Origin of the sequence: Ectopseudomonas khazarica (assembly GCF_004521985.1) — a bacterium.
GTDB classification, from domain to species: Bacteria; Pseudomonadota; Gammaproteobacteria; order Pseudomonadales; family Pseudomonadaceae; genus Aquipseudomonas; species Aquipseudomonas khazarica.
In genome coordinates this window covers 1-56,206 of record NZ_SBHZ01000019.1, presented here as the reverse complement: position 1 = coordinate 56,206, position 56,206 = coordinate 1, and the positions used below count along the sequence as shown (strand labels likewise).

Genomic DNA, 56,206 nt, shown 5'->3' with positions numbered 1-56,206 from the left:
CAAATGCGTCGCTGGGGGCAGATTGCCGACGCCAAGCCGGACGACTGGTACGTGCAAACGGCCAAGCGCGTGTTCCTCCCGGAGATCTATCGCCAGGCCGCCGCCGAGCTGGTCGCCGAAGGCCACGCGCAGGCCAGCGATTTCCCGCCGGCCGATGAGGATGGCTTTCGTGAACCGCTGGCCGACACCATCGACGGCGTGGTCTACGACGGCCATCAGCCCAACGCCTACCTGCAGCAGTTCAGCATCGGCCTGAAAGGCGACCGCACGCTCTAAGCCACCAGCGGCCGCGCCTGGTCGCGGCCTCAACCGACCCGAGGACAGGACGATGAGCAACCCGAACGTCGCCACTCCGATTCAGCAGACCCTCAAGACGGCGCGTCACAGCGTCTTGCTCAAGCGCCTGGCCAGCAGCCTGATCCTGCCGGCACTGGGCATCGCCCTGTTCCTGCTGTGCTGGCAGGGGCTGGCCAATCACATCCAGACCAGCCTGGGCCAGTTTCCCGGCCCGTTGCAGGTCAGCGAGCAGTTCTCCGGGCTGATCGCTGCCCATCAGCGCGAACAGGAGAAGGCGGCCGCGTTCTACCAGCGTCAGGACGAACGCAACGCCAGGCTGCTGGCCAGCAATCCGGCCGCCGAGGTGAAGATCCGCCCCTACACCGGCAAGCCGACCTTCATCCAGCAGATCTTCACCAGTCTCTATACCGTGGCGGCCGGGTTCGTCATCGCCTCGCTGGTGGCCATCCCCCTGGGCATCGTCTGCGGCCTCAGCAAATCGCTGTACAGCGCGCTCAACCCGCTGATCCAGGTGTTCAAGCCGGTATCGCCACTGGCCTGGCTGCCGTTGGTGACCATGCTGGTCAGCGCCTTGTATGTCAGTGACGATCCGCTGTTCGCCAAGTCGTTCCTGACCTCGGCCTTCACCGTGGCGCTGTGCTGCCTGTGGCCAACGGTGATCAACACCACGGTGGGCGTGGCCGGCATCGACAAGGACCTCAACAACGTCAGCAAGGTGCTGCGTCTGTCGCCGCTCAGCCATGTGCGGCGCATCGTTCTGCCAGCGGCTCTGCCGATGATCTTCACCGGTCTGCGCCTGTCGCTCGCCACGGGCTGGATGGTGCTGATCGCCGCCGAGATGCTCGCGCAGAACCCAGGGCTGGGCAAATTCATCTGGGACGAGTTCCAGAACGGCAGCTCCAATTCACTCGGGCGGATCATGGTGGCGGTGATCGTCATCGGCCTGATCGGCTTTGCCCTCGACCGTCTGATGCTTCTGCTCCAGCGCCTGTTCAGCTGGGACAAGAACGCCGTACTGCGCTGACCCAGGAGAACCGCCATGAGCCACGCCCACCTCGAACTGACCAATGTCGGCATCGATTTCCCCACCGATAAAGGCCTGTTCCGCGCCCTGCAGAACGTCAATCTGAAGATCGCCAAAGGCGAGTTCGTCTCGCTGATCGGCCATTCCGGTTGCGGCAAGTCCACCGTGTTGAACATCGTCGCCGGGCTTCATCAGGCCACGGCCGGCGGCATCATCCTCGATGGCCGGGAAGTCAACGAACCCGGTCCCGAGCGTGCCGTGGTATTCCAGAACCACAGCCTGCTGCCCTGGCTGACCTGTTACGAGAACGTCGAACTGGCCGTACGCCAGGTGTTTCGCAGGCAGAAGACGCGCGCGGAAATGCGTGACTGGATCGAACACAACCTGGCCCTGGTGCACATGACGCACGCGCGCGACAAACGCCCCGGCGAGATATCCGGCGGCATGAAGCAGCGCATCGGCATCGCGCGCGCCCTGGCCATGCAACCCAAGGTGCTGCTGATGGACGAGCCGTTCGGAGCGCTCGACGCCCTCACCCGCGCGCACCTGCAGGATTCGCTGATGGAGATTCACGCCGAACTGGGCAACACGGTGATCATGATCACCCACGACGTGGACGAAGCCGTGCTGCTGTCCGACCGTATCGTGATGATGAGCAACGGCCCGGCGGCCACCGTCGGTGAAATCCTCCAGGTCGATCTCGAGCGGCCTCGGCAGCGCATGGCGCTGGCGCACGACAGCCAGTACCACGCCTACCGGGCCGCGGTACTGGAATTCCTCTACCAGCGTCAGCAGCGCCCTGCGGCCTGACGTGGCTCTGCCGCGCCGGCTCGAGGGTCGGCGCGGTTGAACCTCTGGCCCGTGAGGGGGACGAAGAAGTGCCTTCAACCGACGAGCAGAGAGTCCCGTGCTAGATCTCACCACCTGGAACCTGTCGATTCCCACCCACCCGACGCCGACCACCATCAGTACCGAGCGCCTGAACAATGCTTACGAGAGCCGCTACTTCCGGCGCAACGCCGACGGCAGCGTGACCTTCTGGGTACCGGTGACCGGCTCACGCACGGCCGATGCCCGCTACCCGCGCAGCGAGCTGCGCGAGACCCTGCGTGACGGCAGCCTCGACAACTGGCTGCACGCCAGTTCGGACAGCTACCTGAGCGCGGTGCTGCAGGTCGACCAGGTGCCGAGTCGCAACAAGGTGGTGATCGGGCAGATCCACAGCACGGACGTACCCGGCAGCCAGAACGATCCGCTGCTCAAGCTGCAGTATCACTACCTTCGCGGTGTCGGCCGCATCGAACTGCTGCTGCGCGCCCGGCCGGGCGACAGTGAAGTGAAGAACATCCTGCTGGCCGAGAACGTGCAGCTGGGCGAGCGCTTTGGCTACGACCTGCGCGTCACCCCCAGCGGGCGCATCGGCATCAGCGTGTCCAGCACGGACGGCGATGCTGGCTCCTACTACCGCCAGTTGAGCAGCAGCTGGGACACCCAGTACCTCTACTTCAAGGCAGGCGCCTATATCCAGGACAACTCGGGGCCGGACAGCGAAGGCGGTCGTGTGACCTTCTACCACCTCAACAGCTTGCACCGATGAGCTGGCCAGGCGCTTACAATCGCCACTTTCCCCGACAGTGACACGATCATGGCGCGCCTGACCCTCGATTTTCCCGAAGACCAGTACTGCTACAGCACCCATCTCACCGTTCGCGTTACCGACATCAACGGCGCCAACCACCTGGGCAACGACTCGATGATCTCGATGATTTCCGAGGCCCGTGCACGCTTCCTGTTCGAATTCGGCATCCGCGAGAGCGACGGCAATGGCGTGGGCATCATCGTCACCGACCTGGCGACGACCTACCGCGCCGAGGCGCATGCACGCGACCAGTTGCTGTTCGAAGTGGGCGTCATGGACTTCAACAAGTACGGCGGCGATATCACCTTTCGCATCACCCGCCCTGCCGACGGCACGCTGGTGGCCATGGCCAAGTCCGGCTTCGTGTTCTTCGATTACCGTCAGTCGAAGGTCGTGCAGATGCCGCAGGAATTCGGCGCCAAGTTCCCCAAGGTCAATCGCGTGGTCGGATAACTGACCTGTTGGCGTGACAGTTGCTGAATCCTCTGCTACGCCTTAGGGCATAACGATAAACAGCCTGTCATGCCAGGTTCATCGACGAATCGGCAGCATGCCAGGCTGACCTTGGGAGGAACCGCAATGCCAGCCATACGCAAGCGCGCTCAACGCACGGCTCTGATCGCCAGCCTCTCGGCCTGGTCCCTGCTCGCACTGCCCCTGCCTACGCACGCTACCTCGGCATCGGCGAGTGCGTTCTCCGGAGTCGTCGCAGCACTGGCAAGCCCGGCGCGCCAGGTCGATTCCATTCGCTGAAGCCGACGGCGCCGCGCACCAGATCAGCGCATCCGGCGTTGAAACAGTGCACCCGCGCCACGAGGCGAGCCACCACCCTGCCCTGAAACGCCCGACGGCAGTGGCTCGGGCGACTTGGCACAAGCGCTGCATTGCTGACGGCACAACTTGATCAAAGCGCGACGCTCAACGAAGAGCGCCGCACTTCCCGGAGACTGGGGACTTGGACAAAGGCGTCCTCGCTAGGTAACTAGCGGGACGCCTTTTTTGTTGCCTGTCATTCCTGGCGGCGACCTTCCAAGCCCGGCGAGCGGTGAACCGCTCCCGGCAAGTTGCTTACCCTGGCACGCCCGATGGGCAGCCAGCGTTACGTGATGGCGCATTCGGGAGAACCGGCGTGGAAAGACTCAAGCTGGTGATGATCGGCAACGGCATGGCAGGTGTACGCACCCTCGAGGAGCTGCTCAAGCTGGCGCCGGGGCTGTATGACATCACCGTGTTCGGTGCCGAACCTCAGCCCAACTACAACCGCATCCTGCTGTCGCCGGTGCTGGCGGGCGAGCAGGGCTTCGAGGACATCATTCTCAATGACCTCGACTGGTATGCGAAGAACGGCGTCCGCCTGCAACTGGGGCGCAAAGTGGTGAAGATTGATCGCCAGGCACGCCGGGTAGTGGCCGATGACGGCAGCCAGGCGCCCTACGACCGCCTGCTGATCGCCACCGGCTCCAGCCCGTTCATCCTGCCGATCCCCGGCAACCGGCTCGAAGGGGTCATCGGTTACCGCGACATGGCCGATGCACGCATGATGATGGACACCGCCAGGACCCATCGACATGCCGTGGTCATCGGTGGCGGCCTGCTCGGCCTCGAGGCCGCCAATGGCCTCAAGCTGCGCGGTATGCAAACGAGCGTGGTGCACATCGGCGAATGGCTGCTGGATCGTCAACTGGATCGAAGCGCCGCAGCGCTGCTGCAGGCGTCGCTGCAGGCGCGAGGGCTGAATCTGCTGCTGGGCAGGCAGACCGCCGAGCTGCTGGACAACGGCGCCGGCCGCGTGCGCGCCGTGAAGCTCGCGGATGGCCAGGAAATCCCCGCCGACCTGGTGGTGATGGCTGCCGGCATCCGCCCCAACATCGAACTGGCGCAGAGCGCCGGCCTTGCCTGCAATCGCGGCATCGTCGTCGACGACACGCTGCAGACCTACGACCCGCGCATCTACGCCATCGGTGAATGCGCGGCTCATCGCGGCGTCGCCTATGGCCTGGTGGCACCGCTCTACGAACAGGCCAGGGTCTGCGCCAATCACCTGGCACAGCTGGGTTTCGCGCGCTACCCGGGCTCCGTGACAGCCACCCGGCTCAAGGTCACCGGCATCGAGCTGTTCTCGGCCGGCGACTTCATGGGCGCGCCCGGCACCGAGAGCATCATGCTCCGCGACCCGCTCAACGGTATCTACAAGAAACTGGTGATCGAGGATGACCTGCTGGTCGGTGCCTGCCTGTACGGCGACACCGCCGATAGCGCCTGGTATCTGCGGCTGATCCACGAGAAACGCCACATCGGCGAGCTCCGCGACGCACTGATGTTCGGTGAACTCGCGACACGCAGCCAGTCCGCCCACAGCCAGCCCCATGAGCCCACCAGGCAATGCGCCTGAGCGGCCCGGCGGCCGCCCGCAAGGAGTGTCAGCAATGACCAGCCATCATGTCACCGCCTCCACCTGCTGCTACTGCGGCGTCGGCTGCGGGGTACTGATCGAACACGACGGCGCACGGATTCTCGGCGTCAGCGGTGATCCGGAGCATCCCGCCAACTACGGTCGGCTGTGCAGCAAGGGCTCGACCCTGCACCTGACCGGCGACCTCGATGCCCGCGCACTCTACCCCGAGCTGCGTCTGGGCAAGAGCCTGGCACGCTCGCGCACGGACTGGGACAGCGCGCTGGATCATGCCGCCACGGTATTCGCCGAGACCATCCGCCAGCACGGCCCCGACAGCGTCGCGTTCTACATATCCGGGCAGCTGCTCACCGAGGACTACTACGCCTTCAACAAGCTGGCCCGCGCCGTGGTCGGTACCCACAACATCGACTCCAACTCGCGCCTGTGCATGAGTTCTGCCGTCGTCGGCTACAAGCGCAGCCTCGGCAGCGATGCGCCGCCATGCTCCTACAGCGACATCGAGCAGAGCGACTGCCTGCTGATCGCCGGCTCCAACATGGCCTACGCCCATCCCGTGCTGTTCCGTCGCCTGGAGGAGGCCAAGGCCAGACGCCCGCAGATGAAGATCATCGTCGTCGACCCCCGGCGTACCGAGACCTGCGAGCTGGCCGACCTGCACCTGGCGCTGCAGCCGGGCAGCGACGTCGCGCTGTTTCACGGCATCCTCCATGTGCTGCTGCAGGAAGGCTGGATCGATCGGCACTTCATCGACGCGCATACCGAAGGCTTCGCCGCCCTGGAGCGACATGTACGCGACTATCCGCCGGCCAGGGTCGCGGAGCTCTGTCAGATCAGACGCGACGACCTGCTCACCTGCGCGCGCTGGATCGGCCAGTCGCCGAGCTTCCTCTCGCTGTGGTGCATGGGGCTGAACCAGTCCAGCGCCGGCAGTGCCAAGAACAGCGCACTGATCAACCTGCACCTGGCCACCGGGCAGATCGGCAAGGCCGGTGCCGGGCCCTTCTCCCTCACCGGCCAGCCGAATGCCATGGGCGGCCGTGAGACCGGTAGCCTGAGCAACCTGCTGCCGGGACACCGCGATGCGGCCAACCCCGAGCACCGTGCCGAAGTGGCCGCCTACTGGGGCATCGAACAGCTGCCGAGCACTGCGGGCCTGCCCGCCATCGAGCTGTTCGATGCGTTGCATGCCGGGCGCATCAAGGCGCTGTGGATCGCCTGCACCAACCCGGCCCAGTCGCTGCCCAACCAGCACAGGGTGCACGAGGCCCTGGCCGCCTGCCCGTTCGTGGTGGTCCAGGAAGCCTTTCGCCACACCGAGACCTGCGAGCATGCCGACCTGCTGCTGCCCGCCGCCAGCTGGGGCGAGAAGGAAGGCACGGTGACCAATTCCGAGCGCCGCGTCAGCCATGTACGCCCTGCCGTGCCGGCCCCGGGCCAGGCTCGCGCCGACTGGTCGATCACCTGCGACTTCGCCCGCCGCCTGGAGAAGCGCCTACACCCCGAACGCCCCAGCCTGTTCGACTTCAGCAGCGCCGAGGCCTTGTTCGAGGAATACAAATCACTGACCCGGGGGCGCGACCTTGACCTGTCCGGGCTGAGCTACGCACGCCTGGACGAACTGGGCCCGCAGCAGTGGCCATTTCCGCCCGGCGCTGATCAAGGCACCACGCGCCTCTACACGGATGGACGCTTCCCGCACGACTCCGGCCGCGCCCGCTTCCATGCCGATCCCTACCTGGCGCCCCAGGAGCCCTGCACTCCCGACTACCCGCTGATCCTCAATAGCGGGCGCCTGCGCGACCAGTGGCACGGCATGAGCCGCACCAGCACGGCCTCCCGCCTGTTCGGCCATGTCGAAGCCGCGACAGTCAGCCTGCACCCCGAGGACCTGCAGCGCCGCCAGCTGCAGGACGGCGACCTGATCACACTCAGCAGCCGCCGCGGCAGCCTGATCCTGCCGGTGCAGGCAGACGATGCCCTGCGACCCGGCCAGGCCTGGCTGCCCATGCACTGGGGCAAGCGCTTTCTCAAGGGACTGGGGAGCAACGCACTGACCCTGTCCGCCGTCGACCCGCTGTCCAGGCAGCCCGAGCTCAAGCATGCCAGCGTCGAAGTCAGCCAGGCCGAGCTGCCCTGGCGCCTCGTCGCGCTGGTCGAGGGCGAGGTGCAGAGCCGCTTGCAGGCCCTGCGCCCGCTGTTCGAAGCGTTCGCCTACGCCAGCCTGGTACCGACCGGCCGCGAACGACCGGCACTGCTGATCCGTGCAGCCAGTGCCGAGCCTCCTGCCTCGGAGCTGCTCGAGCGGATCGATCAGCTGCTGCAGCTCAGCAGCGGACCGATCCTGGCCTATGACGATCCGAGCCGATCCATCAGCAAGCGCGTACGCCTGGACGAAGGCCGAATCAGCGGTTTCCGACTGGCCGGCGAAACCCTCGCCGGCCAGTGGCTACGCAGCGTGTGGCAGGACGGACGACTCACAGGCGACCAGCAGCGCTGGCTGCTCGCCCCCCTGTCGGCGCCACCCGGCAACGTCGGCGCAGCGCCCAGCAAGGTCCTGTGCAATTGCCTGAACGTCAGCGAGGCCAAGGTCCGCGCCGGCATTGCCAAGGGTCTCGACCTGGCCGACCTGAAGCAGACGCTCGGTTGCGGCACCAGCTGCGGCTCCTGCGTCCCCGAAATCAAGCGCCTGCTGGCCACCCGGCCAGTCGCGCACACCCTGTGAGGAACCTGACATGAGTGCAAAAGTCTGGCTGGTAGGCGCAGGCCCCGGTGACCCGGAGCTGCTCACCCTCAAGGCGGTCAAGGCACTGCGGCAGGCCGAGATCGTCCTGATCGACGATCTGGTCAACCCGGCCGTGCTCGAACACAGCCACACAGCGCGCATCATCCCGGTGGGCAAGCGTGGCGGATGCCGCTCCACGCCACAGGCCTTCATTCATCGCCTGATGCTGCGCTACGCCCGCCAGGGCAAATGCGTGGTACGCCTGAAAGGTGGCGATCCGTGCATCTTCGGCCGCGGCAGCGAAGAAGCGGACTGGCTGGCCGCACGAGGCATCGAGGTGGAGATCGTCAACGGCATCACCGCCGGCCTGGCAGGCGCAACCAGCTGCGGCATCCCCCTGACCCTGCGTGGCACGGCCCGTGGCGTGACCCTGCTGACCGCCCACACCCAGGACGACAGCGCATTGAACTGGGCCGCGCTGGCGCAGAGCGGTACGACGCTGGTGATCTACATGGGCGTGGCGAAACTGGCGGACATCCGCGCGGGACTGCTCGCCGGTGGCATGCCGGGCGAGATGCCGGTGGCGATGATCGAGAGCGCCTCGCTACCTCAGCAGCGCGAATGCCGCAGCCGCCTCGCCAGCATGCTCGACGATGCGGCAGCTTTCGCCCTGAAGAGCCCGGCAATCCTGGTCATCGGCGAGGTCGTGCAGCAACGCGCCACGCTGGATCTTGTCCAGCTGGCGCACGGATGAACGCGCTGAAAAAGAAAAACCCGGCCGAAGCCGGGTTTTCTCAGAGCGCCAGATGCATTACTGCTTGATCTGGGCTTCCACTTCAGCTTCAACGCGACGGTTGATGGCGCGGCCGGAGTCGCTGGCGTTGTCGGCAACCGGGCGAGTCTCGCCGTAGCCAACAGCGTTCACGCGCTCACCGTCCACACCGTACTGGTTGACCAGCACGTTACGCACGGCGTTGGCACGACGCTCGGACAGACCCTGGTTGTAAGCATCGCTACCGACGGAGTCGGTGTGACCTTCAACGGTGGTGGTGGTCTGCGGGTACTGGTTCATGAAGTCAGCCAGGTTCTTGATGTCACCGTAGCTTTCTTCTTTCACGCGGTCCTTGTCGAAGTCGAACTTGACGTCCAGCTCGACACGAACGGTTTCCATGGCCGGTTCCGGAGCAGGCTCGGGAGTCGGCTCGACAGCGGCGACGACCGGAGCCGGAGCCGGCTTGCTGCCACCACCGAAGTTCAGACCCACACCGACGCCGGCTTGCCACTCGGTGTCGCCCTGGTCGATGTTGTACAGAGCGTCCACGCCAGCGCGGGCATAGAACATCTCGGTGAAGTAGTACTTGGCGCCAGCGCCTGCGATAGCCAGGGTGGAGTGGTTACGACCACTGCCGTTGGCGTCGCCGATGCTCTGATGGCCGAAACCGGCAGACACGTACGGACGCAGACCGGCAGTCGGCTGGCCGAAGTGGTAGATGGCCTTCAGGTCGGTCAGGTTGCCCTTGATGTTCTTGCTACCGGCAGAACCTTCGCCACGCAGGTCGTGGTACTCGCCATAGGACAGTGCCAGCTCGACGTCGTCGGTCAGGTAGTAGCCGATGCTGCCGCCGAACAGGTTGCCTTCGTCGTGAGCGAAGTCACGCTGAGAGTCGGCGAAGTAGCGATTGACGAAACCCTCCACCTCGACAGCGCCTTGGCCTTGCGCCAGCGCGCCGAAGGAAGTTGCGGCAACGATAGAGCCAATCACAACGCCCAAGGTGTTTTTTACTTTCATCCGTTAAATCCCCATCTTGGTGGTTAGTCAGTTGCCAGGTAAATCAGTCGGCAACTTGGCGGCGATTTTATCAGGTCTCGCCATCCCCTTAGTGGTCGGAAAGCTGAACTAAGTTTCGGAAGTTTCCGAAAATTTATCCCGCAACCGATCCAATGCTCGCTTGTAGCGCATCTTCGTCGCGCTCAAGCCCATGTGCATGATGTCTGCAATCTCTTGAAACTCGAGTTCTGCAACAAAACGCAACACGAGAATCTCTCGGTCGATCGGATTGACATGGACCAGCCAGCGGTCCAGACCGCCTCGCTCCTCGACCTTGGGAGTCTTTTCGTCGGACGCTTCTTCAAGTGGGTCCAAACTTAAGGCGTCAATCAATCGACGCTTACGCCGCTCTTTTCGATACTGCGTAATGCACTCGTTGTAGGTAATGCTGTACAGCCAGGTCTTGAACTTGGACTTGCCTTCGAAGTTCTTCAGGCCATAGAGCACTTTAAGCATGACTTCCTGACAGACATCATCAGCGTCCCTTTCGTTCCCTAAATAACGTGCGCACACATTGAATAACGTGCGCTGGTAGCGACGCATCAGCTCTTCGTAAGCACGCGTGATGTGAAACAGCTCGTCATGGGCGCGCGTCACCAGCTCTTCATCGGTGAGCTCGCGGGGGTCGTAGCGCTTGGGCAGTGGCTGAACTTTGTTCAAAACGGGTCGGGCCGACGGTCAGGACGAAAAGTGCCCGACAGGTCACACCTTGCCGGGCAGCTACATAAAATAACAGATTGGCGTCAGCGACTGTTCACGCGTTGCTCGAGCATCACTCGATTCGCGACGGATACCAGCTCACCGCTGTCGGTGAGCAAGGTGGTTTTCACCGTGCCGATCTCTTCGATCTGTCCTTCGACATCACCCACCTGCACTTGTTGCCCGACCTGGTACAACTCGCGCACATAAATGCCTGCCAGGATCTGGCTGGCGATATCCCGACTGCCCAGGCCCAGGGCCAGTGCAACCGCCAGCCCGACGGAAATCAGGACGATGGCGATGACGTTGTTGAGCAGGTCGGTCTTGACTTCCAGCTGACCGATGGCCACGGAGATGCTGATGATGATCACCAGGCCCTGGGCCACGCGGCCAAGACCGTGCGCGTACTCCAGACCCACGCCTTCTGCGGCGCCACGCACCAGGCTGCTGACCAGTTGTGCCAGCAGCACGCCGGCGAGCAGCACCAGTGCGGCACCGAACACCTTGGGCAGGTACAGCGCCAGCACGTCGAGCGTGGCGGACACCCGCTGCAGGCCGAGGGACTCCGCGGCCGAGACCAGGAAGATCAGCAGCACGAACCAGTAGACGATCTTGCCGATCAGGGTCGACACCGAGGCGTGAATGCCCACGCGGGCCAGCATCTTGGTCAGGCCGGTGCCGGTCATCAGGCGATCAAGGCCGACCTTGCCCAGCAGCTTGGACAGCAGGGTATCGAGCAGCTTGGCGACGACGAAGCCGAGCAGCACCAGCACCAGCGCAACGAACAGGTTGGGAATGAAGCCGGCAACCTTGGTCCAGAGTGCGGTCATCGCGGAAATCAGGCTTTGGGTCCAGGGGTCGAGTTCCATTTCAATCAGCCTTATCAGCAGCAGCAGAGGATTGGGTACGGCGCGAAACCGGCGCCACATGCGCCGAACCGTTGTTCAGGGCGATCATCAAGGCCTGTGCCCAGTGCCCCATCAGGCTGAACAGATCGCCCGCACCGACTTGCCGGTTGGCGGTCTTGAGAACCCGGTGCAGACAGGCATCGTCGTCATGGCTGGACGGCGAGGACTTGAGCAAATCGCGTAGAGATTCTTCAAATGGATCGTGCATGCGCACCTCACGGGATGTCACGGCTAGACGTCATGGCCGGGCAATGAGTCACACATCACAGCCAGCGCCAGCGGCGGAAAAGCAACAACTGCCCCACCGCCAGCAGCAGCATCAGGCCGCAGGCGACGAAGAAACCGGTGGGATTGTCAGCCCCCGGAATGCCGCCGACGTTGATGCCCAGCAGCCCGGTCAGGAAGCTCAGCGGCAGGAACAGGCCGGTAATCACCGTGAAGCGGTACATGATCCGATTCATGCGCTCGCCAAGCCGGCTGCTTTCCGCCTCGAGCACCAGGCCTACCCGCTCACGGATCAGCTCCAGTTCCTCCAGGTAACGCGTCAGCCTGTTGTTGAGCTCGTTCCAGTAGTCATCGTCGTCCTCGACGAACCACGGCTGCTTGTTGCGTGCCAGCTGCGCATACAGGTCACGCTGCGGCGCCAGGAACCGGCGCAGGCTGGCAGCACGTCGGCGCACCTGCAGCATCAGGCCGTGATCCGGGCGGTAGCATTCGTCTTCGTCGAGGCGGTCTTCCTCGTCATCGAGTTGCTCGCTCAGCTCGGTCACCAGGTCGTCGACGCGACTGGTCAGGTGACGCGCCAGCTCCAGCAGCAGCTCGGAGGAGGTTCTGGGACCCTTGCCGGCCTGCAGATCGGCGATCAGCGCATCGGTCGCCAGCAGCGGGCGCAGACGCAGGGAGATGATGCGCCTGGCATCGGCGAAGATGCGCACCGAGACCATGTCCTCCGGCTCGGCCCCTGGGTTGCGGTTGATACCCCGCAGAAACACCAGCAGCTCATGGTCCGGCAAGGGCAGCAGGCGCGGCCTGGTGTTTTCCTCCAGCAGCAGGTCGCAGCTGAATTCGTCCAGCCCGCTGCTCTCGCGCAGCCAGCGCTGCGCCTGCTCCTGGCTACGATCCCAGTGCAGCCAGAGGCTTTCCTGCTCGGCCAGTTGCAGGCTGTCCAGCTGGCTGCGCTCGATGCTGCGCGCGCCGCCCTTCCCGTCGAGCACGAAGGCATGCAGCAGCGCGGCAGTCGGCCCCGGCATCGCACTCACTCCGGCATGTTCAGCGCTTGCGGCGACACGATGACGCCGTTGTTGTCGGCGTACAGATACTCGCCCGGCTTGAAGGTGACGCCACCGAAGGTCACTGCCACGTTGAGGTCGCCGATACCGCGCTTGTCGGTCTTCATCGGGTGGCTGGCCAGCGCCTGCACGCCGAGATCGGTCTGCGCGATCACGTCGACGTCACGGATGCAGCCATAGACCACGATGCCTTCCCAACCATTCTTGGCCGCCTTCTCGGCGAGCATGTCGCCGAGCAGCGCACGGCGCAGGGAGCCGCCACCGTCCACCACCAGCACCTTGCCCTGACCGGGCAGGTCGACCTGCTCCTTCACCAGGGAGTTGTCTTCGTGGCACTTGATCGTGACGATCTGGCCACCAAAGGAATCGCGGCCGCCATAGTTGGCGAACATCGGCTCGACCACCTGAACCAGCTCCGGGTACGCATCGCACAGATCGGGGGTGACGTAGTGCATGACAGAACTCCTTTCGACATTGGATAAGCAAGGGCGGCTGGCGCCGGGGTCACCTTCATTGACCCGCGCTCGCCGGGACAATTCAGCGCAATGCGGCTGCGCCCGGCGAACGAGTGACTGGCAACAAATCCTGAAAATGACCGGCTGCGCCTGATGCGTCACATATTAGCGTCAAGCGCGCCATGAAGAAACGCCCGCAACCCCTCAAGCGTCATGGCTGGCGCCTCGCTCGGCGAAGCCATCGGGCAATCGCAGGTGCTGCAGCCAGTATTCGGCGAGCGGCCAGACCTCCCGCTGCGCCTCCTTGCTGACCAGCATCTCGATATGGCCGAAATCGCTGGAGAAGCCAGCCGTCTTGGCCAGCAGGAGAAACTCAGAGTCCGCCGCCGAGCACTGCTCGAGCAGCTTGCGACAGGCCCAGGCCGGGTCCTGGTGGTCGCCGGCGGCACTCACCGCGAGTAGCGGCAGGCGCACCTCGGCAAGCCCGGCCCACCAGTCCCGCTCGTCGTCGGCGAAACGCCCGAACAGGCGCAACCAGCGCAGGGTTTCCAATGCCAGCCCGACGGGCTCGTCCTCGGGACCGCGCTTGAGACGCCGCCCGGACAGGTAGGGAAAGGCGCGCAACAACAGGCGACTGCCCCACTCCAGCGGCGGGATCTTCAGCGGCCAGTAGATGCGACTGATCTGACTGCCGAACAATGCCGCCGAGCGCGCCCGTGCCTCGTCGAGATAGCCACCGCCAAGCGCCGCAGCCAGGATCACCCCGCCCAGCGAGTGACCGATCCAGTGCGGCACCTGGCCACTCTGCTCGAAGATGAAGTCGGCGATGGCCGGCAGGTCGTAACGCACGTACTGGGCCACACTGTTGCTGCTGTAGCACTCGTTGCGCGGCGACAGGCCATGACCGCGCATTTCGGCGATCCATACATCGAAACCGGCCCGCGCCAGGTGCGCACCCAGGCCGATGCCCTTGGGCGAGTACCAGAAGCGTCGGTTGGAGAAGCTGCCATGCAGCAACACCACGGGCACCCCACGGCCACCCTCGTGCCGGGCCGGCCCGAGACGCGTGAGCGCCAGCTCGACACTCGGGTCCGGGCTATTGTTGGGCTTGAGAAGGTAGATGTCCTCACTGAGGTCGCCACGCAACTCGGCGCTGATCAGAGATACCGGGAAAAGCTCACTACTGCTCTGCATGGACCACGGAGACCACAATGGCGCTGAACGGCATGCGAAAGAACTGCCGAAAGCAATTCATGCCGCCGTCAGCGACGGACCAGGGGGCTGCCTGCTCGGATGACAGGCAACGAAAACCGTCGGGAGCGTCTGCACGACCACTTTCGACGGCCTGAAAAGCAAAAAAAGGGCGGGATCAACCCGCCCTTCTTCGGTCGATCGCGAGGCTTAGGCCGGTTGGGCCTCGGCCAGGAAGAACCAGGTGTCGAGTACCGAATCCGGGTTCAGCGACACGCTCTCAATGCCCTGCTCCATCAGCCAGCGCGCCAGGTCCGGGTGGTCCGACGGGCCCTGACCGCAGATGCCGATGTACTTGCCCGCCTTGTTGCAGGCGGCAATGGCGTTGGCCAGCAGCTTCTTCACCGCCGGGTTACGTTCATCGAACAGGTGCGCGACGATGCCGGAGTCGCGATCCAGGCCCAGGGTCAGCTGGGTGAGGTCGTTGGAACCGATGGAGAAACCATCGAAGAACTCCAGGAACTCATCGGCCAGCAGGGCGTTGGACGGCAGCTCGCACATCATGATGACCTTCAGGCCATCCTGACCACGGGACAGACCATTGCTGGCCAGCAGCTCGACCACCTGGCTGGCTTCGCCGAGGGTACGCACGAACGGCACCATGATCTCGACGTTGGTCAGGCCCATCTCGTTGCGCACTTTCTTCAGTGCGCGGCACTCCAGCTCGAAGCAGTCGCGGAACGACTCGCTGATGTAGCGCGAGGCACCACGGAAGCCGAGCATCGGGTTCTCTTCTTCCGGCTCGTACAGCTTGCCGCCGATCAGGTTGGCGTATTCGTTGGACTTGAAGTCCGACAGGCGCACGATGACCTTCTTCGGCCAGAACGCGGCGGCCAGGGTGCTGATGCCCTCGACCAGTTTCTCGACGTAGAAGTCGACCGGGTCACCGTAGCCGGCGATGCGCTTCTCGACGCTGTCCTTGATCTCCGGCGGCAGGCCGGCGAAGTTCAGCAGCGCTTTCGGGTGCACGCCGATCATGCGGTTGATGATGAATTCCAGGCGGGCCAGGCCCACGCCCTCGTTGGGCAGTTGGGCGAAGTCGAAGGCGCGGTCCGGGTTACCGACGTTCATCATGATCTTGAACGGCAGGTCCGGCATGGCGTCGACCGAGTTCTTGCGAATGTCGAAGCCCAGTTCGCCTTCGAAGATGAAACCGGTGTCGCCTTCGGCGCAGGAAACGGTGACGCCCTGGCCGTCCTTCAGCACGCTGGTCGCGTTGCCGCAGCCAACCACGGCCGGAATGCCCAGTTCACGGGCGATGATCGCCGCGTGGCAGGTACGCCCGCCACGGTTGGTGACGATGGCGCTGGCGCGCTTCATCACCGGCTCCCAGTCCGGGTCGGTCATGTCGGAGACCAGCACGTCGCCCGGCTGGACCTTGTCCATCTCGGAGACGTCGTGGATCACGCGGACCTTGCCGGCGCCGATGCGCTGACCGATGGCGCGACCTTCCACCAGCACGGTGCCCTTCTCTTTCAGCAGGTAGCGCTCCATCACGGTGGCGCTGGAACGGCTCTTCACGGTTTCCGGACGGGCCTGCACGATGTACAGCTTGCCGTCGTCACCGTCCTTGGCCCACTCGATGTCCATCGGGCGGCCGTAGTGCTTCTCGATGATCAGGGCCTGCTTGGCCAGCTCGCTGACCTCGGCATCGCTGATGCAGAAACGGGCGCGCTCGGCGCGGTCGACTTCCACGGTCTTGACCGAGCGGCCGGCCTTGGCTTCGTCGCCATAGACCATCTTGATCGCCTTGCTGCCCAGGTTGCGACGCAGGATCGCCGGGCGACCGGCTTCCAGGGTCGGCTTGTGCACGTAGAACTCGTCCGGGTTGACCGCACCCTGGACCACGGTCTCGCCGAGGCCGTAGGCGCCGGTGATGAACACCACGTCACGGAAGCCGGACTCGGTATCGAGGGTGAACATCACGCCGGCGGTGCCGGTTTCCGAACGCACCATGCGCTGCACGCCGGCGGACAGGGCGACCAGCTTGTGGTCGAAACCCTGGTGCACGCGGTAGGCGATGGCACGGTCGTTGAACAGGGAGGCGAACACCTCCTTGGCGGCGCGGATCACGTTGTCCACGCCACGGATGTTGAGGAAGGTCTCCTGCTGGCCGGCGAAGGACGCGTCCGGCAGGTCTTCGGCGGTAGCGGAGGAACGCACGGCGACCGCCATGTTGTCGTTGCCGGCGCTCATGGCGGCGAAGGCTTCGCGGATCTCGGCATCGAGACGGGCCGGGAATTCGGCGTCCATCACCCATTGGCGGATTTCTGCGCCGGTCTTGGCCAGGGCGTTGACGTCATCGACGTCCAGCGCATCCAGTGCGGCGTGGATGCGCTCGTTCAGGCCGCTCTGCTCGAGGAAATCGCGATAGGCCTGGGCGGTCGTGGCGAAACCACCGGGAACCGAGACGCCGGCACCCGCCAGATTACTGATCATCTCGCCGAGGGATGCGTTTTTGCCCCCCACATGCTCTACATCGTGGACGCCGAGCTTATCGAGGGAAACTACGTACTCTACCAAGGTGATCTCTCCACTAGAATGTTGGAAAAGCTCAGAACTCGCGTGAAGCCCGCTGCACTTAGGCCCTGCAGGGCTCCAGCTGGCAGCCTTCACGCAAATTCTCGGGGGGCTGGACGCTCCGGCGACAGGTTGCCGCAAGATTGTGGCCTTGCCCTTGAATAAGTAACAATGCCAGACCCCATGGGGCCGGCGAAAAACGCGGCCTATCATAGCCAAGAATCGAACTCAGCTTAAGGCCTTTGGCGCAAATGAAACGAACCGCTTTCTTCATCTCCGACGGCACCGGCATCACGGCCGAAACCCTGGGCCAGAGCCTGCTCGCGCAGTTCGAGAACATTCAGTTCACCAAACTGACCCGCCCTTATATCGACAGCGTCGAAAAAGCGCGCGCCATGGTACAACAAATCGATGCCGCTGCCGAAAGAGACGGCATGCGCCCGATCATCTTCGACACCATCGTCAACCGTGACATTCGTGCGATCCTCGATACCGCGAATGGTTTCATGATCGACATCTTCTCCACCTTTCTCTCGCCGCTGGAGCAGGAGTTGAGTTCGCACTCCTCCTATTCCGTCGGCAAGTCGCACTCCATCGGCCAGAACTCCAACTACATGGAGCGCATCGAGGCGGTGAACTTCGCCCTGGACAACGACGATGGCGCCCGCACCCACTATTACGACAAGGCCGACCTGATTCTGGTCGGCGTGTCACGCTGCGGCAAAACGCCCACCTGCCTGTACATGGCCATGCAGTACGGCATCCGCGCCGCCAACTATCCGCTGACGGAAGACGACATGGAGCGCCTGCAACTGCCCGAGTCGCTGAAGAAGTACCGCGACAAGCTGTTCGGCCTGACCATCGACCCGGATCGTCTCACCGCCATCCGCCACGAGCGCAAACCCAACAGCCGCTACGCCAGCTATGCGCAGTGCGAGTTCGAGGTGCGCGAGGTGGAGAGCCTGTTCCGCCGCGAGAACATCGCCTTCATCAACTCCACGCACTTCTCCGTGGAAGAGATTTCCGCCAAGATCCTGGTGGAAAAAGGCGTGGAACGCCGTCTCAAATAACCTGCCGCGAGCCCGCCATGACGCTCAACGATGCCGTGCTGTTCGCCCCGATCGCCCTGCTGATCGCCATCACCCCGGGGCCCAACAACTTCTGCGCGATGAACAACGGTATCCGTCATGGTGTGACGACCGCCGTACTGGCGACCACCGGGCGGGTCATCGCATTCGCTTTCTTCCTGCTCATTTCGGCGGTCGGCCTCGGCGCCATGCTGATGGCCTCCGAACAGCTGTTCACCGCGATCAAGTGGATCGGCGCCGCCTACCTGCTCTACCTGGGTGTCAGCGCCTGGCGCAGCCGCGCCTTCGCCCTGGACGAACAGCAAGGTCTGACGCAACCCAGGCGCACCCTGTGGCTGGCGACGCGCCAGGAATTTCTCATCGGCATCAGCAACCCCAAGGCCATCCTGTTGTTCGCGGCGATCTTCCCGCAGTTCATCCGCCCCGATCAGCCTGCCGCCGAGCAGTTTCTCTACCTGGGCACGACCTATCTGCTGGCGGAGTACGCCGCTTCGCTGCTCTATGCGCTGTTCGGCCTGCAGATTCGCCGCCTGATCCGCAGTGCCCGTGGCGTGCGCAACCTGAACCGCACCACCGGCGCCTTCTTCGTCGGCGCCGGCGGCCTGTTGCTGGGTACCAGCCAGCACTGAGCGACTCAGAAGCTGTCGCCCGGCACCCGTACCCAGCCTTCCATCAGGATGCGCGCGCTGCGGCTCATCACCGCCTTGGTCACCGCCCACTGACCCTCGACCTGCCGGGCCTCGGCACCGACGCGCAAGGTGCCGGACGGATGGCCGAAGCGCACCGCTTCACGCTCACCACCTCCGGCGGCCAGGTTGACCAGGGTCCCCGGCACCGCCGCCGCCGTGCCGATGGCCACCGCACAGGTGCCCATCATGGCGTGGTGCAGCTTGCCCATCGACAGCGCACGCACCAGCAGGTCGATCTCGCCGGCCTGCACCTGCTTGCCGCTGGAGGTGCGGTAATCCTTGGGCGGGCTGACGAAGGCGATCTTCGGCGTGTGTTGACGGGTCGCAGCCTCCTCGGCAGTCGCGATCAGGCCCATGCGCAGCGCACCGGCGATGCGGATCTGCTCGAAACGCGCCAGCTGCGCCGGGTCGCCATTGATGGCCTCGCGCAGCTCGGTGCCCTGGTAGCCGATGTCCTCGGCATTGACGAACACCGTGGGGATACCGGCGCTGATCAGGGTCGCCTTGAAGGTGCCGATGCCAGGCACCTCCAGGTCGTCGACGAGGTTGCCGGTGGGGAACATCGAGCCCCCCTCCTCGCCATCGTCGGACGGGTCGAGGAACTCCAGCACGATCTCCGCCGCCGGAAAAGTCACGCCATCCAGCTCGAAATCGCCGGTTTCCTGTACCTGGCCGTTGCTGATCGGCACATGGGCGATGATGGTCTTGTGTATGTTGGCCTGCCAGATGCGCACCACGCAGGTACCGTTCTGCGGGATCCGCGCCGGGTCCACGAGGCCGGCATGGATGGCGAAAGCCCCCGCTGCCGTGGACAGGTTGCCGCAATTGCCGCTCCAGTCGACGAAGGCCTTGTCGATGGAGACCTGGCCATAGAGGTAATCGACATCGTGCTCCGGCTGACTGCTGGCCGACAGAATCACGCATTTCGACGTGGACGAGGTCGCACCGCCCATGCCATCGATATGCGCCGAATAGGGATCAGGACTGCCGATGACGCGCATGAACAACCGGTCACGCGCCTCGCCCGGCACCTGGCAGCGCTCGGGCAGATCCTGCAGGCGAAAGAACACGCCCTTGCTGGTACCGCCACGGATGTAGGTAGCGGGGATTTTCACTTGCGGCAGCTGAGCCATGAGTGCAGTCCTGAAAAAGTGGCCCGGATGCAATCCGGGGCAAGCAGATTTGGTCATGCCCGGATTGCATCCGGGCTACGTGCCAGACGCCGGGTGGATGGCGCTGCCCCATCCACCGTGGCAGATTCCACGGTAGATGGATGAGGCCTGATCCACCCTGCGAGGTCAGGCCACCGCGCCTTCGAGGAAGTCCTTGGCGAAGCGCTGCAGCACACCACCGGCCTTGTACACGCTGACATCGGCAGCGGTATCCAGGCGGCAGGTCACCGGCACCTTGAGCACTTCACCGTTCTGGCGGTTGACCACCAGGGTCAGCTCGCAACGCGGCGAGATCTCGCCTTCGATGTCGTAGGTCTCGGTACCGTCCAGGCCCAGGGTCAGGCGCGTGGTGCCCGGCTTGAACTCCACCGGCAGCACGCCCATGCCCACCAGGTTGGTACGGTGGATGCGTTCGAAGCCTTCGGCGACGATCACCTCCACGCCCGCCAGGCGCACGCCCTTGGCCGCCCAGTCGCGCGAGCTGCCCTGGCCGTAGTCGGCACCGGCAACGATGATCAGGTTCTGCTTGCGGTTCATGTAGGTTTCGATCGCCTCCCACATGCGCATGACCTTGCCTTCCGGCTCGACGCGGGCCAGCGAGCCCTTCTTGACCTGCCCGTCGACCACGACCATCTCGTTGAGCAGCTGCGGGTTGGCGAAGGTGGCACGCTGCGCGGTCAGGTGATCGCCACGGTGGGTGGCGTAGGAGTTGAAGTCCTCCTCCGGCAGGCCCATCTTCGCCAGGTACTCGCCCGCCGCCGAGTCCGCCAGGATGGCGTTGGATGGCGACAGGTGGTCGGTGGTGATGTTGTCCGGCAGGATCGCCAGCGGACGCATGCCCTTGAGCGTGCGCTCGCCGGCCAGTGCGCCTTCCCAGTACGGCGGACGGCGGATGTAGGTGGACATCGGCCGCCAGTCGTACAGTGGGCTTTCCGCTTCCTGCACGCTACCGAGGTCGAACATCGGAATGTAGATCTGGCGGAACTGCTCCGGCTTCACGCTGGCGGCGACGATGGCGTCGATCTCCTCGTCGCTCGGCCAGAGGTCCTTCAGGGTGACCGGATTGCCGTTGGCATCGGTACCCAGCGCGTCCTGCTCGATATCGAAGCGCACGGTGCCGGCGATGGCGTAGGCCACCACCAGCGGCGGCGAAGCGAGGAAGGCCTGCTTGGCATAGGGATGGATGCGCCCGTCGAAGTTGCGGTTGCCCGAGAGCACGGCGGTGGCGTACAGGTCGCGATCGATGATCTCCTTCTGGAGCTGCGGATCGAGCGCACCGGACATGCCGTTGCAGGTGGTGCAGGCGTAGGCGACGATGCCGAAGCCGAGCTTCTCCAGCTCCGGCAGCAGGCCGGCCTCTTCCAGATACAGCCTGGCGACCTTCGAGCCTGGCGCGAACGAGGTCTTCACCCAGGGCTTGCGTACCAGCCCCAGGGCATTGGCCTTCTTCGCCACCAGACCGGCCGCGACGACGTTGCGCGGGTTGGAGGTGTTGGTGCAACTGGTGATGGCCGCGATGATCACCGCGCCGTCGGGCATCAGCCCCTCGGCTTCCTCGCCCTTGCCGGACTGCAGCTTGGCTTCATCGGCGATGCCGCGCTCGGCCAGGGCCGAGGTCGGCAGGCGTCGGTGCGGGTTGGACGGCCCCGCCATGTTGCGCACCACGCTGCCCAGATCGAAACGCAGTACCCGCTCGTACTCCGCGCTTGTCAGCGCATCGCTCCACAGCCCCAGGGTCCTGGCGTAGTGCTCGACCAGCGCCACCTGCTCCGGCTCGCGACCGGTGAGCTTGAGGTAGTCGATGGTCTGCTCGTCGATATAGAACATCGAGGCCGTGGCACCGTATTCCGGGCACATGTTGGAGATCGTCGCGCGGTCGCCGATGGACAGGCTGTCGGCCCCTTCGCCGAAGAACTCGACGTAGGCACCCACCACGCGCTCCTTGCGCAGGAATTCGGTCAGAGCCAGGACGATATCGGTGGCGGTGATGCCCGGCTGGCGTTTGCCGGTCAGCTCGACGCCGACGATATCGGGCAGGCGCATCATCGATGGATGGCCGAGCATCACGGTCTCGGCCTCCAGGCCGCCGACGCCGATGGCGATCACGCCCAGCGCATCGACGTGCGGCGTGTGCGAGTCGGTGCCGACGCAGGTGTCGGGGAACGCGATGCCGCCACGCGCCTGGATCACCGGGCTCATCTTCTCCAGGTTGATCTGGTGCATGATGCCGTTGCCGGCCGGGATCACGTCGACGTTCTTGAACGCGGTCTTGGTCCAGTCGATGAAGTGGAAGCGATCCTCGTTGCGGCGGTCCTCGATGGCGCGGTTCTTCTCGAACGCATCCGGATCGAACCCCGCTGCTTCCACGGCCAGAGAATGGTCGACGATCAGTTGCGTCGGTACCACCGGGTTGACCTTGGCCGGATCGCCGCCCTTGTCGGCGATGGCATCGCGCAGGCCGGCCAGGTCGACCAGCGCGGTCTGGCCCAGGATGTCGTGGCACACCACGCGCGCCGGATACCAGGGGAAGTCCAGGTCGCGCCGGCGATAGACCAGTTGCTCCAGCGACGCCGTCAGGTCCTGCGGCGCGCAGCGGCGCACCAGCTGCTCGGCGAGCACGCGCGAGGTGTAGGGCAGCTTGCTCCAGGCGCCGGCCTGGATCGCATCGACCGCCTCACGGGCGTCGAAGTAATCCAGCGCGGTACCGGGCAAGCGCTTGCGGTATTGGCTATTCACGGTGTCGGTCATGATTATTTACGATCCTTGAGCGGCACGAACTTCAGGTCTTCGGGGCCTGTGTAGTTGGCGCTCGGGCGGATGATCTTGCCGTCGATGCGCTGCTCGATGACGTGCGCGGACCAGCCGGCGGTACGGGCGATGACGAACAGCGGGGTGAACATCGCGGTGGGCACACCCATCATGTGGTAGCTGACGGCGCTGAACCAGTCGAGGTTGGGAAACATCTTCTTGATGTCCCACATCACGCTCTCCAGGCGCTCGGCGATGTCGTACATCTTGCTGTTGCCCTGCTCCACCGAGAGCTCGCGAGCCACTTCCTTGATCACCTTGTTGCGCGGGTCGCTGACGGTATAGACCGGATGACCGAAGCCGATCACCACCTCCTTGCGCTCGACCCGGGCACGGATGTCGGCCTCGGCTTCGTCCGGGCTGTCGTAGCGCTTCTGCACTTCGAAGGCCACTTCGTTGGCACCGCCGTGCTTCGGCCCGCGCAGCGCACCGATGGAACCGGCGATGCAGGAGAACAGGTCCGAGCCGGTGCCGGCGATCACCCGCGAGGTGAAGGTCGAGGCATTGAACTCGTGCTCGGCGTACAGGTTGAGCGAGGTGTGCATGGCACGCACCCAGGACTCGCGCGGTTTCTCGCCGTGCAGCAGATGGAGGAAGTGGCCGCCGATGGAGTCATCGTCGGTGTCCACCTCGATACGCTTGCCGTTGTGGCTGTAGTGGTACCAGTACAGCAGCGCCGAACCCAGCGAGGCCATCAGCTTGTCGGCAATGTCGCGGGCACCCGGATGGTTGTGATCGTCCTTCTCCGGCGCCAGGCAACCGAGCACGGATACCGCGGTACGCATCACGTCCATCGGATGCGCCGACGGCGGCAGCTGCTCCAGCGCGGCCTTCACCCCGGCCGGCAGGCCACGCAGCGCCTTGAGCTTGGCCTTATATCCGGCCAGCTCGGCGACGTTCGGCAACTTGCCGTGGACCAGCAGGTGGGCGATTTCCTCGAACTCGCAGCGATTGGCGAAATCGAGCACGTCATAGCCACGGTAGTGCAGGTCGTTACCGGTGCGGCCGACGGTGCACAGTGCGGTGTTGCCGGCGGCGGTACCGCTCAGGGCGACGGACTTCTTCGGTTTGAAGCCAGGGGTGGTTTCTGTGGCACTCATGGTTATCTCCTCGAATCCTTGTTCTTGTCTTTATTTCTTGCCGGCGGCGAACAGCGCATCGAGTTTCTGCTCGAAGGCGTGGTAGCCAATACGGTCATAGAGTTCGGCACGGGTCTGCATCAGCTCGATCACGTCCTTCTGGTGGCCGTTCTGGCGAATCGAGGTGTAGACACTCTCGGCCGCCTTGTTCGCCGCGCGGAAGGCGGACAGCGGATAGAGCTGGATGGCGACGCCGACCGAGGCCAGTTCGTCGCGGGTGAACAGCGGCGTGGCACCGAACTCGGTGATGTTGGCCAGTACCGGTACGTTCAGCGCATCGACGAAACGCTTGTAGGTCGGCAGGTCGTACGCCGCCTCGGCGAAGATGCCGTCGGCACCGGCCTCGACGTAGGCCTGGCAACGCTCGATGGCCGCGTCCACGCCTTCGGCCTGGATGGCGTCGGTGCGGGCGATGAGGAAGAAATCGGGGTCGGTCCTGGCGTCTGCGGCGGCACGCACGCGGTCGACCATTTCTTCGCAGGAGACGATTTCCTTGCCCGGACGGTGACCGCAGCGCTTGGCGCCGACCTGATCCTCGATGTGCGCCGCAGCGGCACCGGCCTTGATCAGGTTCTTGATGGTGCGTTCGATGTTGAAGGCGCTGGGACCGAAGCCGGTGTCGATGTCCACCAGCAGCGGCAGGTCGCAGACATCGGTGATGCGCCGCACGTCGGTCAGCACGTCATCCAGGGTGTTGATGCCCAGGTCCGGCAAACCGAGGGAGCCGGCCGCCACACCACCGCCGGACAGATAGATGGCGCGAAACCCCGCGCGCTTGGCCAGCAGCGCGTGGTTGGCATTGATCGCACCGATTACCTGCAGCGGACTCTCGATGGCGAGGGCCTGGCGGAAACGCTGGCCGGCGGAAAGCTGAGTCATGAATCACCTCGGGTCTTGGATGGAGTGGTGAGCGCGCCCTGCCCGTTCTGGGCAACGTAGTGGCGCTCGATGTTGCGCTTGGAAGCGCCGATATGACGGCGCATCAGCAGTTCGGCCAGTTCGCCGTCACGCTCGGCGATGGCATCGAGAATGCGGTGATGCTCGGCGAACGCCTGGCGCGGCCGGTTGGGCGTCGCGGAAAACTGCAGGCGGTACATGCGCACCAGCTGATACAGCTCGTCGCAGAGCAGCTTGGCCAGGGTGCGGTTGCCGCTGCCCTGGATGATCCGGTAGTGGAAGTCGAAGTCGCCTTCCTGCTGGTAGTAGCCGACCCCCGCCTTGAACGCGGCGTCCTGCTCGTGCAGTTCCAGCACCCGGCGCAGCTCGTCGATTTCCGTCTGCGTCATGCGTTCGGCGGCCAGGCGGCAGGCCATGCCTTCCAGCGATTCGCGGATCTCGTACAGCTCGATCAGCTCGGCATGGCTCAGCGACACGACCCGCGCCCCCACGTGCGGGACGCGCACCAGCAGCTTCTGTCCCTCCAGGCGGTGAATCGCCTCGCGCAACGGGCCGCGGCTGATGCCATAGGTACGCGCCAGCTCCGGCTCGGAGATCTTACTGCCGGGAGCGATCTCGCCCTTGACGATGGCCGCCTGGATCAAGCGAAAGACATGCTCGGAAAGTGTTTCCGAATCCGCCTGAGGCGTGACCAGTTCATTCGATTCGAGCAGCATGATTGTCGACACCAGAGCATTTCGATAGGTGCAAAACTACGCTCAAAAGCCGAACCAGTCAAAGCAGACCAAAGTATTGTCGACAATATTTTCAACTCGGCCAGGTCTGAAAAGCGCGACCTTACTTGCAGAAAGCTACATAAGCGTCTGTCAGCATGGAAAATCTCCATGCTAGAATTCGCCGAACTCAAGCCCGGCCAGCGTCCGCTGCCTCGCCTGCTAGACTTCATGGCGGACAGCTGTCTGGCAGGATGCCTCCAGGCGCTGTTCATCACCCTCTCCTGGCAAGACCTCTCAAGGACTCATGAGACTGAAACCCTTCTCCTTGCTGCTCTGCCTGTTGACCCTGTCCTGCCCTGCTCTGGCCATGGGCAAGTCTGTCTATGGCCTGAACGAATACATCTACATCGAAGAGCTCGACCTCCAGGTGGCAGCCAAGCTCGACACCGGCGCCAAGACCGCCTCGCTCAGCGCCCGGGACATCGAACGCTTCAAACGCGACGGGGAAACCTGGGTGCGTTTCGTGCTGGCCATCGACGACACCCACGAGCGCACGATCGAGCGCCCTCTGGCCCGTATCAGCAAGATCAAACGCCGTGCCGGCGACTACGATCCGGACGAGGGCAAGACCTACACCGCGCGCCCTGTAATCGACCTTGAACTGTGCATGGGGCAGGCCCTGCGCACAATTGAAGTGAACTTGACCGACCGAAGTGCATTCCAATACCCGCTTCTGATCGGCTCCGAAGCCCTCAAGCATTTCGGTGCCATGGTCGATCCAAGCCTAAAATATGCAGCTGGAAAACCCGGCTGCACCGATGACGCAACCCCTGGCGAGTAATTCCCATGCGCTCTCTGAACCTGCATCTGAAAGTCCTGATCACCCTGCTGGTGACCCTGGGCGTTCTGATTACGGCATACCAAATCTTCATTCTCGGCATCCCGGTGACCGAGGACGAGACCGACGATCTGTGGAACATCGACGCCAAGGTCGAGTTTCAGGCCAGCCCGCGTGAGCCGGTCAAGCTGCAGATGTTCGTACCGCCGCTGAACCAGGATTACGTGAGCCTCAACGAGAGTTTCATCTCCAACAACTATGGCGTCAGCGTCAACCGTGTCGACGGCAATCGCCGCGTCACCTGGTCGGCCCGTCGTGCCAACGGCAAGCAGACCCTCTACTACCGCCTGGTGCTGACCAAGCGTTACAGCGGCGAGCAGGCACCTGCCAAGGGGCCGATCTTCCGTGACAGCATTGCCGTGGAAGGCCCGGAGAAGATCGCTGCAGAAGCGCTGCTCGCGCCGATCCGCCAGCACTCCGCGGATGTCGAGACCTTCATCAGCGAGACCATCAAGCGCGTCAACAACGCCAACGACGACAACGTCAAGCTGCTGCTCGGCGGCGACGCGTCCACCGTCAACAAGGCCAAGGTCGTCGAGCTGCTGCTGTCCATCGCTCACGTGCCGATGGAACGCGTGCACACCATTCGCCTGCAGGCCGAGGTCGCCCAGTCGCCCGAGCTGTGGCTGCGCAGCTTCAATGGCCAGAAATGGCTGTACTTCAATCCCGAATCCGGCGAGCAGGGTCTGCCTGCCGATCGCCTGGTCTGGTGGATCGGTGACGAAGAGCTGGTCAACCTCGAAGGAGGTCGTCAGGCCCAGGTCAGCTTCAGCCTGAACAACAGCGAGATGAATGCCATCCGCCTGGCCAAGCTGACCGACGAGAACACCGACGCCAGCTTCCTCGAGTACTCGCTGTACGGCCTGCCCCTGCAGACCCAGCAGACCTTCATGATCATGGTCATGATCCCGATCGGCGTACTGGTGATCCTCATCCTGCGCAACCTGGGTGGCCTGCAGACCCTGGGGACCTTTACCCCGGTGCTGATCGCCCTGGCCTTCCGCGAAACCCAGCTGGGCTTCGGCATCTTCCTGTTCACCGTGATCACGGCGCTCGGCCTGTCGTTGCGCTCCTACCTGGAACACCTGAAGCTGCAGATGCTGCCACGCCTGTCGGTGGTGCTGACCTTCGTGGTGGTGCTGATCGCCGCCATCAGCCTGTTCAGCCACAAGCTGGGTCTGGAGCGCGGCCTGTCCGTCGCCCTGTTCCCGATGGTGATCCTGACCATGACCATCGAACGCCTGTCGATCACCTGGGAAGAGCGCGGCGGCGGCCATGCCTTCAAGGTCGCCATCGGCACCCTGTTCGCCGCCACCGTCGCACACCTGCTGATGATGGTTCCGGAACTGGTGTACTTCGTGTTCACCTTCCCGGCGATCCTGCTGATCCTGGTGGGTTTCATGCTGGCGATGGGTCGTTACCGCGGCTACCGCCTGACCGAACTGTTCCGTTTCAAAGCCTTCCTCAAGGACTAAGACCATGTTCGGCCTGATCAAGACGTGGAAGGCCCTTGAAGCCAAAGGCATCATGGGCATCAACCGACGCAATGCGGACTACGTGCTGAAGTACAACAAACGGCACCTGTACCCCATCGTCGACGACAAGATCATCACCAAGGAACGCGCCATCGAGGCCGGTATCGATGTACCGGAGCTGTACGGCATCATCGATACCGAGAAAGGCATCGACAAGCTCGACCAGATCATCGCCGGGCGCAACGACTTCGTCATCAAGCCGGCGCAGGGCGCTGGCGGTGACGGCATCATGGTGATCGCGGACCGCTTCGAGGATCGCTTCAAGACCGTCTCTGGCAAGATCGTCAGCCATGAGGAGCTGGAACAGCAGATTTCCAGCATCCTCTCCGGGCTGTACTCGCTCGGTGGCCACCGCGATCGCGCGCTGATCGAGTACCGCGTGACCCCGGACACCATCTTCAAGAGCATCAGCTACGAGGGCGTACCGGATATCCGCATCATCGTGCTGATGGGCTACCCGGTGATGGCGATGCTGCGCCTGCCAACACGGCAGTCCAGCGGCAAGGCCAACCTGCACCAGGGCGCCATCGGCGTCGGTGTCGACCTGGCCACCGGCGTCACTCTGCGCGGCACCTGGCTGAACAACAAGATCAGCAAGCACCCGGACACCACCAACGCGGTGGATGGCGTGCAACTGCCGAACTGGGATGGCTTCATGAAGCTCGCCGCCGGCTGCTACGAGCTCTGCGGCCTGGGCTACATCGGCGTGGACATGGTCCTGGACCAGGACAAGGGGCCGTTGATCCTCGAACTCAACGCCCGCCCGGGCCTGAACATCCAGATCGCCAACGATTGCGGCCTGACCCATCGCGCCCACGCGGTGGAGGCCCATCTGGAAGAGCTGAAAGCCAAGGGCCTGCAGGAAGACGCCGAGGAACGCGTACGCTTCTCCCAGGGCTTGTTCGGCCACGTCGTCAGCAAGGAAGTCTGACGCCGAAGCCTCCCTGCCCTGCAGGGAGGCTGCTGCCCGCCCGCGCATGGAGGGCCGCTCCCCCACACCTCCCCCTAGCGCATGATCGCCAGCTCGAAGGCCCCTTCATCGGCATGCGCATGGCGCTGCATGCCCGCCTCATCCACCGCCAGCGCCTGCAAGGGGCGCTTGAACGGTTTGTTGTCGAGCGTCTGCAGGCTGCGGTCCTCGTCGGTGGTGATCAGCAGCACGTAGCGCTCGCCGCGTTCGGCACGCACCTGCACCGTCCCCTCGATGAAGGCGTAGCGGTACCAGGTTTCCGGGTGCAGCTGATACACCGCATCGCTGACCAGCCGGGTCGGCTGCTTGGCTTCATCGAGAAACAGCAGTGACGGATAGACCACCTGGCGATTGGCGAAACTGCGCACCCGCAAGCCATAGCTGCGCCGTGATGCCGGCAGTTTCACGGCCGCGTAGTAGCTGCGTCCCATGGGAAAATCGAAGCTCGGCGAGAAGCGGTCCAGCTCCTCGTAACGCGGCTCTTCGGCCGAAAGCTCGGTGAAATCGCTGTCGCGCAACTGGCCACAGCAGCGTGTCGACAATTCACTGTACAGCCCGTCACCACGCGACTGGCTGCCGGCGAGCAACGCCTGCATGGCGGCGGTCGGTTGCCCGTCGAGCATCGGTAGCGCCGGCTTGCCGCGCTCGAACTCGATCTGCCGGCCTTCGCTGTAACGAACGCTGGAGGGCGCCTCAACCTCGGAGCGGCCAGAGCGCGTCGGGACGGATGAGTTGTGCATGCGCCCCTGCTCGTCGACCCAGGTGTAGTAAGGACTGTCGGAGGTACCCCGGGAGAAACCACGACCTTCCAGCACCTCCGAGTCGATGTAGTCCCCTGCCCGCTCGCCACTGGCCAGCACGTGGTCGTTCCCGGACGCGCCAGCGACCTGCGCACCGGCATAGAAGCTGTTCTGCAGCTGGCCATTGCCATCGACCCAGGTGAAATAGCGGCGCTTGCTCTCCCCGGTGCTCGGCGCACTCCCCGGCCAGGTGCCGCCCTCGCCCAGGCGGGCCTGGTCACTTTTTTCCGCGTGCAACCTCGCCTGACGTTGCTGCTCGGCGAAGCGTGTATCGACGAAGGTGTTGTGCACCCGGCCCTGCTCGTCGACCCAGGTCAGATAACGGCTGCTGGCGTCGGCCTGCCAGGCGACGGGCAGGAGCAACAGAGCGAACGCGAGCCTGCGCATGGTCTCAGAACCTCGAGGTGTAGGTCATGGAGAAGATGTAGGCCTTGACCGTGGTTTCCACGTTGAGCCCGGCGTAGGGGTTGTAGACCAGGTTGTCCAGGCCTTCGCAGCTCAAGTTGCAACTGCTGCCCGCCGGAATGTTCTGCTTGGAGACGAAGTAGTTGAAACCGATATCGATGGTGCTGTCCTTGTCCCAGCGGTACCCCAGACCCAGGCCGTAGAGGTCGGCATCACCGACCGGCGCCAGCACGTCTGCCTTGTTCTCGGGAATGGCCGAGGGGCGGTACTCATAGCCGGCGCGCAGGGCCAGGCGATCGTTGACGTCGTACTGCACGCCGACACCCCAGCTCCAGGTATCGCGGTAGCCACGGTCGAGAATGATGCTGCGACTGGTGGCGTTACCGCCACCGAAGGTCGTGGCGATGCGCAGCAGATCCAGCTCGCGGTCGAATTCGATCTCGAACTCGTTCCAGTCACTGTAATCGACCCAGCGCAGGTCCAGGTTGAACTGCCACTTGTCGAAGGGGCGCACCTTGATGCCGGTGCTGAAGGCGTCCGGATAGGTCAGTTTCAAGGACGCGTTGCCGGCCTCCTGGTCGACGCCATAAGGGAAGATCGGGCTGAGTATCTGGCCAAACAGCGAGCCTTGCAGGCCCGACCAGAAGCCCGCCCAGTCCTCGCTGTAGTCGATGCGGTACTTGCCCTTGAGGTTCATCCGCGCCTCGCTCTGGTAGGTCGCCCCCCAGGCGAACCAGTCGGTCGGCTCCCAGAGAATGCCCAGGTTGTAGGTCGGCGACAGGCTCTGTTCGAGGTCGAGATCGAGATTGGCCAGCGAGTCGAATGGACCGATCTTGCCGCTGCAGACGTTGATGATCGCTCCGACGATGTCGCCCAGGCCTGGCAGGCACAGCGCTTCGTTGAGAATGCGGGTCAGGCCGGTGAGCATGCCGGGGTTGCGGAAGTCCTGGTTGAGCGCCACCGCCTGGTGAGAGAAGCCGATGGACAAGCCCAGGGACAACTCGTCGTTGACCTGGTAGGCCAGCGACGGCGAGAAGTAGGTGATGCGCTGCAACGACACCTGGCGCCCCTGGAAACGGCCCGGATCGTCGTCCGAGTCTCGTGAATAGCCCAGCGCCATGGGTGCGTAGACATTGGTGGCGAAGGTGAACTTCGAGCCTGGCGGGTTGATCGACAACCCCGCCAGCGGCGCCACCAGGAGCGGCAGCTCGGTCATCCCGCCGACGCCGGGCAGGTACATGGTAGGCGTCAGTGTGCGGCTGCTGGAGTTCTTGAATGGGTCGTCGTCGTAGCCCATGAAGCCATAGCCTTCGCGGGCCTCGAACTTGGCGCGAATGTCCATCACCCCGCTGAGCAGCTTGACCGTCGTCTGCCGGCCCTTGAGCTTGCTCAGGGCGGCCGGGTTGTAGTGCACGGCATCGATGCCGGTGGAGTCGGCGGTCACGGCGTTGCCCATGGCCATGGCCTTGGGGTTGCCGATGGTCAGGTTGTTGGCCAACTGCGCCTGTGCGGGCAGGACGCAAGCTGCGACCAACCCGAGCAGCAGCGCCTGCAACTTGGCAAGATGATTCATATCCGGTTCGCTCGCTGCTTACTCGGCCTTGAGGCCCTTGATATCAAGGGGCATGGAGATCCCGAGCAGGACATCGGGCGAATCTTCGGTCATGCCGAAACCGGCATTGACGTTGACGATGGTGTTCGGCGCGGTGCGCAGGCCCAGCGAGAAGTTCATCACCGCACTGGTCTGTTCGTTCCCTTCCAGCGTGACGTCGCTGAACTTGAACGTCGGCGCCAGGTTGTGCGCCATCTGCAGCGATGTCGCCAGCGAGACGTCGTAGGACAGCGCGTAGGCGAAGCCCATGCTCAGCGACAGGCTGGAGCCGGGCTCGACCTCTTCCAGCAGGCGGCCGCCACGCACCTGGTCGGCATCGCGGATCGGCAGGTTGTAGGTGTAACCCAGCGAACCGAACAGCACCACAGGGTCGATCACGTAGGACATGTTGGCGCCGACGCCCAGGCTGTAGTAGCCGTTGCCGGTGGCCAGGCCATCGTCGAGGCTGACGTCGTAGGGGCTGTCCCCGGTCGGCAGGCCGAGGGTGGCGAACAGGGTAGTGACCGGCCGGCCGCGCTCGGACGACCAGGGTTGCCAGCGCAGGCTGGCGGAGACGTCGCCGAGGCTGTAGGTGCTGAGGTCGCGCTCGGTGTCGTACTTGGCCAGGAACGGCACACGCATGCTGAAGGTGAGGTTGTCCCAGACGCCGTAGTCGAAGGTGAAGGAGTTGGTGAAGGTGTGCTGCGCCTCGCTCTGGCCGATCACGCTGTAGACGTTCTGTCCGGTGCGTACGGTCTGGATCTGCGTATCGCGCAGCAACGAGTAGTCGAAGCCGTAGGTCAGCGTACGCTCGCCCTTCTTGAGCAGCGTGTAGCTCTTCTCCGCAGCCTGGAACACCTCTTCCAGCGCCTTGGCGCTGTCGGCGTCATCGTCCTTCTTGGTCAGCGCATCACGCGCATCGTCGACCGTGGCCTCCTCGGCCAGGGCCGGTTGTGCAGCAGCAAGCGCCAGCATGGCCAGCCATGCATACCCCCAAACTCCCATGACGCTATCCCCAGATCGTTGTTGTTATGCCGGGTGAATCACTTGCGGCGAATGTACTGGATGTCGCCTCCCGACCCTAAGCGGTCGGCCTGATTCGTGGTGAACTTGGCCATCTGCGGAAACTCGCGGAAAGCCAGCATGCTGATGGTGCGGTCATCGATGATGCGCAGGTCACGGTCGGTCAGCGCCATGGCGTTGGCCGGCTCGTTGCCACTGGGAAAGATCACGAACAGGACGTTCTGATCCCATACCTCCTCGAAACGCACGCGGGTGAAACTGATGTTGCCCAGCGCCGGGTCGGCGATGAACACGTGGTCGTTGTAGACATCGCGCACCACCACGAAATGTTTGAAGCCGGCGTACTCGATCGGCACGATGGCCGGGTGTTCGAGCTGCGCAAGGTCATCGAACGCAGCCCGGAAACCGCCGCTCTTGTAGCCCAGGGCGGTGACGAAGCGCTTCATGTCGAGCAACGAAAAACCGCGCCGCTCGACGATCTTCTCCGCCTCGCCGAAATGCAGCAGCCCCTCCATCACCTGGCGCTCTTCCAGGTTGCGCCCCAGGAAGTAGTCGAGCAGCGTGGTCAGGGCCGCGGACCCGCAGCTGTAGTCGTAGGCCTGGCGAATCACGTTGCGAAACTGCAACTGACTCATCGGCTCCAGCACCACCGACTCGCGCAGCGGGCCATTGGGCAGCAGGGGCTGGGTGATGTTCACCGTCCCGGCTGGCTGCGGCTTGGTGTCGACAGCCTCGGTGAAACCGTACAAACCGATCAGGCTGCCCACGAGAATTTCGATCATTGGTCAATCCGCGACTGCATACAACGAGACAGGAGCCCGGCCGCGAACAGCGACAGAGCTCCTGCGGATCAGCTCAAGCGAGGATCAATGGCCCCAGATCTTGACGGTGGAGCCGGCCATGTCGAGACCGTTGATGGCAACGCCACCAATGGTGCCGTTGCCGATCTTCACGGCGTCCACGGCGACACCGCCGTTGATGCCCGGCAGGCCGATTTCCAGCTTGTTGTCGACCACATCGACGGTCAGCGGGTTGGCTTCGTCGATGTTGAAGCCGGACAGGGTGACGGTGTTCAGGCTCAGGCTGTTGCTGCCGTCGCTGACACCGGTTTCGGTATCGGTGTAGACGATCGAACCGATGGTGGCATCGAAGTTACCGGCGATGCTGATACCAGCCTGACCGGTGACGCCGGCCAGGTCGGAGTCATCCAGCGCTTTCAGGTCGGCCTGGGCCACGAACGGAACAGCCATGACGGCGGCGGCGAGAGCGAGTTTTTTCAGGGTCATCATTGTTGTTATCTCCACAGTTCAAATGGGGGGGCCCCGGGCTCTGCCGGTGACGTCCTGTCACGAGCAGCCTGATCGGCTCATGCCGATCACCAGACCTGTCGCGGCTTCCCTAGGTACGCCAGGTTTGGATTCACGCAGCGCATGGCGCTCCGAGATGGCTACAAGCTACTGATCCACCCCGCCCCTGCCAGCCCATCCAAGGGATGGAGCAGGTAGGACGATCCTCAATTCCCGTCATGCCTCACTAAGCAATCCCAGGCTCTTGCCCTTGAGCACGGCCTGGGTACGACTGCGTACCCCCAACTTGGAAAACAGGTTGTGCAGATGCCATTTGATGGTGGCCTCGGACAGGTGCACCGCCTGGGCGATGTCGCGGTTGGAGAGGCCAGCAGCCACGAGCCGCAGGATCTCCCGCTCGCGGTGGCTAACATCCTGATTTTCCTCGAAACTTTCAGGATCGATGGACAGCCGGCGACACTGCTCGCGAAGCATCTCGGCCAAGCCCTGCCAGGCCGCAGCCGGCTTCGGCTCGGCCTCGTGCCAGGCTTCCCAGAGCGGCAGCAACCAGATGGCGTCGTCCTGGAACAGACGGCGGTAGCCGCATTGCCAGGCCTCTTCCAGGGTCGCGCGCAGCAGGGTGAAGGCCTTGTCGCTGTTACCTTTGCGCCAGTACGCCACAGAAAGTAACAAGCTCAGGCGCAAGCGCCGGTCACGCTGATGCTCGGCCCCCTGTTTGGCCAGGCAGGCCTCCAGGCTGGCTTGTGCCTTGTCCACGCGCCGATCGCTCAATGCCAGGCGCGCCTGACTCAGTGCCAGCGCGGTGTGCGCGTCGCCGTAACGCTCGATGGGCAGCGCCGCCAGGTGGCGCTCCAGCTGCAGATAGATGCGCTGCGCCTCGTTGGGCCGGCGCAGCCACAGGAGAAACTGCACCTTGCAGCCCATGCCGATGGCGAACACCCGTTCATAGCCCGGCCCCTGCAAGCCCGCCAGCCATTCGTCCAGCTCTTCCAGGCCCTGCTCGGCAGCCCCGGCGAAGAAGCGTGCCCGCGCCATGACCAGCTTGCCGCGACTGATCAGCTCCACCGGTGTCGCCACGTCGCGCCAGGTCGTGGCCAGCGGCAATTCGGCGAGTATCGCGCCATGCCGGTCCTGCTCGTACAGCAGGTCGGCATAGGCCAGTCCCAGCGGACCACCGACCCGACTGCGGCGGCCGAACACCTGCTCCACGCGGGCGCGTGCGGTTTCGGCGAGGGCCCTGCCGCGCTCCAGCTCGCCATACTCCTTGCAGATCAGCGCCTCGATCAGGCTGGCCATCACGTGCAGGTACTCGCTCTCGCACTGACGCAGATTCTCGCGGGCCACGGCAATCGCCTTGGCCGCCTCGCCGAACTCGCCCAGCAGCGCGAATGCCGCCGCCTGCACGCAGGCCAGGCTGGCGCGGAACACCGGCTGGTTCTGCGGCACCAGGGCCAGCCAGTGGCCGGCGACCTTGAGGCAGGCTTCGAGCTTGTCCTGATACAGCAGCACCAGCGCCTTGAGCACCTGGGCAGCCGCCAGCAGCTCGATCAGACCGAAATGCATGCCCTTGCCGCGGCCCTGGGTCAGGCGCGTGCTGACCTCCTCGATCAACGCCTCGGATTCGGCGAACTTCTGCTCGAAGGCCAGCTGCCAGGCATAGAAGATCTGGAACACCGGCTGCTCGGCGATCACCACCGGGGGAATGTCCTTGAGAATGGCGAGGATGCCGTAGACCCGGTTGCCGGCGATCAGGCGCGCACCCTGGCGCTCCAGCAGCTCGGCGGCAAAGCCGTAGTCACGGGCGCGCAGGGCGTACTTGATCGACTTGTCGGCCAGGTCACGCCCTTCGCACCAGCGCGCAGCCGCATGCAGCAGGTGCGCGGGATCGCCGCGCTTGGCCAGGCGCCCCTGCAGGAATTCGGCGAACAGGTGGTGATAGCGGAACCATTCGCCCTGCTCGTCCAGCGGGATCACGAACAGCTGCTCGCCCTGCAGGCGACGCAGCATCTCGGCGCCGTCCTGGCGGCCCGTCAGGGCATTGCACAGTGGCGCGTTGAACTCGTCGAGCACCGAGGTCTGGTCGAGAAACAGCTGCACGGGCTCCGGCAGGCTGGCGACGACGTCCTCGGCCAGGTAATCGGCGATGTTGCGCTCGGCGCCCGACAGTCCGGCAAGAAAGGCTGCCCGATCACGCTGCCGTGGCAAGGCCAGTGCCGCCAGATGCAGCGCGGTGATCCAGCCTTCGGTGCGGGCGTACAGCTGGTTGAGCTCGCTCTCCTCCAGGGCAAGGCGCTTGATGTCGCGGAAATACGCGGCGGTTTCCGCACGGGTCAGGCGCAGGTCTTCCGCCTTGAGCCAGAACGCCCAGGCGCCAAGCGATGGCGGCTCTTCGAGAAAACGGGGTTGATAGCGCGTGCTGACCACCAGCCGCACATGCCTGGGCAGGCGCTCGATCAGGTAGCGCGAGCCCTGGCCAAGGGATGGATGACGAATGCGGTGGAAGTCGTCGAGCATCAGGTAGAGGTTTTCCCGCAGCGCCTTCAGGTCATCGAGAAAGGCATCGATGACCGCTTCCAGCGGCCAGCTGATCTCGCCCTGCAACAACGCCGAGGCGCTGCCGCCGAATCCGGGACAGGCGGCCTGCACGGCGGCCACGAGATACTGCAGGAACCTCGCCGGTTCACTGTCGCTTTCATCGCAGGACAGCCACGCGACTCTCGCGCCGTTCTGCTGCAGACGACCGCGCAGCTGGCTCAGCACGGTGCTCTTGCCGAACCCGGCAGGAGCGCTGAGGACGATCAGACGCTGCTCGCGCGCCTCCAGCAGACGCTCGAGCAATGCCGAGCGCTCCAGCAGCAGCGCGCCCTCGGCATGAACCGGATAAAGCTTGGTGCGCAGCAACGGCACACTGACCTGGCACACGGGATTATGGCTATTCATGATTCCAGTAGACTCAGCTCGCGAGCACGGCGGATGGCTTGAGTGCGGTTACGCACCTTGAGTTTTTCGTAGATGTTGTGCAGGTGCCATTTGACCGTCCCCAGGGCCAGGGACAGCTGCTGACCTATCTCCTCGTTGGACATGCCCTTGGCCGCCAGACAGACCACCTCGCGTTCACGCTCGGTCAGTCCTTCCTCCAGCGTGTCCAGCGCCTGGCGTGACGCCTGCCCGGGCCAGGCGGACAGCAGGCTGCGAATGAAGGCCTGCAGCGCTGGCTGGCGCTCGGCCGACTCCAGCTGCTGGAGCAGTTGGCGAATCGCCTCGCCCTCCTCGATGAACAGGCTGCGCGCCTCTTCCCGCTCGGCGCCGATCAGGCACTGCACCAGCAGGCTCTGCGCACGCTCCTGATAGCCGAGCCGCTGGTAGCTCAGGGCCGCCAGCAGATCCAGGCGCAGGCGGTGCAGACCGTGCCAGCCATTCTGCAACTGGCTGCGCAACTGGGTGATCTCGTGCAGGGCCTCGCTGAAGTGTCCACGTGCCTGCTGCAGGCGAATGCGGCTGAGGCCGAGCGCCCAGAGCACCGGGTTGAAGCTGCGCTGGGTGTAGTGCGCGGCCAGCTTGTTCCAGTCGACCGATTTCAGGCGCTGCTCGGCGCGCTTGCTGCGGTCTGCCGTCGGCTCCTGCAGGGTCAGCGCGATCTCGTCGGTGACCGCCTGCACGTAGAAGCGCCAGGAATTGTTGCGCGCGGCCAGGTTCTGCATCAGCACCAGCGTCGCGCTGGCCTCCTTGGGCGCATCCTGCAGACGTTGCACCCGCGCCAGGCAGAGCATGGCCTGGGCATAGAGATCGATGGGATTGATCACGTCGACGGTCGCCAGCGCCCAGCGCAGTCGATCCTGCAGGCCGTCCAGGCGCCCCTGCTGGTAGGCGATCAGGCATTCGCTGATGGTCGGCAAAACCAGCGCACGCGAGCGCTCGCCGAACCAGGGCATCATCCGCGCCCGCAACTGGTCGAACAGCAGCTGCGCCTGCTTGACCCGCCCCTGTTCCAGACACAGCAGGATTTCCACGTTGGCCAGCTGCATGTCCAGGTAGCGGCCTTCGAGGAAGTGGTTGCGCTGCTGCGCCAGCGCCAGCAGCTTGCGCGCCTGCTCCGCCTGGCCAAGCATGACGTTGGCCAGCGCGCCGACGGTGAGTATCGCCACCTCGAGGAAGGCGGTGTGCTGACCAAGCTGCGCCTCGATGCGACGCGCCAGGCTGACGCAGGTATCCAGGTCGTCCTTCTGCAGGGCAATCACCGCCTTGATCGCCAGGGTCGCGAGCAACTTGTCGCTGAGCGGCCCGCTGCTGCGCGACTCGCCCCAGCGCTCGAGCAGCTCATCGAGCATCCGATTGGCTTCGTTCAAACCCAGCTCGGCAGCCCGCACCCAGACATCGGCGAGCACCAGCACCGGGAAACGCAGGGCGATGTCGTCCGGTACGTGCTGGCGCCATTTGTAGATCAGGTTCAACTGCCCACGGTTGATCAGCTCCAGGCCGCAGCCGTCGAGCAACGCCGCGAGCATCTCGGCATCCTCGGCGAGGCAGGCGTGCTCGATGGCCAGGTTCTGCATGTGGTGGTTGGTGAACCACAGGCTGGCGTTGAAATGCAGCTGTTTGAAGCGTTCGGGATCGCGCTCCTTGAGACGCGCGCGGAGAAATTCGGCGAACAGGTTGTGGAAGCGGTACCACTGCCGCTCACGGTCCAGCGGCAGAAGGAACAGCTGCATGGCTTCCAGTTCCTCCAGCAGCTGCTGGCCATCCTGACGCCCGCACAAGGCGTTGGCCAGGTCACCGCTGAGCTGCTGGGCGATACCCAGCGCCAGCAATTGCTCCTGCCGCGCCTGCGGCAACTGTTCGAACACCGAGCGCAGCAGGTAGTCGCCTACCGCCGTCTGGTCGGCGCCCAGCTCCGCCATCCGCTGTGCGGGCTGCGGATGGTGCCTGAGCCACAGGCTGGCCAGGTGCACGCCCACCATCCAGCCCTCGGTGTGACTGTACAGGGCCTTGAGTGCGTCAGGCTCCAGTTGCAGGCCGCTGCGCTCGAGATAGCTGCGCACCTCCTCGGGATTGAGGCGCAGCTCGTCGGCACCGAACTCCAGCAGCATGCCCTTGGCACGCAGGGTGGCCAGGCTCAGGGCCGGCTGCGAACGACTGCCGATGGCCAGGGTGAAGCTCGCCGGCGCCAGCTTGGCCAGGCGGTTGAGAGCGGCGAGCAGCTCCGGGTCCTGGAGCAGGTGCAGGTCATCGAGCACCAGCAGCAGCGGCTCGTTGCGCTGCGCCATTTCCGCCAGCAGGCTCTCCATCACGGCCTCGACCGGCACGCGCATGGTATTGCGCAGATAGCCCAGCGCATCCTCGCCCAGGCCCGGCAAGGCACGCCCCAGCGCGTCGATCAGTTGCTGGAAGAAGCGCACGGGATCGTCATCATCGGCGCTCAGCGATACCCAAGCCACGGCACCACCAGCCTCGCGGTGTCGCTCGGCCAGCACCATCAGTGCAGTGGTCTTGCCGAAGCCGGCAGGCGCGGAAAAAAGCACGAGGCGGGCATGGGGATGGGCTGACAGCGCAGCCTCCACCTGGGGTCTTAGCAGATACTCGGTGGATGCCTGGGGCGGCGAAAGTTTCGAACGCTGCAGGCTTCCAGCGGCTGGACCTATGACTTCATCCATAGCCAGGATCCCTTCATTAATTATTGTTCTGGTACAACGGTTCAACGTTCTGCAAGCGCTCCATACTAATCAGCCCTGTGCGCCGGAGCAAACCCGGCAGAAGCTCTAGGATGAATGTTAGCGGCAGACTACAATCGCCCTTTCAGCCAATTCCCGACTGCCCGCATGCCCAGCTGTTCTCTGCACCCTCTTCCCTATCGGACGGACCCTGGCGACTATTTCCAGCGCATCCGCCAGGCCCCCGGCGCCGTATTGCTGGACGCCGGACGCCCGAGTGCCAAGCGGGGACGCTATGACCTTATGAGCGCGTGGCCATTGGCAGAACTGGCGCCCGCGCACGACGAATCGGCCAACGCTTTTCTGCAACGCCTGCGTGGCGCGTTGCACAGCCTCGGCAACGCCGAGGCGCCGAGCGCAATGGAGCTGCCATTCGTCGGCGGCTTGATCGGCTACCTGTCTTACGACTTCGGCCGGCGCCTGGAAGCGTTGCCCGCACACAGCGTCGATGACCTCGCCCTGCAGGATGCGCGCTTCGGCCTGTATGCCTGGGCACTGATCAGCGATCACCAGCTCGGCACCAGCCACCTGCTGTTTCACCCCGCCCTGCCGCAGACCGAGCGGCAGCGCCTGCTGGCGCTGTTCGAGGCCCTGAGCCGCGAGGAGCCGGCGAGTTTCCGGCTGTCCCAGCCGTTCCAGGCCGACATCGACGAGAATCACTACCGCCAGGCGATCGAGCGCATCCAGCAGTACATCCTGGCTGGCGACTGCTACCAGGTGAACTTCGCCCAGCGCTTTCAGGCCCCCTGCGAAGGCGACCCATGGGCGGCCTACCTGGCGCTGCGCCAGGCCTGCCCGACACCGTTCTCGGGCTTCCAGAACCTGGGCGATGGCAACGCCATCCTCAGCCTCTCGCCGGAGCGCTTCCTCAAGGTCAGCGAGGGCCAGGTGGAAACCCGTCCGATCAAGGGCACCCGCCGTCGCGGCGTCGATGCCGTGGACGACCTGGCCCAGGCCGAGGAGCTGCTGGCCAGCCGCAAGGATCGCGCCGAGAACCTGATGATCGTCGACCTGCTGCGCAATGACCTCGGCCGCAGTTGCCGTATCGGCTCGGTGAAGGTACCTGAACTGTTCGCCCTGGAGAGCTACCCCAACGTGCACCACCTGGTCAGTTGCGTGACCGCCGAGCTGGCGCCCGGCAAGGACGCACTGGACCTGATCGCCGGCAGCTTTCCCGGCGGTTCGATCACCGGGGCCCCGAAGATCCGCGCCATGCAGATCATCGACGAACTGGAGCCCAGCCGGCGCGGCCTCTACTGCGGCTCATTGCTGTACCTGGACGTGCGCGGCGAAATGGACAGCTCCATCGCCATCCGCAGCCTGCTGGTCAAGGATGGCAAGGTCAGTTGCTGGGGCGGTGGCGGCATCGTCGCCGACTCGGCCTGGCAGGCCGAGTACCAGGAGTCGGTGACCAAGGTGAAGGTCCTGCTGGAAACGCTGGAACGCCTGTAGCCCAACGCGAGCAGCAAGAAAAACGCCGCGATTTCTCACGGAAATCGCGGCGTTTTCACGACAGCAGGTGGGCTGTCACAGGCTCAGCGTGCGATTCGACGCCTTGAGGAATTCCTGCTTGAGGTCGGCATAGCTGTGCACCGCCGGGAACTGCGGGAACTCGCGGATCACGTTGTCCGGGGCATGGAACAGGATGCCGGCGTGGGCTTCGCTGAGCATGGTGGTGTCGTTGTACGAGTCGCCCGCGGCGATCACGCGGTAGTACAGGCTCTTGAAGGCGATGACCGACTGGCGCTTGGGATCCTTCTGGCGCAGCTGGTAGCTGACCACGCGATCATTCTCGTCGGTGATCAGGCGATGGCACAGCAGGGTCGGAAAGCCGAGCTGACGCATCAGCGGCTGGGAGAACTCGTAGAAGGTGTCGGAGAGAATCACCACCTGGAAACGCTCACGCAGCCAGTCGACGAACTCCACGGCGCCTTCCAGCGGCTCGAGCGTGGCGATCACGTCCTGGATGTCCTTCAGTTTCAGGCCATGCTCGTCGAGGATGCGCAGGCGCTGCTGCATCAGCACGTCGTAGTCGGGAATGTCGCGGGTGGTCGCCTTGAGCGACTCGATGCCGGTTTTTTCCGCAAAGGCGATCCAGATTTCCGGGACCAGTACACCTTCCAGGTCGAGACACGCGATTTCCACAGGACACTCCTCGGTTGAGCCAAAAAGGGAGCCGGCACTCTAACGAGTGGGCGGTGGTCACGCAATCCGCGCGGCTTATAACTGCATGAAAGGTCATAGAAGTAGCTTGTTATTTAGAAGCATAACCAGCCTTTGCTAAGATCGCGCCCTCACGCACACGATCTGGAGTCCTCAGCATGGAACTCGACCTGGACGCGCTCAATGCCGAATTCGGCAACCAGCCTGAAAAGCTGGTTCAGTGGGCCATCGGGCTGGGCAAACCCGCCATCTGCACCACCAACTTCCGCCCGTTCGAAGCGGTGATCCTGCACATGGTCAGCCAGGTCAAGCCGGACATTCCGGTGGTCTGGATGGACAGCGGCTACAACACCGAAGCGACCTACCGCTTCGCTGACGAGGTGGCCCGCAAGCTCAACCTCAACCTGATCACCTACCTGCCCAAGCGCTCGCGCGCTCACCGCGAGGCCATCGACGGCCCGGTCCCGGCGCTGGACGATCCGCGTCACGCCGCATTCACCGAAGAGGTGAAGCTCGAGCCCTTCGCCCGCGCCCTGCGCGAAACGGCGCCCAGCGTCTGGTTCACCGCCCTGCGTGCCACCGACACCGCCGTCCGCGCGCAGATGGACCCGGTGAGCATCAACCCGGACGGCCTGATCAAGGTCGCGCCGCTGCTGCACTGGACCTCCAAGGACCTGTACCAGTACCTGGTCGCCCATGACCTGCCGAACGAGTTCGACTACTTCGACCCGACCAAGGGCGAGGACAACCGCGAGTGCGGCCTGCACCTCAGCCACTGAGTGGCGGGTAGCTCAAACGAAACATGGCGCCCCAGGGCGCCATGTTTCGTTTGAATCGCAGGCTCAGTGCACCGGTAGCTTCACGCCCTCGAACAGCTCCTCGAGTTCGGACTTGTTGTGGCACTGCACCGCCTTGGCCAGCATCTCACGGCTGAGGTGCGGGGCGAACTTCTCGATGAAATCGCACATGAAGCCACGCAGGAAGGTGCCCCGGCGAAAACCTATCTTGGTCACGCTGGGCTCGAACAGCTCGTCGGCGTCCAGCACCACCAGGTCCTGGTCGAGTTTGCTGTCGACGGCCATCTTGGCCACGATGCCCACGCCCAGGTTGAGGCGTACGTAGGTCTTGATCACGTCGGCGTCGGCTGCGGTGAACACCACCTTGGGCGTCAGCCCACGGTGACTGAAGGCCTCGTCCAGCTTCGAGCGCCCGGTGAAACCGAACACGTAGGTCACGATGGGATGCTCGGCGAGCGCTTCGAGCGTCAGCTTCGGCAGCTTGGCCAGCGGATGCCCCTGCGGCACCACCACGCAGCGATTCCAACGGTAGCACGGCATCATGATCAGGTCGTTGAACAGCTCCAGACCCTCGGTGGCGATGGCGAAGTCGACGCTGCCATCGGCGGCCATCTCGGCGATCTGCGTCGGCGTGCCCTGGTGCATGTGCAACGAGACGTCCGGGTACTGCTTGATGAAGGCACTGATCACCGGCGGCAAGGCGTAGCGCGCCTGGGTGTGCGTGGTGGCGATGGACAGGGTGCCCTTCTTCTCGTTGGAGAATTCCTGGGCGATCTGCTTGATGCTTTCCACCTTGCGCAGAATCTCTCCTGCGGTGGTGATGATCCGCTCTCCGGCGGGGGTGACACGGGTCAGGTGCTTGCCACTGCGGGCGAAAACTTCCACGCCCAGCTCATCCTCGAGCAAGCGAATCTGCTTGCTGATCCCTGGTTGCGAGGTGTAAAGGCTTTGAGCGGTAGCCGATACGTTGAGGTCGTGGTGCGCGACTTCCCAGATGTAGCGCAGTTGCTGAAGCTTCATAGATTTCCCTCAGAGCAGTAAGGCAGGCCAGCAGCCTGTCAACGCCTTATATAACCATATTATTGGTCTAATACATCAGCATAGATCGTTTTATTAGTTACACCCTCCTACAAGTCACCATGTCCGCGATGCTGCAACATGGGCACCAGGTACACCGGTGCCTCCGACAGCTGCACGATGCGCGCGGCCGTACGCCCCAGCGGCACCGCGAGATCCGCGCCATGGCTGTGACTGCCTACGACCAGCAGATCCACCCCAAGTTTCTGCGCCTCCTCGAGAATCACCGTTGGCGGATCGCCCTGCAGCACTCGCACCGCGCGAATCAGATGGAGGTCCTGAAGCCCGTCCCCCAGCTCATCCCGAAAGCCTTCCAGCACACGCTGCTCGATGCTGGCCATGACCGTACCGAGGCCGTTGCGGCGCAACTCGTCCAGGGTGTCTTCATCCAGGTAGGTCTGCAGCACCGACTCGGCGAACAGCCCCATGGGTTCGACGGCATGGACGACATAGAGATCGGCCTTGAAACTGCGGCTCACCGCCAGGGCGTGCTGCAAGACGTAGGAGGCATAAAGCCCCAGATCGGTGGCATAGAGTATCGAGCGAATCACGCGGCCTCCTTGACTGCAGACGCAGGCCCTTGTTTGAGCTTAGCAGCGCATCAGACAAAGCAAGGTCGGCGGCGTTATTTAGGACGAATGGCTATATGCAAGGTGGCAGCGGCCACCAGATTCAAGGCTGCGACTCGTTGCTCACCCCGTGCGGCACGTGCCCCGTGGCCACTACCTGGCGGGCCTTCTCGCAGTGCCCGGTCTGGTCATCGAAGAACACGTCGGCCGCGAACGCCTCGAGCACCGCCGACTTGTCCAGCCCGCCGAGGAAGAAGGACTCGTCCAGGCGGATGTTCCATTCGCGCAAGGTGCGGATCACCCGCTCATGCGCCGGCGCCGAGCGTGCGGTCACCAGTGCGGTGCGAATCGGGCAGTCCGTCTCGGGAAACTCCTGCTGCAGGCTGTGCAGCGCCGCGAGAAACGGCTTGAACGGCCCGCCAGGCAGCGCCTGCCGCGCCGCCTCGCGCTCGTGGCTCTGGAACGCGTGCAGGCCACCGCTCTGGTAGACGCGCTCGGAGTCATCGGAGAACAGCACGGCGTCGCCGTCGAAGGCGATGCGCAGCTCGTTGCTGTTCGCCCGCCGCGTGCCACCCGAGAGCAGCGTGGCGGCACCGAAGCCGGCCTTGAGCGCATTGCGCACGTCATCGGCATGGGTGGAGAGAAACAGATGGCAACCAAAGGCTGCCAGGTAAGGGTCGGGGCTGCGTCCACCGACGAACGCCGCGCGCGAGATGCCGAGGCCGTAGTGCTGGATCGAGTTGAAGGCGCGCAGCCCCGTGTCGGCGCTGTTGCGCGACACCAGGATCACCTCGACGCGCTGCTCGCTGAGGCGCTGATTGAGGCCCAGCAGTTTCTCCACCAGGGGGAAGGCGTCACCCGGCATCAGGACCTCGTCCTCGTGCTCGATCTGATAACGGCGATAGGCTTCCACCCCCTCGCTTTCATAGATCTGGTGGCTCTCGCTCAGATCGAACAATGCCCGCGAGGAAATCGCCAGCACCAGCTTGTCGCCCAACCCCTTGCCCATATGCTCAGGCCTCCCCGCGCGCCTGGATGAAACGCAGTGCCTGATACAGCGCGCGCACCTTGGGCATGTCGAAGCCAGCGGCGTCGGCCGCAGCCAGAGGTGCTGCGTAGATGGCATGCAGCTCTGCCGGGCGGCCCTGGGCGAAGTCGTGGTACATGCTCGGCAGGTAGTCGGGCATCCGCTCGGTAGCGGCCAGCAGCTTGCTTGCGTACTGCTCCGGCATGCCGTGGCCGAGTGCCTGCGCGGCCTGCACCACCTCCTGCATGATGTCGCCGATCAAGGCGCGGCTGTCGGGGTTGGCCATCAGGCGCCGCGTGTCGGCATCGAGCAGCACGGAAAGACCGTTGTAGGGCACGTTCCACACCAGTTTCTGCCAGCGCGTCTGGGTCAGGTCACGCATCGGCGTCGAGTCCAGCCCGGCGCTGCGCAGCAGGTTCGCGCCCTCTTCCACCAGCTCCAGACGCGACGCCTCGTCACCTGCCGGCCCGGAGTGGTACGCCAGGTTGATCGCGCCCAGCGCCTGATGCTCGATCACGCCAGGCGCACTGCGGTGGACACAGATGTAGCAGAGGCCGCCGAGCAGATGCAGGCCGTCCGGCAGCAGTGGACGCAACTCGTCCTCCACCGCCAGGCCGTTCTGCAACAGCACGACCCTGGCGCCGGGAGCGGCAGCCCTGGCGATGAGCGGAGCCAGCTCGGCGTTGGCCGTGGTCTTCGCCCCCACCAGCAGCCAGTCGCAGGGCGGCATGTCCTCGATTCGCCGGTAGGCCTGCGCCGGCGCCAGGGTCAGCGCGCCATGCACGCTGCTGTTCAGGCGCAGGCCCTGTTCGGCCACCGCGGCATATTCGCTGCGCAGCAGGAAATGCACGTCATGTCCGGCCGTGGCCAGCAGCAGCCCGTAGAAGCCGCCGATGGCCCCCGTGCCGATGACGCCGATGCGCGGTGCAGGGGTTTGAGACATCAAGGTAGCTCCTCAGCCGGACGACGCAGAGCCTCGTCCATGGCGGTGATCAGATCGGAATGAGTGAGACGGGCGCGCAACGCGCCAAAGAAATGGCCATCGCGAACCAGAAACAGCGCCGGCAGGTGAAAAACCTCGTAGCGCGTCACCAATCCGGCGTTATGCCCAGCGTCGATCCAGCACAGACGCTCGATCGGCAAGCCCAGGCCAGGCAGCACCTGACGCGCCCAGCGGCAACTGGCACAGCCCGTGCTTGTGAACACGACAAGCGACGTACCGGAAAGATCGAGCAGGCGGCGGTCGGCATCCAGGTCGGTCAGTTCCAGTTGCGTCGCTATACTGAATTCACTGATATCAGTTTGCCTGCATTCGAGGTCGGTGTTCATGCGTAAGTTTCTGCGTCATCCAAGCGACATGCCGGTGGAACTGGTGTTGCGCAAGAAGGCCTGCATACCCAGGCAGCGGTTGAACAATATCAGCCTAGGCGGGGTGGCATGCAACTCGACGCGTGGCTTTCGTCGCGGGACATCGGTCGAGCTGCGCATTCCCCTGCTGGGCGAGCTGGCGCGCTACCCCGGCGTCGTGGCCTGGTGCCGGCGCCTGGAGAACGGCTACCTGGTGGGCATCGCCTTCATCGACGAAGACACCCTGTTTCGCGCACGCATGGTCGAACAGGTGTGCCATATCCAGCACTACCGACAGCAACTGGAACAGGAATCGGGCCACGCCGTCGCCATCGAGCAGTGCGCCCAGGACTGGATCGCCAAGCACGCCGCCGAATTCCCCTACCTCGCCTGACGGTGTTCCGCCCTCCCGGACACGCAGGAAGCGCAACACCCTCTCGCAGCGATACGCCGCCTCTATGACGCTCATTGGACTCATCGCCCATTGTCGCGCAGCCGCGTACGCGCTAAGGTTCGGCTCCCCCTGCACAAACTAGCTGTGCACCGCCTCAGGGGACCCCTGGCGGCCGGCACCCGTGACCCGACGACCTGACCCGATGAGTAGCACGATGGCTGATTTACCGATCGACGACCTCAACGTCGCTTCCAACGAAACCCTGATCACCCCCGATCAGCTGAAACGCGAGATTCCCCTGACCGATGCCGCCCTGCAGACCGTATCCCATGGTCGCCAGGTGGTACGCGACATTCTCGATGGCAAGGATCATCGCCTGTTCGTGGTAGTCGGCCCCTGCTCCATCCACGACATCAAGGCAGCTCACGAATATGCCGAGCGCCTCAAGGTGCTGGCCGCCGAACTGTCCGACAGCCTGTTCCTGGTCATGCGCGTGTACTTCGAGAAGCCACGCACCACGGTCGGCTGGAAAGGCCTGATCAACGACCCCTACCTGGACGACTCGTTCAAGATTCAGGACGGCCTGCACATCGGCCGCCAGCTGCTGCGTGACCTGGCCGAGATGGGCCTGCCCACCGCCACCGAAGCGCTCGACCCGATCTCGCCGCAGTACCTGCAGGACCTGATCAGCTGGTCGGCCATCGGCGCCCGCACCACCGAATCGCAGACGCACCGGGAAATGGCTTCGGGCCTGTCCTCGGCAGTCGGTTTCAAGAACGGTACCGACGGCGGCCTGACCGTGGCGATCAACGCCCTGCAGTCGGTCTCCAGCCCGCACCGTTTCCTCGGCATCAACCAGGAAGGCGGCGTATCCATCGTCACCACCAAGGGCAACGCCTACGGTCACGTCGTGCTGCGTGGCGGCAACGGCAAGCCGAACTACGACTCGGTCAGCGTCGCCATTTGTGAGCAGGAACTGACAAAAGCCGGCATCCGCCCGAACATCATGGTCGACTGCAGCCATGCCAACTCCAACAAGGACCCGGCTCTGCAACCGCTGGTGCTGGAGAACGTGGCCAACCAGATTCTCGAAGGCAACCAGTCCATCGTCGGCCTGATGGTGGAAAGTCATCTGGGCTGGGGCAACCAGTCGATTCCGAAGAACCTGGACGATCTCAAGTACGGGGTTTCCATCACCGATGCCTGCATCGACTGGGACACCACCGAGAAGACCCTGCGCAGCATGCACGCCAAGCTCAAGGATGTGCTGCCCAAGCGTCAGCGCGGCTGATCGCCACAGCAGTAACGAAAACGCCGGGCATTGCCCGGCGTTTTGCTATCGACGCTGCGCGCTCAACTGGCCTGGTGGCGTTGCCGACGCTCCATGTAGCGCTCGACGTAGGAGCAGGACGGAATCACCGTGTAACCCTGGCCTTCGGCGTAGCGCAGGGCATGTTCGGTCAGTGCCGCAGCGATGCCTCGGCCGCGCAGTGCGTTGGGTACGAAGGTTCGATAGATGTCCAGCGTCTGCTTGCCCAGATCCATATAGGCCAGATAGGCACGATCACCTTCGACGGTGGTCACGAACTGATGACTCGCCTGGTCATGGTGAATGGACAACCCTTCGCTCATCTTCTCTCCTCTAGCCGCGAAACACTCGCGACACATCTTTACTTCATACCGGCGCTTCGGCAAAAGCGCAAATGCGATTCCTGCCTGAACGACTGCAAGCTGACAAGTCTAACACAGGCCAAACCCGCCAATCAGAGGCTCAGCAGCCCGATGCAGAGCAGCGCGGCCAGCACCGGAATCAGCACCGTGATGACGAAGATGTCCTTGTAGGCCTGCTTGTGAGTCAGGCCCATGATCATCAGCATGGCGATCACCGCGCCACAGTGCGGCAGCGAGTCCAGCCCACCGGCGGTGATAGTGGCGATACGGTGCAGCACTTCGGGCTCCACGCCCATTTCCAGGTAGCGCGGCGCCAGCGTCTGCATGAATATCTGCAGGCCGCCGGAGGACGAACCGACGATGCCCGAGACCACGCTGACGGAGGCGAACACGGACAACAGCGGAGGTAGCTCCACCGCCAGCACCCACTGGGCGAACTGCGCGAAGCCCGCCGTCTGCGTGACCACACCGCCAAAGCCGATCACCGCAGCCGTATTGAGGAGCGGCATGATCGCGTCGTCGGCGCCCTGCCCCAGCAGGCCCAGGGTATTGCGACGCAACGCGGGAAACAGCAGCACCGCCACGCCCGTGGCGATCACCAGGGCCAGGCTCGGCCAGAGGATCGGCTGCGACAGACTGAATGCCAGCAGCCGAGCGAACGCGCCCTCGCCAGCAGTCGCCAGGCCGGAGAGCGCGAGCAGGCGCGGCAGCAGAATCACCCCCAGCACCACGACGATCGGCACCAGCGCGACACCCCAATGCGGCCCGCTGCCCGGCACTCCCGCCAACTGCTGCATGCGCTCGTCCTGGGCATTGGCCTCGAAGCCCTCGCCGCGTTCACGGGCCAGGCGCCACTCGCGCTGCAGGTAGGCCATCCCCAGGCCGATCATCACCAGCGAGGCGAACAGGCCGATCCACGCTCCCGCGAACAAGTCGGTGCCCAGGGCACTGGCGGCGATCACGTTATGGATGGACGGCGAGCCAGGCAGCGCCGTCATGGTGAAGGTTCCGGCCCCCAGGGCGATGGCCGCGCAGAACAGACGCTTGGGCAGGTTGGCCTCGCGCATCAGGGTGATACCCAGCGGATACATGGTGAAGATCACCACGAACACGACGACGCCGCCGTAGGTCAGCACCGCACACACCAGCATCGCCACCCATAGCGTGCGCTGCGTGCCCAGTCCCTGAGTGATCGCCTGGGCGATGCTGCTGGCCGCCTGACTCGCTGCCATCACCTTGCCGAAGATGGCGCCGCAGAGAAACAGCACGAAGAACTTGCCGGCGAAGGTGAATGCCCCCAGCGGGCCGAACGGGAAATGCTCGAGCAGGGCCTTGGGCACCGCCACGCCGTTGCTCAGCGCGACCAGGATCGAACACGACAGCGCGGCGATAAAGATGTTCACCCCGCGCAGCGCCATGAAGATAAGTAGCGTCAAGCCCAGTAACAGCCCCAAATTCCCCAGCATCTGCATACCCCACTTTATTGTTTTAGTTCTGAAGACGAGACAGTTATAACAGTTCGTACAGGCCCTGTGCCGCCACTGCGGCAAAACTGGCTGTTTTTTAAGCAACCCCCATACTTTCTAGCTTTCAGCCTCACATAACGAAAAAAAAAAGTGCAACTCTTGCTCCAGCTCCGTTTACTTACTAAAAGTAATAGGTAGTATGTAGGCCGGCTAATTTCCCGCAGTTGGGAAATTGCTTTTTATGGAAAACTCCACCTCAAGGGGAACACGATGAACAACGTTCTGAAATTCTCTGCTCTGGCTCTGGCCGCAGTTCTGGCTACCGGTTGCAGCAGCATGTCCAAAGAAACCGAAGCTCGTCTGACTGCTACCGAAGACGCAGCTGCTCGCGCCCAAGCCCGTGCCGACGAAGCCTACCGCAAGGCTGATGAAGCCATGGCTGCCGCTCAGAAAGCTCAGCAGACCGCTGACGAAGCCAACGAGCGCGCTCTGCGCATGCTGGAAAAAGCCAGCCGCAAGTAATTCGCGACTCGGTTTTTCGAAAGCCGGCCCAGTTCACTGGGCCGGCTTTTTTATTGCCGCGACAACCGCCCCGCAGGCAATGAAAAGCCCGCCGGCACGAATGCGGGCGGGCTCGGTCAGCAACGAATCAGAGTGACGTCGAATTGCTGGCGACCGCGTTGTCGACCTGCGCGGCGATGGGCACCGGCATGCCATCTTCGGCGGCGACCACTTCGCGCACCATCTCCCAGTCCAGGCGCAGGCCACTGAGTTCGTCACGCTTGAGCAGCGCGTTGATCACTGCCGTGTGCTTGTCGACGACGGAGGCGTTGCCCTCGTCGTCCAGGGGCGCATGCGCTTCCAGGTACACCTTGCCGTCACTCACGCCGAACTTGTAGGGCTCGTTGACGATGCGCACCGGCGTGCCCACCGGCACCATCGCGGCAAGTTCCAGAACATTGTGGTTGAGCATGCGGAAGCAGCCATGGCTGACACGCATGCCGATGCCGAACTTCTTGTTCGAGCCATGGATCAGGTAACCGGGGAACGACAGCGTCAGCTTGTACGGGCCCAGTGGGTTGTCCGGACCTGGCGGCACCACGGTCGGCAGGTGGTCGCCTTCGGCGGCGTGCTCCTCGCGAATCGACTTGGGCGGGTACCAGGCCGGGTTCGGCGTCTTCACGGTCACGCGACCGGCCCCCAGCGGCGAGCCCCAGCCTTCACGACCGATTCCCAGGGGGAAGGTGTGCACGACGTCCTGCCCCTTCGGGAAGTAGTACAGACGGTATTCGGCCAGGTTGATCACGATGCCCTCACGCGGCCCGGACGGCAGCACGTAACGGGTCGGCAGAATGACTTCGGCGCCCTCACCCGGCAGCCAGGGGTCGACGCCCGGGTTGGCCGCGACCATTTCCAGATAGCCCAGGTCGTTGGCGGTTCCCAGATCTGCAAAGGTGTCTTCGTATTTGGCCTTGATCACCTGCACCTGGCCGACCACGTCCTCACCAGGCGCTGGCAAGGGAAATTCGAGCGCCTGAACGGTTGCACTGGAGCACAGCGCGAGCAGAGTCAGACAGCGGTTGACCGCAGAGAAGCGCGACAACATCCGGGATGTCCTTGAAGAGTTGAGTGATGTTGCGGCGATTGTACACCGCCATTCGACAGCCGGGCAGACGTCAGCCATCCGCCCAGTTGGAGCACAGCCCCTGCCGCTGCGCCTCGAAGGTCGCACGGCAATCCGGGCACAGGCGCCGATCACGCAGCCAGGCCTTGTCCAGCTGGTGCCAGCGCGGCTGCGCCGGAAGCAGCCCACCACAGAGCGTGCGATCGGCATGGCCGCCCAGGCGCAGTTGCCGGGCCACCAGATGCACGCGCACCTCGCGACAGGCGAACAGGTCCAGCTGTTCGTCTGGCTCGATCAGGTGGTAGGCATACAAGGACCAGGCGGGACGCGGCATCTGGAGCTCCGTGGAAGGTCGGCCACATTAGCCGAAAGGCACGAGCCGGAAAAGCCTCGGCCCGCACTCGGTTCAGGCGTGGGCCAGGCTCACAGCAGTGGCTCGAGACTGGGCCAGACGTTGTCCAGCAACAGCGCCTGCGCTGGCTCGCCCGGGTGGATGCCATCGGCCTGCATCATCCCCGGCACGCCACCGACGCCCTCGAGAAAGAACGGCACCAGGTCGACCTGCTCCTGCGCCGCCACATCTACATAGACCTGGGCGAAGGCCGTGGTATAGCGCACCCCGTAATTCGGCGGCAGGCGCATACCCAGCAACAGCACCTTGGCCCCGGCCTGCCGCGACTTCTCGACCATCGACGCAAGATTCTGTTGCAATTGCGCAGGCGGCTGGCCGCGCAGGCCATCGTTGCCACCCAGCTCGATGATGACCAGCGCCGGCTGATGCTCCGCAAGCAGCGCAGAGAGCCGTGCGGCGCCGCCTGCGCTGGTGTCGCCACTGATCGAGGCATTGACCACCGAGTGCTCGAAGCCCTCCTGTTCGAGGCGTTTTTCCAGCAGGGCGACCCATCCCTGGCGGCTATCCAGGCCAAAAGCGGCGCTGATACTATCGCCGACCACAAGCAGGGTGCCTGCAACCGCTCCCTGAGCCCAGAACATCAGGGCCAAGGCACCACTGAGCCACCATGCACGCATTTGGAATCTCCATGACTTCGAGCATTCTCGCTGCGCGGAACCTTAGCAAAGTGGTCAGCAGCACGGAAGGCGAGCTGACGATCCTCCACGACCTCGATCTCGACCTGGCAAAGGGTGACAGCCTGGCCATCGTCGGCAGCTCCGGCTCAGGGAAATCCACCCTGCTCGGCCTGCTGGCCGGTCTCGATCTGCCCAGCGGCGGCGACGTGCTGCTGGCCGGCAAGAACCTCGGCGAACTCGACGAAGACCAGCGCGCACGCCTGCGCGCCGAGCATGTCGGTTTCGTCTTCCAATCATTTCAGTTGCTCGACAGCCTCAACGCCCTGGAAAACGTGATGCTGCCGCTGGAGCTCGAAGGCCACGCCGATGCCCGTTCGCGCGCACGCGCCTTGCTCGAACGTGTCGGTCTGGGGCAACGCCTGACCCACTACCCGCGGCAACTGTCCGGCGGTGAACAGCAGCGCGTCGCCATTGCCCGCGCCTTTGCCGCCGATCCGGACGTGCTGTTCGCCGACGAGCCGACCGGCAACCTCGACAGCCACACGGGTGAACGCATCAGCGACCTGCTGTTCCAGCTCAACCAGGAGCGTGGCACCACGCTGGTGCTGGTCACCCATGACGAGCGCCTGGCGCATCGCTGCCAGCGCCTGATCCGCCTGGAGGCCGGGCACCTGATCGACCGCGTGGAGCCCTGATGAATCGCGTCCCCGCTGTCCGCCTGCTTTCGCTCGCTGCCCGCCAGCTGCTGCGTGACGCCCGTGCCGGCGAGTTGCGCGTGCTGTTCTTCGCCCTGCTCGTCGCGGTGGCCGCCAGCAGTGCCATCGGCTACTTCAGTGCACGCCTGAACGACGCCATGCTGCTGCGCGCCAGCGAGTTCCTCGCCGCCGACCTGCGCCTGAGCGGGAGCACACCGGCGGATCAGGCGCAGATCGATGCCGGCCTCGAACTGGGTCTCGAGCATGCGCGTGCGGTGGAGTTCTCCAGCGTGGTCGCCGCTCAGGACGGCATCCAGCTGGCCAGCGTCAAGGCCGCCAGCGCGGGCTACCCGTTGCGCGGCGAGCTGCGCAGTGCGCCCGAGCCTTATGCGGCGGAAGAAGTGGGTTCCGGGCCAGGACCTGGAGAGGCCTGGGCCGAAGCCCGTCTGATGGTGGCGCTGAACCTGAAGGTCGGCGACGAGATCGAGATCGGCGCCAAGAGCCTGCGCCTGAGCCGCGTGCTCACCTACGACCCGGACACCGCTGGCGACTTCTACAGCCTGACGCCGCGCGTGCTGATCAATCTCGACGATCTCGCCGCCACCGAAGTGGTTCAACCGGGCAGCCGCGTGCGCTTTCGCGAGCTCTGGCGCGGCGATGCCGAGGCCCTGGCCGCCTACCGCCAGGCCGTCGAAGCAGGCCTGCAACCGAACCAGCGCCTGGACGACCCGCGCGACGGCAACCGCCAGGTTGGCGGTGCGCTGGGCCGCGCCGAGCGCTACCTGAACCTGGCCAGCCTCGCCGCCGTTCTGCTCGCCGGCGTGGCCGTGGCACTGTCGGCAGCACGCTTTGCCGCGCGGCGCTTCGATGCCAGTGCGCTGTTGCGTTGCCTCGGCCTGTCGCGACGCGAAGCGCTGACCCTCTTCACCCTGCAGCTCGCCTTGCTCGGGCTGATCGCCTGCGTGCTGGGCGCCCTGCTCGGCTGGGCCGGCCAGTACATTCTGTTCCATCTGCTGCGCGGTCTGATTCCCGCCGATCTGCCACCCGCCGACATCTGGCCGGCACTGGCCGGCATGGCCACCGGCTTGGTGGCGCTGGCCGGCTTCGCCCTGCCGCCACTGGCAGCGCTGGGTCGCGTGCCGCCGCTGCGCGTGCTGCGCCGCGACATGCTGCCGGTACCGGCCAGCTCCTGGCTGGTCTATGGCGCGGCACTGGTGGCGCTGGGCCTGATCATGTGGCGACTGAGCCTGGACCTGCGCCTGACCCTCGCCCTGCTGGGCGGTGGCATGCTCGCTGCTGCGCTGCTCGGCGGCCTGCTTCTGCTGGGCTTGCAGAGCCTGCGTCGGCTCCTGCAGAAAGCCGCCCTGCCCTGGCGCCTGGGCCTGGGCCAGCTGTTGCGTCACCCGCTGGCCGCCGCCGGTCAGTCGCTGGCCTTCGGCCTGATCCTGCTGGCCATGGCGCTGATCGCCCTGCTGCGTGGCGAGTTGCTCGATACCTGGCAGGATCAGCTGCCCGAGGATGCGCCCAATCACTTCGCCCTCAACGTGCTGCCCGCCGAGCGCGATGCCTTCGCCGCCCGCCTGGCCGAGTTGTCGCCGCACCCCGCCCCGCTGTACCCCGTGGTACCGGGCCGACTGATCATGATCAACGATGAGCCGGTGCGGCAACTGGTGACCAAGGAGAGCCGCGGCGAACGCGCCATCCAACGCGACCTGAGCCTGACCTGGGCCGAGCAGTTGCCCGCCGACAACCTGATCGCCGCCGGCAGCTGGTGGGGCGCTGCCCATGCCAGCGAACTGCCCGGCGTATCCGTCGAGGCCGAACTGGCCGAAAGTCTGCAGCTGAAGCTGGGCGACCGCCTGCGCTTCAACGTCGGCGGCATCGAGCGCGAGGCCCAGGTAAGCAGCCTGCGCCAGGTGGACTGGGACAGCTTCCAGCCCAACTTCTACATGATCTTCGAGCCACAGACCCTACAGGACCTGCCCGCCACCTACCTGACCAGCTTCTATCTGCCGCCCGGCCACGATGCCGAGCTGATCGCCCTGAGCCGCGCCTTCCCCAGCGTCACCCTGCTGCAGGTGGACGCCCTGCTGGCGCAGCTGCGCAGCATCCTGGCGCAGGTCACCCTGGCCATCGAATACGTGCTGCTGTTCGTTCTCGCTGCCGGCCTCACCGTGCTGCTGGCGGGGCTGCAGGCGACGCTGGACGAGCGCATCCGCCAGGGCGCCCTGCTGCGGGCGCTGGGCGCCGAGCGCCGCCTGCTGGTCAGCGCCCGCCGCGCGGAGTTCGGTCTGCTCGGCGCCGCCGCCGGCCTGCTTGCCGCGCTGGGCTGCGAGCTGGTGAGCTTCCTGCTCTATCGCTATGCCTTCGACATGAGCTGGCAACCGCACCCCTGGCTGCTTCTGCTGCCGCTGATCGGCGCCCTGCTGATCGGCCTGGCCGGGGTACTGGGAACCCGCCGCGCCCTCAACGCCAGCCCGCTCAGCGTGCTACGCGAAGGCTGAGCAGCGCCGGAGGGGTTTGCTAGACTGGCGCCCCCTCCAACCCACAGAG

The 56,206-nt window shown here is 64.4% G+C and carries 51 protein-coding genes and 1 pseudogene (1 of these 52 cut by a window edge); 21 read left to right on the top strand and 31 right to left on the bottom strand.

From position 1 onward, the window contains the following. The 8 genes and pseudogenes from EPK82_RS21065 to cobA all read left to right on the top strand — a co-directional run. Positions 1–276, top strand: partial view of a CmpA/NrtA family ABC transporter substrate-binding protein gene (locus EPK82_RS21065; protein ID WP_134677900.1) — the 3' portion only. It extends 1,086 nt beyond the left edge of the window; 276 of the gene's 1,362 nt are visible here — the last part of the coding sequence; the start codon falls outside the window, past its left edge; it ends in the stop codon at positions 274–276. A gap of 52 nt (positions 277–328) precedes the next feature. Then, positions 329–1,321 (top strand): ABC transporter permease, encoded by a 993-nt coding sequence (locus tag EPK82_RS21060; protein ID WP_134677899.1) that lies wholly within the window; start codon positions 329–331, stop codon positions 1,319–1,321. 15 nt (positions 1,322–1,336) lie between these two features. Beyond that, the gene (locus tag EPK82_RS21055) at positions 1,337–2,131 is read left to right on the top strand and encodes an ABC transporter ATP-binding protein (RefSeq protein WP_037047650.1); all 795 of its coding nucleotides are present in this window, start codon (positions 1,337–1,339) and stop codon (positions 2,129–2,131) included. A 97-nt stretch (positions 2,132–2,228) separates the two neighbouring features. Continuing rightward, positions 2,229–2,918: a polysaccharide lyase family 7 protein gene (locus tag EPK82_RS21050; protein WP_134677898.1), complete on the top strand. Its 690-nt coding sequence runs from the start codon at positions 2,229–2,231 to the stop codon at positions 2,916–2,918. 48 nt (positions 2,919–2,966) lie between these two features. Continuing rightward, positions 2,967–3,413 carry a thioesterase family protein gene (locus EPK82_RS21045; protein WP_037047655.1) on the top strand — a complete coding sequence of 149 codons (447 nt, stop codon included), beginning with the start codon at positions 2,967–2,969 and terminating at the stop codon, positions 3,411–3,413. Positions 3,414–4,089: 676 nt separating this feature from the next. Further along, a pseudogene (locus EPK82_RS21040) lies at positions 4,090–5,289 on the top strand (NAD(P)/FAD-dependent oxidoreductase); the annotation flags it as partial. 97 nt (positions 5,290–5,386) lie between these two features. Beyond that, positions 5,387–8,098 (top strand): nitrate reductase, encoded by a 2,712-nt coding sequence (locus EPK82_RS21035; RefSeq protein ID WP_134677896.1) that lies wholly within the window; start codon positions 5,387–5,389, stop codon positions 8,096–8,098. Positions 8,099–8,108: 10 nt separating this feature from the next. After that, the gene (gene cobA / locus EPK82_RS21030; RefSeq protein WP_134677895.1) at positions 8,109–8,852 is read left to right on the top strand and encodes a uroporphyrinogen-III C-methyltransferase; all 744 of its coding nucleotides are present in this window, start codon (positions 8,109–8,111) and stop codon (positions 8,850–8,852) included. A gap of 57 nt (positions 8,853–8,909) precedes the next feature. On the opposite strand, the gene EPK82_RS21025 is transcribed toward cobA, so the two are convergent. The 8 genes from EPK82_RS21025 to ppsA form a co-directional block, all read right to left on the bottom strand. Then, positions 8,910–9,887 carry an OmpA family protein gene (locus EPK82_RS21025; RefSeq protein ID WP_037047661.1) on the bottom strand — a complete coding sequence of 326 codons (978 nt, stop codon included), beginning with the start codon at positions 9,885–9,887 and terminating at the stop codon, positions 8,910–8,912. A gap of 108 nt (positions 9,888–9,995) precedes the next feature. Next, a complete protein-coding gene (sigX, locus tag EPK82_RS21020; RefSeq protein WP_037047663.1) occupies positions 9,996–10,586 on the bottom strand; it encodes an RNA polymerase sigma factor SigX in 591 nt (196 codons plus the stop codon). An 83-nt stretch (positions 10,587–10,669) separates the two neighbouring features. Then, positions 10,670–11,494: a mechanosensitive ion channel family protein gene (locus EPK82_RS21015; RefSeq protein ID WP_037047666.1), complete on the bottom strand. Its 825-nt coding sequence runs from the start codon at positions 11,492–11,494 to the stop codon at positions 10,670–10,672. 1 nt (position 11,495) lies between these two features. Beyond that, positions 11,496–11,741 carry a hypothetical protein gene (locus tag EPK82_RS21010; protein WP_047593145.1) on the bottom strand — a complete coding sequence of 82 codons (246 nt, stop codon included), beginning with the start codon at positions 11,739–11,741 and terminating at the stop codon, positions 11,496–11,498. Between the two features lie 55 nt (positions 11,742–11,796). Beyond that, positions 11,797–12,783 (bottom strand): zinc transporter ZntB, encoded by a 987-nt coding sequence (locus EPK82_RS21005; protein ID WP_134677894.1) that lies wholly within the window; start codon positions 12,781–12,783, stop codon positions 11,797–11,799. A 5-nt stretch (positions 12,784–12,788) separates the two neighbouring features. Continuing rightward, complete coding sequence (rraA, locus tag EPK82_RS21000) at positions 12,789–13,277, bottom strand: ribonuclease E activity regulator RraA (RefSeq protein ID WP_037047675.1); 489 nt, start codon at positions 13,275–13,277, stop codon at positions 12,789–12,791. A 204-nt stretch (positions 13,278–13,481) separates the two neighbouring features. Then, complete coding sequence (locus EPK82_RS20995) at positions 13,482–14,471, bottom strand: alpha/beta fold hydrolase (protein WP_134677893.1); 990 nt, start codon at positions 14,469–14,471, stop codon at positions 13,482–13,484. A 207-nt stretch (positions 14,472–14,678) separates the two neighbouring features. Then, entirely contained in the window at positions 14,679–17,051 is a 2,373-nt protein-coding gene (gene ppsA, locus EPK82_RS20990) for a phosphoenolpyruvate synthase (protein ID WP_037047680.1), read from the bottom strand. On the opposite strand from ppsA, the gene EPK82_RS25220 reads away from it, so the two are divergent. From EPK82_RS25220 to EPK82_RS20980, 3 genes are all read left to right on the top strand, one after another. Next, on the top strand, positions 16,998–17,213 hold the full coding sequence (locus tag EPK82_RS25220; protein ID WP_371923154.1) for a hypothetical protein: 216 nt from the start codon (positions 16,998–17,000) through the stop codon (positions 17,211–17,213). The two genes, ppsA and EPK82_RS25220, sit on opposite strands and share 54 nt — an antisense overlap. Before the next feature lie 86 nt (positions 17,214–17,299). Then, entirely contained in the window at positions 17,300–18,118 is an 819-nt protein-coding gene (gene ppsR, locus EPK82_RS20985) for a posphoenolpyruvate synthetase regulatory kinase/phosphorylase PpsR (RefSeq protein WP_037047682.1), read from the top strand. 17 nt (positions 18,119–18,135) lie between these two features. After that, on the top strand, positions 18,136–18,765 hold the full coding sequence (locus tag EPK82_RS20980; protein WP_134677892.1) for a LysE family translocator: 630 nt from the start codon (positions 18,136–18,138) through the stop codon (positions 18,763–18,765). Between the two features lie 5 nt (positions 18,766–18,770). Here EPK82_RS20980 and prpF read toward each other — a convergent pair whose 3' ends face one another. The 5 genes from prpF to EPK82_RS20955 all read right to left on the bottom strand — a co-directional run bounded on the left by prpF (position 18,771) and on the right by EPK82_RS20955 (position 25,557). Beyond that, on the bottom strand, positions 18,771–19,958 hold the full coding sequence (gene prpF, locus EPK82_RS20975) for a 2-methylaconitate cis-trans isomerase PrpF (RefSeq protein ID WP_134677891.1): 1,188 nt from the start codon (positions 19,956–19,958) through the stop codon (positions 18,771–18,773). Positions 19,959–20,123: 165 nt separating this feature from the next. Beyond that, positions 20,124–22,745 (bottom strand): Fe/S-dependent 2-methylisocitrate dehydratase AcnD, encoded by a 2,622-nt coding sequence (acnD, locus tag EPK82_RS20970; protein WP_134677890.1) that lies wholly within the window; start codon positions 22,743–22,745, stop codon positions 20,124–20,126. A 2-nt stretch (positions 22,746–22,747) separates the two neighbouring features. Further along, positions 22,748–23,905 carry a bifunctional 2-methylcitrate synthase/citrate synthase gene (gene prpC / locus EPK82_RS20965; protein ID WP_037047700.1) on the bottom strand — a complete coding sequence of 386 codons (1,158 nt, stop codon included), beginning with the start codon at positions 23,903–23,905 and terminating at the stop codon, positions 22,748–22,750. A gap of 30 nt (positions 23,906–23,935) precedes the next feature. After that, positions 23,936–24,823 carry a methylisocitrate lyase gene (gene prpB / locus EPK82_RS20960; RefSeq protein ID WP_037047702.1) on the bottom strand — a complete coding sequence of 296 codons (888 nt, stop codon included), beginning with the start codon at positions 24,821–24,823 and terminating at the stop codon, positions 23,936–23,938. Then, the gene (locus EPK82_RS20955) at positions 24,820–25,557 is read right to left on the bottom strand and encodes a GntR family transcriptional regulator (RefSeq protein ID WP_037047704.1); all 738 of its coding nucleotides are present in this window, start codon (positions 25,555–25,557) and stop codon (positions 24,820–24,822) included. The genes prpB and EPK82_RS20955 overlap by 4 nt, the downstream gene beginning before the upstream one ends. Positions 25,558–25,861: 304 nt before the next feature. Between EPK82_RS20955 and rloA the strand changes: the two genes are divergently transcribed. From rloA to EPK82_RS20940, 3 genes are read left to right on the top strand one after another with little or no spacing between them, the layout of a single operon-like run. Continuing rightward, positions 25,862–26,398 (top strand): retropepsin-like aspartic peptidase RloA, encoded by a 537-nt coding sequence (rloA, locus tag EPK82_RS20950; protein WP_037047706.1) that lies wholly within the window; start codon positions 25,862–25,864, stop codon positions 26,396–26,398. A gap of 5 nt (positions 26,399–26,403) precedes the next feature. Further along, the gene (rloB, locus tag EPK82_RS20945; protein ID WP_037047708.1) at positions 26,404–27,930 is read left to right on the top strand and encodes an osmotic stress tolerance membrane protein RloB; all 1,527 of its coding nucleotides are present in this window, start codon (positions 26,404–26,406) and stop codon (positions 27,928–27,930) included. Between the two features lie 4 nt (positions 27,931–27,934). After that, entirely contained in the window at positions 27,935–28,921 is a 987-nt protein-coding gene (locus EPK82_RS20940; protein WP_037047711.1) for an alpha-L-glutamate ligase-like protein, read from the top strand. 74 nt (positions 28,922–28,995) lie between these two features. Here EPK82_RS20940 and EPK82_RS20935 read toward each other — a convergent pair whose 3' ends face one another. The 7 genes from EPK82_RS20935 to EPK82_RS20905 form a co-directional block, all read right to left on the bottom strand. Beyond that, on the bottom strand, positions 28,996–30,147 hold the full coding sequence (locus EPK82_RS20935) for a MalM family protein (RefSeq protein ID WP_134677889.1): 1,152 nt from the start codon (positions 30,145–30,147) through the stop codon (positions 28,996–28,998). A gap of 4 nt (positions 30,148–30,151) precedes the next feature. Then, positions 30,152–31,738 carry an outer membrane protein transport protein gene (locus EPK82_RS20930; protein WP_134677888.1) on the bottom strand — a complete coding sequence of 529 codons (1,587 nt, stop codon included), beginning with the start codon at positions 31,736–31,738 and terminating at the stop codon, positions 30,152–30,154. A gap of 18 nt (positions 31,739–31,756) precedes the next feature. Next, a complete protein-coding gene (locus tag EPK82_RS20925) occupies positions 31,757–32,761 on the bottom strand; it encodes a transporter (RefSeq protein WP_037047719.1) in 1,005 nt (334 codons plus the stop codon). 38 nt (positions 32,762–32,799) lie between these two features. Further along, positions 32,800–33,561, bottom strand: coding sequence for a C39 family peptidase (locus EPK82_RS20920; protein ID WP_134677887.1), 762 nt, complete (start codon positions 33,559–33,561; stop codon positions 32,800–32,802). 84 nt (positions 33,562–33,645) lie between these two features. Then, positions 33,646–34,068, bottom strand: coding sequence for a DUF6160 family protein (locus EPK82_RS20915; RefSeq protein ID WP_037047726.1), 423 nt, complete (start codon positions 34,066–34,068; stop codon positions 33,646–33,648). Between the two features lie 234 nt (positions 34,069–34,302). Further along, entirely contained in the window at positions 34,303–37,026 is a 2,724-nt protein-coding gene (locus EPK82_RS20910) for a helix-turn-helix transcriptional regulator (protein WP_134677886.1), read from the bottom strand. Beyond that, on the bottom strand, positions 37,023–39,737 hold the full coding sequence (locus EPK82_RS20905) for a LuxR C-terminal-related transcriptional regulator (protein WP_134677885.1): 2,715 nt from the start codon (positions 39,735–39,737) through the stop codon (positions 37,023–37,025). Before EPK82_RS20905 ends, EPK82_RS20910 begins: the two co-directional genes overlap by 4 nt. Positions 39,738–39,902: 165 nt before the next feature. Between EPK82_RS20905 and pabB the strand changes: the two genes are divergently transcribed. After that, positions 39,903–41,246, top strand: a complete 1,344-nt coding sequence (pabB, locus tag EPK82_RS20900; protein WP_134677884.1) for an aminodeoxychorismate synthase component I — start codon at positions 39,903–39,905, stop codon at positions 41,244–41,246. A 75-nt stretch (positions 41,247–41,321) separates the two neighbouring features. Here pabB and thrH read toward each other — a convergent pair whose 3' ends face one another. Further along, positions 41,322–41,939, bottom strand: coding sequence for a bifunctional phosphoserine phosphatase/homoserine phosphotransferase ThrH (thrH, locus tag EPK82_RS20895; RefSeq protein WP_037047735.1), 618 nt, complete (start codon positions 41,937–41,939; stop codon positions 41,322–41,324). 176 nt (positions 41,940–42,115) lie between these two features. Here thrH and EPK82_RS20890 point away from each other — a divergent pair, with 176 nt between their 5' ends. Continuing rightward, complete coding sequence (locus EPK82_RS20890; protein ID WP_037047737.1) at positions 42,116–42,736, top strand: phosphoadenosine phosphosulfate reductase domain-containing protein; 621 nt, start codon at positions 42,116–42,118, stop codon at positions 42,734–42,736. 63 nt (positions 42,737–42,799) lie between these two features. On the opposite strand, the gene cysB is transcribed toward EPK82_RS20890, so the two are convergent. From cysB to EPK82_RS20865, 5 genes are all read right to left on the bottom strand, one after another. Then, on the bottom strand, positions 42,800–43,774 hold the full coding sequence (cysB, locus tag EPK82_RS20885; RefSeq protein ID WP_037047738.1) for an HTH-type transcriptional regulator CysB: 975 nt from the start codon (positions 43,772–43,774) through the stop codon (positions 42,800–42,802). Between the two features lie 107 nt (positions 43,775–43,881). After that, positions 43,882–44,382 (bottom strand): universal stress protein, encoded by a 501-nt coding sequence (locus EPK82_RS20880; protein WP_037047740.1) that lies wholly within the window; start codon positions 44,380–44,382, stop codon positions 43,882–43,884. Between the two features lie 121 nt (positions 44,383–44,503). Then, positions 44,504–45,409: a 5'-nucleotidase gene (locus tag EPK82_RS20875; RefSeq protein ID WP_134677883.1), complete on the bottom strand. Its 906-nt coding sequence runs from the start codon at positions 45,407–45,409 to the stop codon at positions 44,504–44,506. A 4-nt stretch (positions 45,410–45,413) separates the two neighbouring features. Continuing rightward, positions 45,414–46,370, bottom strand: coding sequence for a putative 2-dehydropantoate 2-reductase (locus EPK82_RS20870; RefSeq protein ID WP_134677882.1), 957 nt, complete (start codon positions 46,368–46,370; stop codon positions 45,414–45,416). Then, entirely contained in the window at positions 46,370–46,756 is a 387-nt protein-coding gene (locus EPK82_RS20865; RefSeq protein WP_037047746.1) for a YbbN family protein, read from the bottom strand. The genes EPK82_RS20870 and EPK82_RS20865 overlap by 1 nt, the downstream gene beginning before the upstream one ends. On the opposite strand from EPK82_RS20865, the gene EPK82_RS20860 reads away from it, so the two are divergent. Both EPK82_RS20860 and EPK82_RS20855 read left to right on the top strand, forming a co-directional pair. Further along, positions 46,755–47,168, top strand: coding sequence for a PilZ domain-containing protein (locus EPK82_RS20860; RefSeq protein WP_037047747.1), 414 nt, complete (start codon positions 46,755–46,757; stop codon positions 47,166–47,168). The genes EPK82_RS20865 and EPK82_RS20860 overlap by 2 nt on opposite strands. Before the next feature lie 214 nt (positions 47,169–47,382). Further along, positions 47,383–48,459: a 3-deoxy-7-phosphoheptulonate synthase gene (locus tag EPK82_RS20855; protein WP_037047749.1), complete on the top strand. Its 1,077-nt coding sequence runs from the start codon at positions 47,383–47,385 to the stop codon at positions 48,457–48,459. 62 nt (positions 48,460–48,521) lie between these two features. Here EPK82_RS20855 and EPK82_RS20850 read toward each other — a convergent pair whose 3' ends face one another. Both EPK82_RS20850 and EPK82_RS20845 read right to left on the bottom strand, forming a co-directional pair. Beyond that, on the bottom strand, positions 48,522–48,800 hold the full coding sequence (locus tag EPK82_RS20850) for a GNAT family N-acetyltransferase (protein WP_037047751.1): 279 nt from the start codon (positions 48,798–48,800) through the stop codon (positions 48,522–48,524). Between the two features lie 131 nt (positions 48,801–48,931). After that, entirely contained in the window at positions 48,932–50,305 is a 1,374-nt protein-coding gene (locus EPK82_RS20845) for a GntP family permease (protein ID WP_134677880.1), read from the bottom strand. A 270-nt stretch (positions 50,306–50,575) separates the two neighbouring features. Between EPK82_RS20845 and oprI the strand changes: the two genes are divergently transcribed. Beyond that, positions 50,576–50,827 (top strand): outer membrane lipoprotei OprI, encoded by a 252-nt coding sequence (oprI, locus tag EPK82_RS20840; protein ID WP_037003984.1) that lies wholly within the window; start codon positions 50,576–50,578, stop codon positions 50,825–50,827. Positions 50,828–50,954: 127 nt separating this feature from the next. On the opposite strand, the gene EPK82_RS20835 is transcribed toward oprI, so the two are convergent. From EPK82_RS20835 to EPK82_RS20825, 3 genes are all read right to left on the bottom strand, one after another. After that, positions 50,955–51,911, bottom strand: coding sequence for a L,D-transpeptidase family protein (locus EPK82_RS20835; protein ID WP_037047752.1), 957 nt, complete (start codon positions 51,909–51,911; stop codon positions 50,955–50,957). A 70-nt stretch (positions 51,912–51,981) separates the two neighbouring features. Beyond that, positions 51,982–52,263: a hypothetical protein gene (locus EPK82_RS20830; protein ID WP_037047753.1), complete on the bottom strand. Its 282-nt coding sequence runs from the start codon at positions 52,261–52,263 to the stop codon at positions 51,982–51,984. Between the two features lie 89 nt (positions 52,264–52,352). Further along, positions 52,353–52,958, bottom strand: a complete 606-nt coding sequence (locus tag EPK82_RS20825; protein WP_134677879.1) for an arylesterase — start codon at positions 52,956–52,958, stop codon at positions 52,353–52,355. Between the two features lie 11 nt (positions 52,959–52,969). On the opposite strand from EPK82_RS20825, the gene EPK82_RS20820 reads away from it, so the two are divergent. Both EPK82_RS20820 and EPK82_RS20815 read left to right on the top strand, forming a co-directional pair. Continuing rightward, on the top strand, positions 52,970–53,653 hold the full coding sequence (locus EPK82_RS20820) for an ABC transporter ATP-binding protein (RefSeq protein WP_134677878.1): 684 nt from the start codon (positions 52,970–52,972) through the stop codon (positions 53,651–53,653). Continuing rightward, entirely contained in the window at positions 53,653–56,157 is a 2,505-nt protein-coding gene (locus EPK82_RS20815) for an ABC transporter permease (RefSeq protein WP_134677877.1), read from the top strand. The genes EPK82_RS20820 and EPK82_RS20815 overlap by 1 nt, the downstream gene beginning before the upstream one ends. Positions 56,158–56,206 lie beyond the last annotated feature (49 nt).

What these genes read in the sequence shown, in the direction of transcription:
- EPK82_RS20995 (WP_134677893.1), bottom strand. Translation starts at nt 14,471, where the DNA reads ATGCAGAGCAGTAGTGAGCTTTTCCCGGTATCTCTGATCAGCGCCGAG.
- EPK82_RS20905 (WP_134677885.1), bottom strand. Translation starts at nt 39,737, where the DNA reads ATGGATGAAGTCATAGGTCCAGCCGCTGGAAGCCTGCAGCGTTCGAAA.
- EPK82_RS20910 (WP_134677886.1), bottom strand. Translation starts at nt 37,026, where the DNA reads ATGAATAGCCATAATCCCGTGTGCCAGGTCAGTGTGCCGTTGCTGCGC.
- EPK82_RS20860 (WP_037047747.1), top strand. Translation starts at nt 46,755, where the DNA reads ATGCGTAAGTTTCTGCGTCATCCAAGCGACATGCCGGTGGAACTGGTG.
- EPK82_RS20865 (WP_037047746.1), bottom strand. Translation starts at nt 46,756, where the DNA reads ATGAACACCGACCTCGAATGCAGGCAAACTGATATCAGTGAATTCAGT.
- EPK82_RS20955 (WP_037047704.1), bottom strand. Translation starts at nt 25,557, where the DNA reads ATGCTGCTCGAATCGAATGAACTGGTCACGCCTCAGGCGGATTCGGAA.
- oprI (WP_037003984.1), top strand. Translation starts at nt 50,576, where the DNA reads ATGAACAACGTTCTGAAATTCTCTGCTCTGGCTCTGGCCGCAGTTCTG.
- cobA (WP_134677895.1), top strand. Translation starts at nt 8,109, where the DNA reads ATGAGTGCAAAAGTCTGGCTGGTAGGCGCAGGCCCCGGTGACCCGGAG.
- EPK82_RS21035 (WP_134677896.1), top strand. Translation starts at nt 5,387, where the DNA reads ATGACCAGCCATCATGTCACCGCCTCCACCTGCTGCTACTGCGGCGTC.
- EPK82_RS20875 (WP_134677883.1), bottom strand. Translation starts at nt 45,409, where the DNA reads ATGGGCAAGGGGTTGGGCGACAAGCTGGTGCTGGCGATTTCCTCGCGG.
- EPK82_RS20940 (WP_037047711.1), top strand. Translation starts at nt 27,935, where the DNA reads ATGTTCGGCCTGATCAAGACGTGGAAGGCCCTTGAAGCCAAAGGCATC.
- EPK82_RS20930 (WP_134677888.1), bottom strand. Translation starts at nt 31,738, where the DNA reads ATGAATCATCTTGCCAAGTTGCAGGCGCTGCTGCTCGGGTTGGTCGCA.
- prpF (WP_134677891.1), bottom strand. Translation starts at nt 19,958, where the DNA reads ATGGCTCAGCTGCCGCAAGTGAAAATCCCCGCTACCTACATCCGTGGC.
- EPK82_RS21025 (WP_037047661.1), bottom strand. Translation starts at nt 9,887, where the DNA reads ATGAAAGTAAAAAACACCTTGGGCGTTGTGATTGGCTCTATCGTTGCC.
- EPK82_RS21045 (WP_037047655.1), top strand. Translation starts at nt 2,967, where the DNA reads ATGGCGCGCCTGACCCTCGATTTTCCCGAAGACCAGTACTGCTACAGC.
- EPK82_RS20855 (WP_037047749.1), top strand. Translation starts at nt 47,383, where the DNA reads ATGGCTGATTTACCGATCGACGACCTCAACGTCGCTTCCAACGAAACC.
- cysB (WP_037047738.1), bottom strand. Translation starts at nt 43,774, where the DNA reads ATGAAGCTTCAGCAACTGCGCTACATCTGGGAAGTCGCGCACCACGAC.
- EPK82_RS20870 (WP_134677882.1), bottom strand. Translation starts at nt 46,370, where the DNA reads ATGTCTCAAACCCCTGCACCGCGCATCGGCGTCATCGGCACGGGGGCC.
- EPK82_RS21010 (WP_047593145.1), bottom strand. Translation starts at nt 11,741, where the DNA reads ATGCACGATCCATTTGAAGAATCTCTACGCGATTTGCTCAAGTCCTCG.
- EPK82_RS20935 (WP_134677889.1), bottom strand. Translation starts at nt 30,147, where the DNA reads ATGCGCAGGCTCGCGTTCGCTCTGTTGCTCCTGCCCGTCGCCTGGCAG.
- prpB (WP_037047702.1), bottom strand. Translation starts at nt 24,823, where the DNA reads ATGACTCAGCTTTCCGCCGGCCAGCGTTTCCGCCAGGCCCTCGCCATC.
- EPK82_RS20825 (WP_134677879.1), bottom strand. Translation starts at nt 52,958, where the DNA reads ATGCGTGCATGGTGGCTCAGTGGTGCCTTGGCCCTGATGTTCTGGGCT.
- EPK82_RS20850 (WP_037047751.1), bottom strand. Translation starts at nt 48,800, where the DNA reads ATGAGCGAAGGGTTGTCCATTCACCATGACCAGGCGAGTCATCAGTTC.
- pabB (WP_134677884.1), top strand. Translation starts at nt 39,903, where the DNA reads ATGCCCAGCTGTTCTCTGCACCCTCTTCCCTATCGGACGGACCCTGGC.
- EPK82_RS20820 (WP_134677878.1), top strand. Translation starts at nt 52,970, where the DNA reads ATGACTTCGAGCATTCTCGCTGCGCGGAACCTTAGCAAAGTGGTCAGC.
- EPK82_RS20890 (WP_037047737.1), top strand. Translation starts at nt 42,116, where the DNA reads ATGGAACTCGACCTGGACGCGCTCAATGCCGAATTCGGCAACCAGCCT.
- ppsR (WP_037047682.1), top strand. Translation starts at nt 17,300, where the DNA reads ATGAAACGAACCGCTTTCTTCATCTCCGACGGCACCGGCATCACGGCC.
- EPK82_RS20925 (WP_037047719.1), bottom strand. Translation starts at nt 32,761, where the DNA reads ATGGGAGTTTGGGGGTATGCATGGCTGGCCATGCTGGCGCTTGCTGCT.
- EPK82_RS20915 (WP_037047726.1), bottom strand. Translation starts at nt 34,068, where the DNA reads ATGATGACCCTGAAAAAACTCGCTCTCGCCGCCGCCGTCATGGCTGTT.
- EPK82_RS21060 (WP_134677899.1), top strand. Translation starts at nt 329, where the DNA reads ATGAGCAACCCGAACGTCGCCACTCCGATTCAGCAGACCCTCAAGACG.
- EPK82_RS20980 (WP_134677892.1), top strand. Translation starts at nt 18,136, where the DNA reads ATGACGCTCAACGATGCCGTGCTGTTCGCCCCGATCGCCCTGCTGATC.
- rloB (WP_037047708.1), top strand. Translation starts at nt 26,404, where the DNA reads ATGCGCTCTCTGAACCTGCATCTGAAAGTCCTGATCACCCTGCTGGTG.
- prpC (WP_037047700.1), bottom strand. Translation starts at nt 23,905, where the DNA reads ATGAGTGCCACAGAAACCACCCCTGGCTTCAAACCGAAGAAGTCCGTC.
- EPK82_RS20920 (WP_134677887.1), bottom strand. Translation starts at nt 33,561, where the DNA reads ATGATCGAAATTCTCGTGGGCAGCCTGATCGGTTTGTACGGTTTCACC.
- EPK82_RS20815 (WP_134677877.1), top strand. Translation starts at nt 53,653, where the DNA reads ATGAATCGCGTCCCCGCTGTCCGCCTGCTTTCGCTCGCTGCCCGCCAG.
- rraA (WP_037047675.1), bottom strand. Translation starts at nt 13,277, where the DNA reads ATGCACTACGTCACCCCCGATCTGTGCGATGCGTACCCGGAGCTGGTT.
- acnD (WP_134677890.1), bottom strand. Translation starts at nt 22,745, where the DNA reads ATGACCGACACCGTGAATAGCCAATACCGCAAGCGCTTGCCCGGTACC.
- EPK82_RS21005 (WP_134677894.1), bottom strand. Translation starts at nt 12,783, where the DNA reads ATGCCGGGGCCGACTGCCGCGCTGCTGCATGCCTTCGTGCTCGACGGG.
- EPK82_RS21055 (WP_037047650.1), top strand. Translation starts at nt 1,337, where the DNA reads ATGAGCCACGCCCACCTCGAACTGACCAATGTCGGCATCGATTTCCCC.
- EPK82_RS20835 (WP_037047752.1), bottom strand. Translation starts at nt 51,911, where the DNA reads ATGTTGTCGCGCTTCTCTGCGGTCAACCGCTGTCTGACTCTGCTCGCG.
- EPK82_RS25220 (WP_371923154.1), top strand. Translation starts at nt 16,998, where the DNA reads ATGCTCTACATCGTGGACGCCGAGCTTATCGAGGGAAACTACGTACTC.
- EPK82_RS20830 (WP_037047753.1), bottom strand. Translation starts at nt 52,263, where the DNA reads ATGCCGCGTCCCGCCTGGTCCTTGTATGCCTACCACCTGATCGAGCCA.
- EPK82_RS20845 (WP_134677880.1), bottom strand. Translation starts at nt 50,305, where the DNA reads ATGCTGGGGAATTTGGGGCTGTTACTGGGCTTGACGCTACTTATCTTC.
- EPK82_RS21015 (WP_037047666.1), bottom strand. Translation starts at nt 11,494, where the DNA reads ATGGAACTCGACCCCTGGACCCAAAGCCTGATTTCCGCGATGACCGCA.
- rloA (WP_037047706.1), top strand. Translation starts at nt 25,862, where the DNA reads ATGAGACTGAAACCCTTCTCCTTGCTGCTCTGCCTGTTGACCCTGTCC.